43 protein-coding genes, 3 tRNA genes and 1 pseudogene (2 of these 47 only partly in view) are annotated in these 57,671 nt (G+C 52.1%); 39 read left to right on the forward strand and 8 right to left on the reverse strand.

Annotation, left to right across the window (positions count from 1 at the left end):
• The 3 genes in view from AC0YNV_RS22005 to AC0YNV_RS22015 are tightly spaced (at most 56 nt apart) and all read left to right on the forward strand, a layout consistent with a single transcriptional unit that may run on beyond the window.
• Nucleotides 1-149 carry the final stretch of an ABC transporter permease gene (locus AC0YNV_RS22005; protein WP_210044727.1) on the forward strand. 751 nt of this gene lie to the left of the window's left edge, so only the last 149 of its 900 coding nucleotides appear in the window; its start codon lies off the left edge, out of view; it ends in the stop codon at nt 147-149.
• A 56-nt stretch (nt 150-205) separates the two neighbouring features.
• Complete coding sequence (locus AC0YNV_RS22010; RefSeq protein WP_475769924.1) at nt 206-2,359, forward strand: dipeptide ABC transporter ATP-binding protein; 2,154 nt, start codon at nt 206-208, stop codon at nt 2,357-2,359.
• Nucleotides 2,346-3,656: an MFS transporter gene (locus AC0YNV_RS22015; protein WP_475769925.1), complete on the forward strand. Its 1,311-nt coding sequence runs from the start codon at nt 2,346-2,348 to the stop codon at nt 3,654-3,656. Before AC0YNV_RS22010 ends, AC0YNV_RS22015 begins: the two co-directional genes overlap by 14 nt.
• A 172-nt stretch (nt 3,657-3,828) precedes the next feature.
• Here AC0YNV_RS22015 and AC0YNV_RS22020 read toward each other — a convergent pair whose 3' ends face one another.
• Entirely contained in the window at nt 3,829-4,554 is a 726-nt protein-coding gene (locus AC0YNV_RS22020) for a hypothetical protein (RefSeq protein ID WP_475769926.1), read from the reverse strand.
• A 335-nt stretch (nt 4,555-4,889) separates the two neighbouring features.
• Between AC0YNV_RS22020 and AC0YNV_RS22025 the strand changes: the two genes are divergently transcribed.
• The 25 genes from AC0YNV_RS22025 to AC0YNV_RS22145 all read left to right on the forward strand — a co-directional run bounded on the left by AC0YNV_RS22025 (nt 4,890) and on the right by AC0YNV_RS22145 (nt 37,662).
• The gene (locus tag AC0YNV_RS22025; protein ID WP_475769927.1) at nt 4,890-5,768 is read left to right on the forward strand and encodes an NAD(P)-dependent oxidoreductase; all 879 of its coding nucleotides are present in this window, start codon (nt 4,890-4,892) and stop codon (nt 5,766-5,768) included.
• Between the two features lie 18 nt (nt 5,769-5,786).
• Complete coding sequence (gene larA, locus AC0YNV_RS22030; protein ID WP_475769928.1) at nt 5,787-7,058, forward strand: nickel-dependent lactate racemase; 1,272 nt, start codon at nt 5,787-5,789, stop codon at nt 7,056-7,058.
• A gap of 149 nt (nt 7,059-7,207) precedes the next feature.
• Nucleotides 7,208-9,511 carry a helix-turn-helix domain-containing protein gene (locus tag AC0YNV_RS22035; protein ID WP_475769929.1) on the forward strand — a complete coding sequence of 768 codons (2,304 nt, stop codon included), beginning with the start codon at nt 7,208-7,210 and terminating at the stop codon, nt 9,509-9,511.
• A gap of 409 nt (nt 9,512-9,920) precedes the next feature.
• On the forward strand, nt 9,921-10,781 hold the full coding sequence (locus AC0YNV_RS22040) for an ABC transporter permease (protein WP_210044781.1): 861 nt from the start codon (nt 9,921-9,923) through the stop codon (nt 10,779-10,781).
• Between the two features lie 15 nt (nt 10,782-10,796).
• Nucleotides 10,797-11,693, forward strand: a complete 897-nt coding sequence (locus tag AC0YNV_RS22045; protein WP_475769930.1) for a carbohydrate ABC transporter permease — start codon at nt 10,797-10,799, stop codon at nt 11,691-11,693.
• Nucleotides 11,694-11,818: 125 nt separating this feature from the next.
• Nucleotides 11,819-13,486: a type 2 periplasmic-binding domain-containing protein gene (locus AC0YNV_RS22050; protein WP_475769931.1), complete on the forward strand. Its 1,668-nt coding sequence runs from the start codon at nt 11,819-11,821 to the stop codon at nt 13,484-13,486.
• Nucleotides 13,487-13,674: 188 nt separating this feature from the next.
• A complete protein-coding gene (locus AC0YNV_RS22055; RefSeq protein ID WP_475769932.1) occupies nt 13,675-15,906 on the forward strand; it encodes a glycoside hydrolase family 95 protein in 2,232 nt (743 codons plus the stop codon).
• A gap of 232 nt (nt 15,907-16,138) precedes the next feature.
• Nucleotides 16,139-17,593, forward strand: coding sequence for an aminotransferase-like domain-containing protein (locus tag AC0YNV_RS22060; RefSeq protein WP_475769933.1), 1,455 nt, complete (start codon nt 16,139-16,141; stop codon nt 17,591-17,593).
• Between the two features lie 16 nt (nt 17,594-17,609).
• On the forward strand, nt 17,610-18,818 hold the full coding sequence (locus AC0YNV_RS22065) for an aminotransferase class I/II-fold pyridoxal phosphate-dependent enzyme (protein ID WP_475769934.1): 1,209 nt from the start codon (nt 17,610-17,612) through the stop codon (nt 18,816-18,818).
• 424 nt (nt 18,819-19,242) lie between these two features.
• Entirely contained in the window at nt 19,243-21,207 is a 1,965-nt protein-coding gene (locus AC0YNV_RS22070) for an ABC transporter substrate-binding protein (RefSeq protein WP_475769935.1), read from the forward strand.
• A 108-nt stretch (nt 21,208-21,315) separates the two neighbouring features.
• Nucleotides 21,316-22,314, forward strand: coding sequence for an ABC transporter permease (locus AC0YNV_RS22075; RefSeq protein ID WP_475769936.1), 999 nt, complete (start codon nt 21,316-21,318; stop codon nt 22,312-22,314).
• On the forward strand, nt 22,311-23,471 hold the full coding sequence (locus AC0YNV_RS22080; RefSeq protein ID WP_475769937.1) for an ABC transporter permease: 1,161 nt from the start codon (nt 22,311-22,313) through the stop codon (nt 23,469-23,471). Before AC0YNV_RS22075 ends, AC0YNV_RS22080 begins: the two co-directional genes overlap by 4 nt.
• Before the next feature lie 12 nt (nt 23,472-23,483).
• Nucleotides 23,484-24,503: an ABC transporter ATP-binding protein gene (locus tag AC0YNV_RS22085; RefSeq protein WP_475769938.1), complete on the forward strand. Its 1,020-nt coding sequence runs from the start codon at nt 23,484-23,486 to the stop codon at nt 24,501-24,503.
• A 16-nt stretch (nt 24,504-24,519) separates the two neighbouring features.
• On the forward strand, nt 24,520-25,539 hold the full coding sequence (locus tag AC0YNV_RS22090; protein WP_475769939.1) for an ABC transporter ATP-binding protein: 1,020 nt from the start codon (nt 24,520-24,522) through the stop codon (nt 25,537-25,539).
• A complete protein-coding gene (locus tag AC0YNV_RS22095; RefSeq protein WP_475769940.1) occupies nt 25,536-25,925 on the forward strand; it encodes a hypothetical protein in 390 nt (129 codons plus the stop codon). Before AC0YNV_RS22090 ends, AC0YNV_RS22095 begins: the two co-directional genes overlap by 4 nt.
• Nucleotides 25,918-26,385, forward strand: coding sequence for a hypothetical protein (locus tag AC0YNV_RS22100; protein WP_475769941.1), 468 nt, complete (start codon nt 25,918-25,920; stop codon nt 26,383-26,385). The genes AC0YNV_RS22095 and AC0YNV_RS22100 overlap by 8 nt, the downstream gene beginning before the upstream one ends.
• A 7-nt stretch (nt 26,386-26,392) precedes the next feature.
• A complete protein-coding gene (locus AC0YNV_RS22105; RefSeq protein ID WP_475769942.1) occupies nt 26,393-27,157 on the forward strand; it encodes a DeoR/GlpR family DNA-binding transcription regulator in 765 nt (254 codons plus the stop codon).
• Between the two features lie 64 nt (nt 27,158-27,221).
• Nucleotides 27,222-28,127: a helix-turn-helix domain-containing protein gene (locus tag AC0YNV_RS22110; RefSeq protein WP_475769943.1), complete on the forward strand. Its 906-nt coding sequence runs from the start codon at nt 27,222-27,224 to the stop codon at nt 28,125-28,127.
• Between the two features lie 337 nt (nt 28,128-28,464).
• Nucleotides 28,465-29,478, forward strand: a complete 1,014-nt coding sequence (locus AC0YNV_RS22115; RefSeq protein WP_475769944.1) for an NAD(P)H-quinone oxidoreductase — start codon at nt 28,465-28,467, stop codon at nt 29,476-29,478.
• A gap of 199 nt (nt 29,479-29,677) precedes the next feature.
• Complete coding sequence (locus AC0YNV_RS22120; RefSeq protein ID WP_475769945.1) at nt 29,678-31,978, forward strand: helix-turn-helix domain-containing protein; 2,301 nt, start codon at nt 29,678-29,680, stop codon at nt 31,976-31,978.
• A 779-nt stretch (nt 31,979-32,757) separates the two neighbouring features.
• Entirely contained in the window at nt 32,758-33,726 is a 969-nt protein-coding gene (locus AC0YNV_RS22125; RefSeq protein ID WP_379114651.1) for an ABC transporter permease, read from the forward strand.
• 19 nt (nt 33,727-33,745) lie between these two features.
• The gene (locus AC0YNV_RS22130) at nt 33,746-34,642 is read left to right on the forward strand and encodes a carbohydrate ABC transporter permease (protein WP_210044707.1); all 897 of its coding nucleotides are present in this window, start codon (nt 33,746-33,748) and stop codon (nt 34,640-34,642) included.
• A gap of 85 nt (nt 34,643-34,727) precedes the next feature.
• The gene (locus AC0YNV_RS22135; RefSeq protein ID WP_475769946.1) at nt 34,728-36,422 is read left to right on the forward strand and encodes an extracellular solute-binding protein; all 1,695 of its coding nucleotides are present in this window, start codon (nt 34,728-34,730) and stop codon (nt 36,420-36,422) included.
• Nucleotides 36,423-36,544: 122 nt separating this feature from the next.
• Nucleotides 36,545-36,832, forward strand: a complete 288-nt coding sequence (locus AC0YNV_RS22140; protein WP_475769947.1) for a hypothetical protein — start codon at nt 36,545-36,547, stop codon at nt 36,830-36,832.
• On the forward strand, nt 36,829-37,662 hold the full coding sequence (locus tag AC0YNV_RS22145; protein ID WP_475769948.1) for a phytanoyl-CoA dioxygenase family protein: 834 nt from the start codon (nt 36,829-36,831) through the stop codon (nt 37,660-37,662). The genes AC0YNV_RS22140 and AC0YNV_RS22145 overlap by 4 nt, the downstream gene beginning before the upstream one ends.
• Nucleotides 37,663-37,758: 96 nt before the next feature.
• Here the strand turns inward: AC0YNV_RS22145 and AC0YNV_RS22150 are convergent, their stop codons facing one another.
• Entirely contained in the window at nt 37,759-38,331 is a 573-nt protein-coding gene (locus tag AC0YNV_RS22150) for an SLOG family protein (protein WP_210044703.1), read from the reverse strand.
• A 204-nt stretch (nt 38,332-38,535) separates the two neighbouring features.
• Here AC0YNV_RS22150 and AC0YNV_RS22155 point away from each other — a divergent pair, with 204 nt between their 5' ends.
• Nucleotides 38,536-38,973, forward strand: coding sequence for a hypothetical protein (locus tag AC0YNV_RS22155; RefSeq protein ID WP_475769949.1), 438 nt, complete (start codon nt 38,536-38,538; stop codon nt 38,971-38,973).
• Between the two features lie 75 nt (nt 38,974-39,048).
• Here AC0YNV_RS22155 and AC0YNV_RS22160 read toward each other — a convergent pair whose 3' ends face one another.
• Nucleotides 39,049-39,309 carry a YqkE family protein gene (locus AC0YNV_RS22160; protein ID WP_475769950.1) on the reverse strand — a complete coding sequence of 87 codons (261 nt, stop codon included), beginning with the start codon at nt 39,307-39,309 and terminating at the stop codon, nt 39,049-39,051.
• A 163-nt stretch (nt 39,310-39,472) separates the two neighbouring features.
• On the opposite strand from AC0YNV_RS22160, the gene AC0YNV_RS22165 reads away from it, so the two are divergent.
• The 4 genes and pseudogenes from AC0YNV_RS22165 to AC0YNV_RS22180 all read left to right on the forward strand — a co-directional run bounded on the left by AC0YNV_RS22165 (nt 39,473) and on the right by AC0YNV_RS22180 (nt 43,066).
• Nucleotides 39,473-40,651 (forward strand): DUF4272 domain-containing protein, encoded by a 1,179-nt coding sequence (locus tag AC0YNV_RS22165; RefSeq protein ID WP_475769951.1) that lies wholly within the window; start codon nt 39,473-39,475, stop codon nt 40,649-40,651.
• Between the two features lie 294 nt (nt 40,652-40,945).
• Nucleotides 40,946-41,083, forward strand: a pseudogene (locus AC0YNV_RS22170) (YiaA/YiaB family inner membrane protein); the annotation flags it as partial.
• Nucleotides 41,084-41,167: 84 nt separating this feature from the next.
• Nucleotides 41,168-41,359, forward strand: coding sequence for a YiaA/YiaB family inner membrane protein (locus AC0YNV_RS22175; RefSeq protein WP_475770048.1), 192 nt, complete (start codon nt 41,168-41,170; stop codon nt 41,357-41,359).
• Nucleotides 41,360-41,515: 156 nt separating this feature from the next.
• Nucleotides 41,516-43,066, forward strand: coding sequence for a multicopper oxidase domain-containing protein (locus AC0YNV_RS22180; protein ID WP_475769952.1), 1,551 nt, complete (start codon nt 41,516-41,518; stop codon nt 43,064-43,066).
• A gap of 293 nt (nt 43,067-43,359) precedes the next feature.
• On the opposite strand, the gene AC0YNV_RS22185 is transcribed toward AC0YNV_RS22180, so the two are convergent.
• Genes AC0YNV_RS22185 through AC0YNV_RS22195 form a run of 3 tightly spaced genes read right to left on the reverse strand, consistent with a single transcriptional unit; the run spans nt 43,360 to nt 52,005 of the window.
• Entirely contained in the window at nt 43,360-45,858 is a 2,499-nt protein-coding gene (locus tag AC0YNV_RS22185; RefSeq protein ID WP_475769953.1) for an alkaline phosphatase family protein, read from the reverse strand.
• Between the two features lie 20 nt (nt 45,859-45,878).
• Entirely contained in the window at nt 45,879-48,059 is a 2,181-nt protein-coding gene (locus AC0YNV_RS22190; protein WP_475769954.1) for an alkaline phosphatase family protein, read from the reverse strand.
• A gap of 13 nt (nt 48,060-48,072) precedes the next feature.
• Complete coding sequence (locus AC0YNV_RS22195) at nt 48,073-52,005, reverse strand: S-layer homology domain-containing protein (protein ID WP_475769955.1); 3,933 nt, start codon at nt 52,003-52,005, stop codon at nt 48,073-48,075.
• Between the two features lie 434 nt (nt 52,006-52,439).
• On the opposite strand from AC0YNV_RS22195, the gene AC0YNV_RS22200 reads away from it, so the two are divergent.
• The 3 genes from AC0YNV_RS22200 (at nt 52,440) to AC0YNV_RS22210 (ending at nt 52,739) form a co-directional block, all read left to right on the forward strand.
• A tRNA-Thr gene (locus AC0YNV_RS22200) sits at nt 52,440-52,515 on the forward strand.
• Between the two features lie 64 nt (nt 52,516-52,579).
• Nucleotides 52,580-52,656: transfer RNA gene (locus AC0YNV_RS22205), tRNA-Arg, on the forward strand.
• Nucleotides 52,657-52,662: 6 nt separating this feature from the next.
• Nucleotides 52,663-52,739: transfer RNA gene (locus tag AC0YNV_RS22210), tRNA-Pro, on the forward strand.
• A 59-nt stretch (nt 52,740-52,798) separates the two neighbouring features.
• Here the strand turns inward: AC0YNV_RS22210 and AC0YNV_RS22215 are convergent.
• A complete protein-coding gene (locus AC0YNV_RS22215) occupies nt 52,799-54,253 on the reverse strand; it encodes a 4-hydroxyphenylacetate 3-hydroxylase family protein (protein WP_475769956.1) in 1,455 nt (484 codons plus the stop codon).
• A complete protein-coding gene (locus AC0YNV_RS22220; RefSeq protein ID WP_475769957.1) occupies nt 54,250-54,708 on the reverse strand; it encodes an RrF2 family transcriptional regulator in 459 nt (152 codons plus the stop codon). Before AC0YNV_RS22220 ends, AC0YNV_RS22215 begins: the two co-directional genes overlap by 4 nt.
• Before the next feature lie 388 nt (nt 54,709-55,096).
• Here AC0YNV_RS22220 and AC0YNV_RS22225 point away from each other — a divergent pair, with 388 nt between their 5' ends.
• From AC0YNV_RS22225 to AC0YNV_RS22235, 3 genes are all read left to right on the forward strand, one after another.
• Entirely contained in the window at nt 55,097-55,606 is a 510-nt protein-coding gene (locus AC0YNV_RS22225; RefSeq protein ID WP_475769958.1) for a CYTH domain-containing protein, read from the forward strand.
• A 225-nt stretch (nt 55,607-55,831) separates the two neighbouring features.
• On the forward strand, nt 55,832-57,085 hold the full coding sequence (locus tag AC0YNV_RS22230) for a HupE/UreJ family protein (RefSeq protein WP_475769959.1): 1,254 nt from the start codon (nt 55,832-55,834) through the stop codon (nt 57,083-57,085).
• Nucleotides 57,086-57,132: 47 nt separating this feature from the next.
• On the forward strand, nt 57,133-57,671 hold the 5' end (the start) of the coding sequence (locus AC0YNV_RS22235) for a lamin tail domain-containing protein (RefSeq protein WP_475769960.1). It continues 6,088 nt past the right edge of the window; the window shows 539 of its 6,627 coding nt (coding positions 1-539); the start codon lies at nt 57,133-57,135; the stop codon falls past the right edge of the window.

A 57,671-nucleotide genomic window follows, 5' to 3' on the forward strand; every position in this document is an offset into this window, starting at 1 on the left:
GCAACATAATCAAGGATGGCCAGATGTATCTGCAGCAGGCATGGTGGATTTCCACGCTGCCTGGAGTCGTTATTCTGCTAATCGCCATTTCCCTTCACTTCCTGTCCGACGGCATTCGCGAAGCGCTTGATCCAAGAGCCCGCAAGTAGCTGTTTACATTCGGTATGCTGCGATGACTTCAACCATGTAAAAGGAGCTGACAGCCATGAATAACGGGGCAGCAGCGGGTACGCTAAACCGCCCAAGCGACATTACGGCTTCACCTTCTCAGCCCTTGCTGCAGGTCCGCGACCTGCACACCCATTTCTTCACCAACTCCGGCGTCGTGAAAGCGGTCAACGGCGTCAGCTTCGAGCTTCAGCGCGGAGAACGGCTGGCGATCGTTGGCGAAAGCGGCTCCGGCAAAAGCGCAATGGCCATGTCGCTCATTCAACTCATCTCCTATCCCGGCAAGCTTGTGTCCGGCAGCGTGCAGCTGGATGGCAGGGAGCTCGTCGGCTTAGGCGAGCCGGAGCTCAACAAGCTTAGAGGCAGCGCCATCGGAACCGTATTCCAGGACCCGATGTCCTCGCTGGACCCTGTCATGCGCATTGAAGACCAGATGATGATGCCCATCCGCATGCATCTGAAGCTTGGACCCAAAGAAGCGCGCAGCCATGCGGTGGATCTTCTGAGCCGGGTGGGAATCCCCGATGCGGCCAAACGGATTTCCTCCTATCCGTTTGAAATGAGCGGCGGCATGCGGCAGCGGATCATGATTGCGATGGCGCTCTCCTGCAATCCGAAGCTGATATTGGCCGATGAGCCGACAACGGCGCTGGACGTGACGATCCAGGCGCAAATCGTCGAGCTGCTGAAGACGCTGACGGAAACGACCGGCAGCGCGATGATGTTTATTACGCATGATCTTGGACTTGTCGCCCGGTTTGCTCAGAAGGTCGCGGTCATGTATGCGGGCAAAATCGTCGAATTCGGCACGGTCGGCGAAATCTTCAGCTCGCCCAGGCATCCGTATACCCAAAGCCTGCTGATGACCATTCCGAGCATCAGCGGCGAGAAGCGGAGGCGGCTTCTCCAAATCCAGGGCTTTCCGCCGGATATGAAGCTTCCTGTCAAGGGCTGCTCCTACAAGGAGCGCTGCCCCGCCGCGTCGGAGCGCTGTTACCTGGATGCGCCGGAATTGATGCCCCGTCAGGGCCAGCAGACAGCAGCCTGCTGGCTGGAGGAAGGGCTTATGACCGAAGGATATGAGAGCATCACCGCCATGCTCAGCAGGGGGGAGAAGCCTGCGCCTGCCGATAAGGCGGCTGCACCGACGGCAGCGGCTGCTGCAGATTCCGGATCCATGAATGCTGTCATTCGCGGCGAAGCGGAACCCGTCAGCGGAGCTATGACCGTCGAAGCAGCCCCAGGCGATACAGCTTCTGCAGCTGCTTCCGATGTTGTGCTGGAAATTACCGACTTGCATAAGCATTTCACCAAAACCTCGATGCTGCCGTGGAAGAAGGATTCGGAAATCCGGGCCGTCAACGGCATCAGCTTCAAGCTGCAGCGCGGCGAGACCATCGGGATCGTGGGGGAAAGCGGCTGCGGCAAAAGCACGACCGCCCGCATGCTGCTGCAGCTGGATGAACCGACAAGCGGCCGGATCGACAGGAACGGCAGTATCCAGATCGTGTTTCAGGATCCGTATTCTTCCTTCAATCCGAAGATGAAAATCGCGGATATTATTGCCGAACCGCTGCATGTCCGCAAGATCGGCACACGCGAGGAGCGGAAGCAGCGGGTAAGGGAACTGATTCTGAAGGTAGGGCTGGACCCGTCTTATCTCGACAGATACCCGAACCAGCTGAGCGGCGGGCAGCGCCAGCGTGTCGGCGTCGCCAGGGCGCTCTCGCTGAACCCTTCCGTCGTGGTGGCCGATGAACCGACCTCGGCGCTCGACGTGTCCGTGCGCGCACAGATCATCAACCTTCTGTGCGATTTGAAGGAAGAACTGGGCCTGAGCTTCGTATTTATTTCACATGATCTGTCCACCGTCCGCTATATTTCCGATACGATTGCGGTGATGTATCTGGGCGAGATTGTGGAATACGGCCCGGCGGAGGAGATATTCGTCAGCCCGGCGCATCCGTATACGCAGGCGCTGCTTGCCGCCGTGCCGGTCCCCGATCCGGAAATTGAAGGAGCCAGAAGCATCGAGCTGCTCAAAGGGGAGCTGCCAAGTCCCGCCAATCCGCCGTCGGGATGCGCCTTCAGCTCCCGGTGTCCGCATGCGACCGATGTGTGCACCTCGGCCAAGCCGAAGCTGAAAGGACATATGCAGCGCCGGGAGGTCGCCTGCCATGCTGTCTCCTGAGTTTTACCGGAAATTCGGCATCTATGGCGGGGGACTCTTCTTCACGATTACGGGAATGGCGCAGCCGTTCTTTACGCTTTATGCGCAGGAAATTGGCGCCTCGACCGCAGCGATCGGCTTCATGGTGACGCTGCGGTCGCTGCTTCCCATCTTCATCGCTATGCCGATCGGCCAGCTCATCGATTCCATCGGACCCATCCAGATGCTCAAATACGGCAGCGTGCTGCTCATTTTATCGCTATTCATCAATATGATGGCTACGGGCTTGTGGATGCTGAGCCTGTCGCAGATTTTCATGGGCGCATGCGTCATCATCATGGCTTCCTCCTTTCAGGTGCTGGTATCGGAGGGGGAGAAAACAGAGCGGAACGAGAGCATCAAGAAATACTCCATGTGGATGTCGGGCGGCGGGATGCTGGGTCCGCTTATCGGCGGCGGACTGACTTCCCTCTTCGCCAATGCCCTGTTCGGCTACAAGTTTTCCTTCGGGGTGGCCTGCGCCGCCTCTCTTCTCTTCTTCATTGTGCTGATGGCCGCAGCCAGAGGTTACCGGAATACGTCCTATGACGGAGCCGCGCACCCCAAAGAGCTGCTCAAGATAAAAGGCATCGCCGACAGCTATGCGAGCGGCTTCCATTTGACCAAAATCCGCTCCGTCCAGTTCGGACTGATCGGAACGTTTCTCATTATGTACATTCAGTCGCTGTATATGAGTTTTATGCCGATTTATCTGAATGAGCTGGGCTACACGACCCTGCTGATTTCTATCATTATTTCAATCAATGGACTGGCTGGCATGCTGTCGCGCTACGGTCTCGGCTGGCTGATGGCCAGGACGCATATGGAGCGGATTCTGCTGATCGCCGGTCTGACCGCTGCTGTCTGTGTCGTGTTTACGCCGCTTGCCGGTTTTCATATCGCGGGAGTGATTATATTAGTTCTCGTAATGGGCGGTGCGGTAGGCATCAATCTGCCTGTCAGCATTATGATTGTGGTTAACGATACGAAGGATTCCGACCGCGGCAAAATCATGGGGCTGCGGCTGATTATGAACCGCTTCTCGCAAATTCTAAGTCCCGCGATGTTCGGGGTGCTCGGCCAGTGGTTCGGCTTGACGATCGCCTTCTACGCCGGCGGGGGTTTCCTGGTTGCGACAATGCTCGGCTTCTCCGCCTATACCTCGATGAAGTGGAAGCTGCGGACGCGCGGCTCTGATAATAAAGGGACGGCAATCAGCAAGGAGCGCGCGAGCGGCCACGCGCCGCCCGCGGAGGAGGTCAAACCGGTTGGCATGTAAAGACGGTCCCGTCCAAATTGAGCGGATATACCCGTCCTGATGCTTTAATGCTGCAACGCTTTAAATAAACGCCCGGAAAGCAGCCCCCTGTCAGGCTTCGCTTCCGGGCGTTTTAGCGAAATCCAGAAGTCCGGTGATGAACAGGCGCAGCCAGATTTTTTTCACTGGACTGCTAGCGGACGGCAGAAGAGGCATAGAACCAATTCCAGATCATATTCATCGTCTTCGCGAGATTCGATACGGCGCCTCTCCCCGCTCTGGGGGAGAAATAGTTCGGCGATTGTCCTTCCACATCCAGCATGGCGACATTGTCTGGCGCGTAATAGCGGCGCCCTTTCTCCTGCGAGTTATACAGCAGGCCGGGGTATCGGTGCGAGGCGAAGCGGTACTTGGCATGGGACCAGCTCCCCTGCCAGGCCAGGGGATCGCCTTCCAGCCACGCTCCCTTCTTGACGATGTAGCCGACTCTCCCCTGAAAATGTCTGCCGATCGGCACCTTTGGCGATCCCACCTGGGCAATGAAGCGGATATCGCAGCCATCCTGCTCCAGCAGCTCGGCGGCATGATAGGCCGCGGCTCCTCCGATGCCATAGCCGATAAGCAGAATGGGATCGCGTGCGCCAAGCGTCCGCACAAGCGTTCTGACCTGCTGTCCCCCGGCAGATTGCTGCACCTGCTCGGGATAGAGCCGGACATCCCGGCGCGCGGACCGGATCTGTCTCATGGTGCTGTTATGCTCGCCGCCATAAGGAAACAGAATGCGAATGGTCACATTCAGATTCTCCTGCCCGAACCGGTTGCGCAGCGCATCCGCGAGCGGCCGGAACACCGGCTCCGCCGTACGAATGCCCGCCACCAGATAGATATTCACCCGTTTAAGCTCAGACAATTCGGCCATATGTAAGACTCCCTTCCGCCATCGCCTATCTGTTCTATGTCCTTTCGACAATGCGGCAAGCGTATCCTGCAAGGAATATCCCCCGTTTAACGATGGCGGGCCAGGGAGGGGATTAGTCTTGGCGTTCGCGCGTCTATTTCGCACTGCGAATTAGCTGCCAGCTCGCGGTGCGGAGCCGCAAGATGGCGGTAGACAATATGCCGGACAGGCATGGCCGCTTCTTGCCATCCCCTCCGGAGAGCGGTATAAATAAGCTAGCGCAAATATTTTCTGTTTATTGCCGGGACGGAATTGTTTACAATGAAGCCAAGTACGAATAAGCGGGAGGAATAATAATGAGCTCAAATCAGGTTAAGCCAGCCATCGGTTTTATCGGGATCGGCGTGATGGGGAAAAGCATTGTACGCAATTTAATGAAAGCCGGTTATTCGCTGCATGTGTACAGCCGGACCAAGTCCAAGGCGGAGGACATCCTGGAGGAAGGCGCCCGTTGGCATGATAATCCGGCGGAATTGGCGCAGCATTCCGATGTGGTGATGACGATGCTGGGCTACCCGCATGATGTCGAAGAAGTTTACTACGGCGAACAGGGGCTGCTGAAGCACGCCAAGCCGGGCACGGTGCTGGTGGACTTGACCACCTCAAGTCCGGAGCTGGCCAAGCGGCTAGAGGAATCTGCCCGCGGGCAGGCGTGCTTCAGTCTGGATGCCCCCGTATCGGGCGGAGATATCGGCGCGCGTGAAGCCCGGCTGTCCATTATGGTCGGCGGTGAAGAAGAGGTATTCCAGCGCATCAGTCCTATTTTCGAAGCGATCGGCACGAATATTGTGTACCAGGGATCGGCGGGCTCGGGACAGCATACGAAGATGTGCAACCAGATCGCGATTGCCTCCAACATGCTCGGGGTGACCGAGGCCATCCGTTATGCGGAGAAGGCGGGGCTTGATCCCGATACCGTTCTGAAAAGCATCGGAAGCGGAGCGGCAGGCAGCTGGTCGCTCAGCAATTTGGCGCCACGGATGATTAAGGGAGACTTCGATCCGGGCTTTTATGTGAAGCATTTTATCAAGGATATGGGGATCGCCCTGGAATCGGCGGAAGCGATGGGATTGCAGGCGCATGGCCTCAGCCTTGCCAAGTCGCTGTATGAGCGGCTGGCCGCATCCGGCGAGGAGAACAGCGGGACGCAGGCACTCTATAAATTATATGAATAGTTCAGGGGGCGAAAGAAAATGAGAGCGGAGCTGCTTTACGGCAAAAGTGGATTGAGCATCGAGGTCCCGGACCATGCGGTCATTATTGAGCCGGCGGCCCAGGCTGGACTTGCCGATGAGAAGGGAGCCGTGACGGAGGCGCTGCGCAGACCGGAAGGTCTGGCACCCCTCCGGGAGCTGGTCCGGCCAACTGACCGGATTGCCATCGTAATCAGTGACATCACAAGACCTACCCCCAATGAGAAGCTGATTCCCTGGATACTGGAGGAGTTGTCCTTTGTACCGGAGGCGCAGTTCGTCATTATCAACGGAACGGGAACCCACCGGGACCAGACCCGCGAGGAGTTTGTCCGGATGCTGGGGGAGGATGTGGTGAACCGGATCCGGATCATCAATCATCACTGCCATGAGAAGGAGGAGCTGACCCATGTCGGTACGAGCTCCTTCGGCTGTGAGGTATGGCTGAACAAGGAATATGTGGAGGCTGATTTTCGAATTGTAACCGGTTTCATAGAGCCGCACTTCTTTGCCGGATTTTCCGGAGGGCCCAAGGGCATTATGCCGGGAATAGCCGGTATCGAAACGATAATGACCTTTCATAACGCGAGAATGATCGGCGATCCCCGGTCGACATGGGGCAATATGGTCCAAAATCCGCTGCAGGAAATGACGTCGGAGGTAAACCGGATGTGCCCGCCGCATTTTATGCTGAATGTTACGTTGAACAAGGAGAAGGCGATTACCGCGGTGTTCGCCGGCGAGCTGTTCGCTGCCCACGCAATAGGCTGCGCCTATGTGACGGAGCACACGATGGTGCCGGTCAAGGAGCGCTTCGATGTGGTCATCACCTCCAATTCCGGCTATCCGCTCGATCAGAATTTATACCAGGCGGTCAAGGGGATGAGCGCCGCCCACAAAATCGTCAAGCAGGGGGGAACCATCATCTGTGCGGCGGAATGCTCCGACGGGATTCCGTCTCATGGGAACTACGCCGATATCCTGCGGATGCGTCCAACGCCCCGGGAGATCCTGGACATGATTAATGATCCCAAGTTCCGTCTGTTCGATCAATGGCAGGTGCAGAAGCAGGCGGTCATTCAAGTCTGGGCCGATATTATAGTATACTCGACACTGTCTGAAGAGGATGTGCGGGCTGCCATGATGACCCCGACGGACAGCGTGGATGCCGCCCTGCAGGGCTTGACGGCTAAATACGGCAAGGAGATGACGGTAGCCGTGATGCCGCAGGGGCCGCTGACCATTCCTTTCGTGCAGGGAGAGCAGGCCTAATAAGCAAAAGGCTTAAATTGCCATCCTGAGTTCACAAAAACAAGAAACATGGAAGCGTAAAATCGTTTATGATTAAAGGAACTAACTTCAGCGCATTCAAGCTGTCAACTTGAATGCGCTGTCATTATTGGAAGGGAGAAAGCGGGCTGGTGCTTAAGCATTCAAGAATATTTCGCAGATTTCTGATTTCTTATATTGTCATTCTGATAATTCCAAGTGCGGCCGGCTATATGTCCTATCGCACTTCCATCAATGTTACGCAGTCGATATCCATCGATAACAGCGTCATGCAGCTTCAGAAGAGCAAGGAGATTCTGGAGCGCAGAATGGCTGAGGTCGAGGGCTACACGAGACAGCTGGCTTTGAACCAGGACCTGAACGTCTTGATGAATGAGGATATGAAGGGCGACAAGACGAATGTATACGGCGTATGGAAGGTCATGCGGGACGTGATGGCGGTCAGCCAGACCAATGATTTCCTGCAGCATTTTTTCATTTATCTGAAAAACTACAATGCGATCCTGACGCTGGGTTCGTCCTATTTTCGGCCGGAATACTACTATGAGACCTCTCATTATAACGATATGTCTCTGGAGGAATGGAAGAAGACGGTGCTCGGGGAAACGCATCGAAGTCAGATCATGCCGCTTCGCTCCTATATGGATAACGGCGCGCAGACCTCCGTCATCTCCTATATGCAATCGCTGCCACTGGACAGCTTCAGCGACTCTTCGCCGGCGACCGTGGTGATTACCATTGACCAGAAGCTGATCAACAGCCTGCTGTCAGGCGTGACTGAGCGGTATAACGGCTGGTCTCATATCAGCGATGCGGATGGACAGACGATCAGCATACAAGGGATCAAGGAGCAGGAAATCGACGCTTTAGCGGCGGATCCCAAGTTCGATGAATCCAAGGTCAGTCAATTCTATGATGACGATCTGGTCGTCACGATCCGTTCCAAAACAAACGGCTGGGTCTATCAGGCGGGAATCCCCCGGCATGTTCTGATGGAGAATGCCAACAAGATCAAGCTTATTACCTGGTGGGTCACCGGCATTGCGCTGGTCGTCGGGCTGCTGGTCGGGCTGCTGCTCTCGTACCGCAACAGCGCGCCGATCAACCGGCTGCTGGGGGTCATGAAGGAGAATTTCGGCAAGGATGAAGTTCCGGCAGGCCGCAACGAATATGATTTTCTGCAGGGAAATATATCCAATATGCTGATCAACAACAAGCGTCTGGAGACCGAGCTTAGCCGCCAGATGCCCCTGGTCAGGGACGCTTTTCTCAAACGGCTGATCGCCGGCGAATTTCAATCGCGGGAGGAAATTATCGCTGCGGCCGGGCAGGCAGACACCGGTCTGAGCATGAACAGCGGCTATGCCGGCATTCTGCAGATTCACGGCTACTCCGGCATGGACAGCGTGGAAATCCTGAACGAGCTCAGCGCCGCCAGGCTGCTGCTCAAGCAGGCTCTGCAAGACAGCGGCAGCGATATCCAGATGACGGATCTGGGCTCCGACCGCATGGTGCTTGTTTTCACATCGGGGGAAGAGGAGCCGGGCGAAGAGAGCCGCAGAGCCAAGATCCAGCACCTTTTGGAACAGCTTGCTGACTTCGTGCTTCAGGAATACCGCATTACCGTAACCGTCGCCCTGGGCGATAGCTTTCCTTCCGTCATGGAGGCCAGCCATTCCTTCGAGCAGGCCAAGCAGGCGCTGGAGTATGCGGCCTATATGAACCGGAAAGGGATTTTGTGGTTCAGCGATACCCGGATGGAGAGTGCGACCTATTATTACCCTCTGGATATTGAGCTTCGCCTTATCAGCACGATCAGCAGCGGGGATATCGAGGAAGCCAGGCGGATTGTCGCCTCTGTCATCTCGCAGAATGTGGAGAACAGGGAGCTTTCCATCGATATGAAGCAGCAGCTGATTGAGGAATTGAAGGGAACGCTGCTTAAACTGCTGGATCAGAAGTCCTTCATGGAGTCCGAGGTGTTCGAGAATGTCAAGAACCGGATTATCGGCATTCAGGCCAAGGAAGCGATCGAGCCGGTTACACGCGAGATCGATGGCATTATGGAAGCCCTGTGCGGGGTTATCACAAGCAAGAAGAATGATGTCCACACCAGAACCATCGAGCAGATTACGCTGTACATTGCCAAGACGTACATGGACCCAGATCTGAATCTCTACCGCATTGCCGAGAAGGTGGAGCGCCCCGAGAAATACATCTCCCAGCTGTTCAAGGATGTGACGGGAACGAATTTATCGGATCATCTGGAGAAGGTGCGGATGGATCATGCTGCCGTATTATTAAAGAAGAACGATTACACCGTCGACGATATCGCTTCCCGTGTCGGCTATAACAGCTCGCATTCCTTCCGCAGAGCGTTCAAACGGGTCATGGGAGTCTCCCCAAGCTCATACAGACAATCTGCCGGTGAATGATAATCCCGACTGCCTCGTGCAGCCGGGATTTTTTTCTAACGATTGTGCAGACGAATACATCCTCCTGATGAATGCCCGGTACCTCCCAAATCCCGCTTCGCACAAGGACTTGAATGTCGTTCCCCCTTGATATACAAGGGATTAGAGGACGCTGCTGCGGACAAATGGACCCCCGAAACAAGGAAATCTGTACGCAAAACGACCCAGATGTACCTATTCATTGCCCGGAAAAATCACATACAATCAGTCGTGTAGAAAGCGCTGTCACCTTTCATAAGGCATCGATACATTAGGGGGTATTGTTTTGGATACGGACACACTAACCAATCAAAGGACGCTTCCGCGAAGCGGCAGGGCAGGCTTCGCGGAATCCGCAGGGAAGAGCCTGAAGAAGCATTGGCAGCTGTATATGATCGTGCTTCCGCCGGCTTTGTTCTTCCTTATATTCAAGTATTACCCGATGCTCAACGCGGTTCTTGCCTTTAAGGAATATAACGTAATGAAGGGCATATGGGGCAGCCCGTGGGTCGGATTCGACAATTTCAGACTGTTTTTTGATAATCCGATGTTCTGGACGCTGATCAAGAACACGATTCTCATCAGCGGCTATCAATTGCTCGCCGGATTTCCGATTCCCATTCTGCTGGCACTGGGCCTGAACGAAATACGCGTCGGAAGGTTCAAGCGGCTTGTCCAGCTCGTTTCCTTCGCGCCTTATTTCATCTCTACGGTTGTCATGGTCTCCATCATTATGCTGTTTCTGGCTCCGAGACTTGGTTTTGTCAATATAGCGATGAATGCCATGGGCATGGATTCCATCAATTTCCTCGGCGAACCGGGAATGTTCCGCTCCATCTATGTGTGGTCCGATATCTGGCAGACAGCCGGTTATTCGGCCGTCATCTACCTGGCGGCGCTGGCCGGCATTGATCCCGTGCTGTACGAGGCGGCCAAGGTAGACGGAGCGACGCGCTTCCAGAAGATACTGAATGTGGATCTGCCCGGGATACTGCCCACGATCACGATTGTGCTCATTTTGAATGTGGGAAGCATTATGGCGATAGGTTTCGAGAAGATCTATCTGCTGCAGAATCCGCTTACTACATCCACTTCGGAAATTATTGCGACGTATGTGTATAAGGTCGGGCTGCTTAATGCGAACTACAGCTTTGCGACTGCGGTCGGCTTGTTCAACTCATTCATCAATCTTATTCTGCTGGTAGTCGTCAACGGGATTGCCAAACGGGTATCCAACAACAGTATCTGGTAAAAAGGGAGTGCAGCTATGTCGGCTATGAAAACAGCGATCAGGGATTCAACAGGCGATAAAATATTTTTGACAGCGATTTATGTCGCATTGGCTTTTGTGCTGGTAATTGTCTTATATCCGCTCATCTATATCGTAAGCAGCTCGTTCAGCAGCCCGTCGGCCGTCACATCCGGCCGCGTCTGGCTGTGGCCCGTCGATTTTTCGCTCAAGGGGTACGAGACCTTGTTCCATACCCCGCAAATCATGGAGGGCTATGGCAATTCCCTGTTTTATACGTCAGCGGGAACGGTGATCAGCGTATTGCTGACCATCATGATTGCCTATCCGTTATCGCGCAAAACCTTCTACGGGCGCAATGTGCTCATGATGCTGATTACGTTCACGATGCTTTTCAGCGGCGGCTTGATTCCGACGTACATGGTTGTCAAAGAAATGGGAATGATCGATTCCCGGTGGGCGCTGCTCATTCCGAACGCCATCTGGGTGTGGCAGGTCATTATTACCAGATCATTCTTTCAAGCCTCCATCCCGGATGAGCTGGTGGAGGCCAGCGAAATCGACGGCTGCAGCGATTTGCGCTTCATGCGCAGCGTAGTCGTCCCGCTCTCCAAGCCGATCATTGCCGTGCTCGTGCTGATGTATGCCGTCGGTCAATGGAACGCTTATTTTGACGCTCTGATTTACCTCAAATCTGCGGAGCTGTTCCCGCTGCAGCTGATCCTCAGAAGCATCATCGTGCTGAACAACAGCGCAAGCTCCATGGACGCGATGAAAATGGTCGAGAGACAGCAGCTCGCCGAGCTCCTCAAATATTCGTTGATTGTCGTGGCGACGCTGCCTGTTCTAATCATCTACCCGTTCGTGCAGCGCTTTTTCGTCCAGGGGATGCTGGTGGGTTCGGTTAAGGGATAATAACTGGGGTTTATCCCCATTGATGAAAGGGGTGATTTTTATGTAGTATAGAACCCGAGCCAAAACAACCATAATCATGAGCTTTTAGTATTTTCAGGATACATATTCATAGGGGAGGAAATAAGTTGAAAAAGAGATTGGTAAGCTTAGTCATCATCGTCACGATGGTCAGCATGTTCCTGGCAGCATGCTCGGAGAAGAATAATACAACAGGGACGGCATCCAATGCCGCAGCCGGAGCGGGAACAGGGGAAGCAGGCGCGAAGCCGGTAGAGATCAGCTTATTTGCCCAGCAGGAGCAGGGCACGGATCTCAAGACGAATAAATTTACGCAATTTCTTGAAGAGAAATTCAACGCCAAATTCAACTGGGAGATCATCCCTTACGATGGTGCCAAAGAAAAACGTCAAATCTCCCTTGCCAGCGGAGACTATCCGGAAGCGTATATGCTGACGGCTTACATCGACCAATTCTCGCAAGGCGATGTTCTGAAGTATGGCAAACAGGGCGTGCTTATTCCCTTGAACGATCTGATTGACCAGTATGCGCCTAATATTAAAGCGGCCATGGAAAAATACCCTGATTTGAAAGCGTATAACACAGCGCCTGACGGCAATATTTATGGACTTGTTGCTTTCACCCAATGCTTTCACTGTTCATATCCCAACAAGATGTGGCTGAACAGCAAATGGTTGAAGCAGTTGAACCTGGAAACGCCAAAAACGACCGAGGATTTCAAAAAAGTGTTGGAAGCGTTTAAAAATAATGATCCCAACGGCAACGGCAAAGCGGACGAAGTGCCGCTTAGCGGATCTAAAGAGGATTTCGGCGTTCACGTTATCCCCTATCTGATGAATGGATTCATTTATGACGACGACCGGAATTACCTGAGCCTTGCCAGCGGAAAAGTGGACACGGTGGCTAACAAGCCGGAGTGGAAGGAAGGCCTGGCTTATATTAAATCCCTGTTCGACGAGGGCTTGATCGATCCGGGCGCGTTTACGCAAAATGCCGACACGCTCAAGAAAATCGGCGAGAATGCAGACGCGCAAATTCTGGGTGCGGCGGCAGCCATGCATCCGGCGATCTTCGTGAATACCGATGCGGGCAATAAGAATGGCAGCGATTACGATGCGATTCCTCCGCTGACCGGACCTCATGCTTCCTATGCGACTCATGATGGCGGCGGCGTTTCATCTGGCGCAAAATTCGTCATTACGAACAAGGCCAGCAAGGAAGCGCAAATCGCTTTGATCAAGATGGTTGATTACATGTTCACGCCGGAAGGCGAAACCAATGCATCAAACGGCATGAAGGGCATCGGCTGGAAGGATCCGGTAGAAGGCGAGCAGGCGCTGGGCAAGGATGTGAAGCCTCAATTTACGCTGATTCCTGCGGTAGAGGGAGCCGCTCCTTCCAATGCGGGCTGGAGCGGCATGGGACATTTCTACCAGCCCAAAGAATACCGTGACAGCTTCGTACAAGGCACGGATATTTATGCGCCGGACGGTTATGAACGCAGACTGTACAATGCGACGCTGCTGTACGAAGGCAAGGAGCCGAAGGAGCTCTTCCCGATTTGGGCACTGTGGGTAGATGCGGCGGATGCGGATGAAGCGAGCATTCTGCAGACGAACATCAAGAGCTATGTCGATCAGAGCGCGCTTCAGTTCATTACCGGCAACAAGGATCTGGACAAAGACTGGGATTCCTATGTCAAAGGGCTGGAAGATTTGAAGGTCGGCCGTTATCTGGAAATCATGCAAAAGGCGTATGACGCTTCATTTAAATAAGCTTTCATTTGCGGAGCGGGGGCTTTGTTTCAATATGAAGCCTCTGCTTCCATGATCACATCCCATATGATATCCTTTAAATCGTAAGTCCTCCCGCTCTTGTCAAGGGAGGGCTTTTTATCCAAATCATACGAAGATGAAGAAACCTGCTTCAGGAGCCAAAGAACGGCGTTAGAAAGGTGGTCAAAATGATGGAAAATCGTATCAACAATCCGGGGGAACATGCAGGAGAATTATCCGGTGCCCCCGATAGCAGGCTTTGCCTGTGGTACAGACAGCCGGCTGAGGATTGGATGCAGCAGGCGCTGCCGGTCGGCAACGGGATGCTGGGGGCGATGATCTTCGGCGGAACGCAGCGGGAGCATATCCAGTTCAACCATAAGACCCTCTGGACGGGGTCGGCGGAATCATTAGGCAATTACCAGAACTTCGGGGATATCTATCTGGCGTTCCCGGATGCAGAAGAGGCAGCGGAATACCGGAGGGAGCTGGACCTTGCGCAGGCCGTGTCCCGCGTCAGCTACAGCATCGGAGCAGCGCGGTTCGAGCGGGAATACTTCTGCAGCAGCCCGGATGACGTGATTGTGGCCCGGTTTACATGCAGCGAAGCGAACAAAATCAGCTTTACCTTCAAGCTGGCGGACAGCCGGGATGGCATTATTGCCTATTCGGGAAACCGGGCCAGGCTGACAGGGAAATTGACGGTTCTTTCCTATGAAGCGCAGTTTCTCATCCAAAGTGAAGGCGGTTCCATTACTTCAGACGAGAATGGAATTATCGTAAGCAATGCCAATGCCGTTACCATTCTGGCGGCAGCGGGAACCGATTATGATCCCCACTCTCCAAGTTATACGGGAACGGGACTATCCACAGCGCTTACGGAGAAAATCAATGAAGCTGCTTCCAAGTCGTACGGGCAGCTATTGGAGCGGCATAGGGACGATTACCAGGCGCTGTTCGGCAGGGTTCAGCTCAGTCTGAATGAACAGAAACCGGAAATTCCGACAGACGAGCTGCTGGCCGGATATTCCGCAGGCGAGCTTAATCCCGCATTGGAAGTGCTCTATTACCAGTACGGGCGTTATCTGCTGATCAGCTCTTCCCGGGGGCTGCCGCTTCCGGCGAACCTGCAGGGGATCTGGAATAACTCCAACACGCCGCCATGGCAAAGCGATATCCATACGAATATTAATGTACAGATGAATTATTGGCCTTCCGAATCCGCGAATCTGTCCGAGATGGACAAGCCTTACCTGGACTTTATCTATAATCAGGCCATTGTTCAGCCTGTATGGCGCAGCACGGCGCAGTCGATGGGCGCAAGGGGCTGGACCGTTTATACGCAGATGAACATTTTCGGCTACTCCGATTGGCGGTTGAATAATCCCGCCAACGCATGGATGTGCATGCAGCTGTGGGAGCATTACCGTTATACGCTTGACCGTGATTATCTGGCGCGTACCGCCTATCCCGTCATGAAGAGCGCTTGCGAATTCTGGCTTGACCGCCTAGTCCTCGCTCCGGGCGGCAGCTGGGTGGCGCCGATGGAATGGTCGCCGGAGCATGGCCCTGACGAGGATGGCGTCGCCTATGCGCAGCAGCTGATCTGGGATCTGCTGAGCAATACGATTGAGGCAAGCAAGGCGCTGGATGAGGATGCGGCATTCCGGGAATCGCTGGAGACGAAGCTGGGCAAGCTGGACCCCGGCGTGAAGGTCGGCAGCTGGGGGCAGCTGCGGGAGTGGAGGATCACGGAGGACGATCCGGACAACTCGCACCGGCATGTGTCCCACCTGATGGGCGTATTCCCCGGCAGGCAGATATCTCCTGCGCTGGATCCCGCATTGTCGGATGCGGCCAGGGTTTCGCTGGAGGCGCGGGGCGACTTCTCGACCGGCTGGAGCATTGCCTGGAAAATGAATCTCTGGGCGCGTCTATTGGACGGAAACCGGGCCTACCGGCTGTTGACCCATGCCTTGAGAGTGACCACGGTGTCCGAGGTGACGATGGATGCCAGCCAGGGCGGCGTCTATGCGAATTTGTTCGACGCCCACCCGCCTTTTCAGATCGACGGCAACTTCGGGGCGGTCTCGGCTGTCAACGAGCTGCTGATGCAAAGCCATCTGCATGCGGTACAGCTCCTGCCGGCTCTTCCGGACGCCTGGCCAAGCGGGCATGTGCATGGTCTGGCAGCCCGGGGCGGCTTCGTAATTGATATGGAGTGGGAGCAGGGGACGCTGAAGCAAGCGGTAATCCGCTCAAGGAAAGGGCAGCTGGCGATTATTCAGCATCCTTCTTTTGCACATCGCCAGCCATCTGTCACCGATCAGTCGACAGGCTTGCAGGTTGAATATGAGTTATCGGGAGATACGCTGTCCTTCCCGACTGCCAGCGGTTCAGGCTATGTTATTTCGCTATAATGGCGAATAACCGGCGGAGCTGGGTACAACAGCTTCTTCAATGAGTGACAAGCAGATAACCCGCTTGTAACACCTGCGAAGCATCGGAAGACGTTTCCGCACGCGGAGCTCGCACAATTATCGTTGATACAGCGGGCAAACCGCATGAACCACGACCGGATTAAAAATCCAGGGCCGTGGTTCTTTTTTTAACCCTCCTTCTGTGCCATGATAGCTATGGGGGCGATGAACCGTGTTTAATGATTTTAAACTCATAGATGAACGTCCGGTAGCTATTCAAGTAAAGGACTACATGAAGCGGTTAATTATAAAAGGCGCCCTGCAGGCGGGGCAGAAGCTTCCGTCCACGCGCGAGCTTGGCGGGCTGCTGAAGGTCAGCCGCAATACGGTGATGGCGGTTTATGCGGATCTGGAGGCGGACGGCTTCGTCTATGTGCTCCAGGGCAAAGGCAGCTACGTGGCAGCGCTCGCCGATAACGCCAGTGCGGCGGCTCCATCCTGGCAGATGGACTGGACGGCCCGCTTGAACGGGAATGCCCGGCTGGCCGAGGAGCTGGATCTGATGAAGCACGGCATACGGGCGGACAGGGGAACGATTTCCTTCACCAGCATTGCGCCCGACGAGAAGCTGTTTGATCTGGATAATGTGAAGCGGGCTTTTCTGGACCGGATGTCGGTGGAGGGCAATGTGCTGCTGAATTACGGGTATGCCAAAGGCTACAAGCCCCTGATGGATTATTTGCTCCGCTACATGGATCATAAGGGAGTCGATCTGAAAGGCAAGGATATTCTCATCACCAACGGGTTTACTGAGGGCTTCGACATTGTATTATCGGCCCTGAGCAGGCCGGGCGGCTCCGTAATCTGCGAGAATCCGACTCACCATACGGCGCTCAAGAACCTCAAGCTGCACGGGTTCGACATAACCGGGATCGCAATGGAGCGGGACGGGATCCACCTCGGGGAGCTGGAGCGGGCGCTTAAGCAGCGTGCCTATGATTGCGCGTATTTCGTTCCGTCCTATCATAATCCCACGGGCATTGTGATGTCGCCGGAGAAAAGGCTTGCGCTGATGAAGCTGATGGAGCGCTATCAGATTCCGATTATAGAGGATGGCTTCAACGAGGAGCTGCGCTACTCGGGCTCTCATGTGTCGCCGCTCATTGCAGCGGCCGGCCAGGGCAACAATGTGGTTTATATCGGCAGCTTCTCCAAGGTGCTGTTTCCGGGACTGCGCGTAGGCTGGGTGCTGGCTGACCGGGAGCTGATCTATTATTTGGAAAGCGTCAAGCGAGCCCGCAGCATTCATACCTCTACGCTGGATCAGTCGATTCTGTACCAGTATCTGTACAATGGCAATCTGGAGAAGTATTTGAAGAAAGCGAGAGCCGAGTATAAACGCAAATACGAATGGACGATGCACTGCTGCCGGGAGCATATTCCCTATACCTCGCTTTCCGGAGACGGGGGACTGCATCTGTTTGTCACATTCCCGGAGGGCTTCAGCACAAGGGAGCTGCTGGATGCATGCCGGAAGCAGGGCGTTATCTTTACGCCGGGCGATATTTTCTTCACGGACGGCGGAGGGCAGAATACGATGAGGATCGGATTCTCCCGGGTATCCGATGAGGATATCGGCAGGGGAATCCGGATGATCGGCGAGACGGCCAAACAAATGATGAGCTGAAGGGGAGCGTTTGAGAATGGAAGTTAACACGATGAGCATGAATGATTTTATCACGCCGCATATACGGGATATCCCCCCTTCGGGGATCCGCAAGTTTTTTGAACTGGAGGCAGGCAGCGATACGATATCGCTTGGCGTGGGGGAACCGGATTTTGTGACGCCTCTGCATGTCAGAGAGGCCTGCATGCGGGCATTGGCAGAAGGCCAAACGATGTATACGCCCAATGCCGGTCTCCTGGAGCTGCGCGAGGAAATAGCCGGTTATCTGAGCAGTGGCTTTCAGCTTCAGTATGACCCGGCGAGCGAGGTGCTGGTGACAGTTGGAAGCAGTGAAGCGGTTGATTTGGCCCTGCGGACATTGATCGGTGCCGGCGATGAGGTTCTTCTCAGCGCCCCCAGCTATATTGCGTATTCGCCGATTGCCAATCTGCATGGCGGAGTCGTCGTCGAGGTGGAAACATCGGCCGAGCGGCAGTTCAAGCTGACGGCGGAGGCTCTGCAGGAGCGGATTACGCCCCGTTCCAAGGTGCTCATCGTGAACTTCCCGAACAATCCCACCGGAGCCGTCATGTCCAGGGAGGATTGGCTGCCCATTGCGAAGCTTGCGATCGCGAACAATCTGATTGTCATCTCCGATGAAATCTATGCGGAGCTGACCTATGACCGGCAGCACTTCAGCATCGCATCGCTCCCGGGAATGAAGGATCGGACACTCGTGATCAGCGGATTCTCCAAGGCATTCGCAATGACCGGCTGGCGGGTTGGATACGCCTGCGGCAACCGGGAGCTTATTGCCGCCATGCTCAAGATCCATCAGTACACCGCCATGTGCGCGCCTGTGCTGGGGCAGATTGCCGCAATCGAGTCGCTGCGCAGCGGCCTTGCGGAGAAGGACCGCATGATCAGCTCGTTCAAGGAGCGCCGGGGCTTGTTTGTCCAGGGGCTGCGGGAGATTGGACTGTCTTGTCATGAACCGCAGGGCGCCTTCTATGCTTTTCCTTCTATTAAACACACCGGACTCACCTCGGAGCAGTTTGCCCTGCGTCTGCTGAAGGAAGCCGGAGTTGCTGCCGTTGGAGGCGGCGTGTTCGGACCGGGAGGCGAAGGCTTCATCCGCTGCTCCTACTCGGTTTCACTGCCGAAGCTGAATGAGGCGCTTGCGAGGATGGAGCGGTTCATGCGGATGCACTTCCCCCATAATAACGTTTCACCGTGTTTAGCTTAACTGTTATACCCCATCGTTTGATTCTCCCATGGAATGGTTGTCATGATGACACCGTCCCATGGGCTTTTTTTATCCTTATAGATTTTATTTGTTTTCACCCCCTCAGGAGCCTCGTATCCATGACCTCAAGCTCAAGGTATCCATCTGCGGATTCCGAATATATCCGATTATTTCCGTTTATGGGACAAGACTAATGTTAAAAGTTGTCTCAATAGACTATAAAAATGTCTTAGTAGACGATGTCAGATACGTTTCAACCCCTTATTCTAAAATAGGCAAAAAGAAAACGTTTACATGTAAATTTATACTTATTTTAGGAGAACGGAGGGAGGTGGAAGAAGGATAAATAATCAAATTTTATAGAGGACCAATGTAAGGCTGCAATAAAAAAACTCAAACATTTTCAAAAAATGGAGGGCAAAAGATGAGGAAAACGAGTTTGATCATCCTCTCAATAATACTCTCGGCTATTGTATTATTAGCTGGTTGTGAGGATTCTGCAACGACTGTCAATACCCCTGCAGCCGAAGAGAACAAGACCCCCTCAAACAATGCCGACACGGAACAAACACCTGTAGTGACAGAACCGGCAGAGACGGCTGAATTGAAGGAGATTACCGAATTCAATCAATCTCCTTTTCTGGATGACAAATCACTGCCGCCTGTCAAAGACCGCCTTCCGAAGGATTACAAGATTACGAATGAAATGCCGGCAAGCCTGCTGAAATATGAGAATGGCACCTATGGCGGCACTTTAAGAACCATTACCTCAGCCGTCGACTGGGATGCCGATGTTTTTGTTATGAATGATGAGCCTCTCATCAACACGCCTGGTATCCTTGGAGAAGAAATAACGGGCAATGTGGTGAAGGACTTCAAGATGAGCGAAGACCAAAAGACGTTCAGCTTTGTTATGCGTGAGGGACTCAAGTGGTCGGATGGCCAGCCCGTTACAACGGATGATGTCAAATTCACAGTTGAGGATGTCCTGTTGAATACGGACATAACACCCATCTTTCCGGTTTATCTTCGTGGAGGCGGCGTTCCCGAAGGCGCGCCGTTCAAGCTTGAGATTGCTGACCAATATAACTTCAAGCTGGTTTTTGACAGGCCCTATGGCGGTCTTGCAATCCGTCTTGCCATTCAAGGCTGGAGAGGCTACTCCGAACTGCTGCAGCCGGCACATTATCTGAAGCAGTTCCATACCAAATATACACCGCTTGATAAATTGGAGCCCTTAATCAAGGAAGCCGGGTTCCAGCCTGGCGAGTGGGCGAAGCTCTTCAATGAAAAGGACATCACCAGCGGGGAGCTGACGAGCAAGAAGGCCATCGGCTTTCCTGTCTTGTATCCGTGGATTTTTGTGAAAAGTACTGAGACAACCGCTGCTTTCGAGAGAAATCCTTATTATTTCAAAGTAGATACGGCAGGGAATCAGCTTCCATACATCGATAAGATTGTGAGCACCATGGTGCAGGATATTGAAATGGTCTCATTGAAAACCATTGCCGGCGAAGTGGATTTTTCCCGCGAATCGGCTGCATTGGTCAAAATGCCCTTGTATAAGGAAAATGAAAAGAGCGGCTACAGGGCTTTACTTGCCAATATGCATGTCACGCCAACGGATATTTTCCTTAACATGACCTTCGATGATAAATCCTGGCAGAGCGTTGTGCAGGATGTCCGTTTCCGCAAAGCGCTTAATATGGCACTGGACCGGGATGAGATTATCGATGCCATCTATTATGGCTTTGCCGCACCGTCCGTTATCGCTGATCCAACCTTCAATGTCGATGAAGCAAATAAACTGCTTGATGAGATGGGGATGAAGAAGGGTGCCGACGGAATCCGCACGGCCCCGGACGGCAAGAAATTTACGATTCCCTTTGAGGTAGGGGCACAGGCTCCGGATATCGTTCCCATGACACAGCTTGTTGTCGAAATGTGGAAGGAGCTGGGGTTGAATGTAACGATGAAGACCATTGACCAAGCCCTCTGGACCACCCGCAACACCGCAAATGAGCTTCGGGCGACCATGATCTGGACACATACCCCCCTGTGGTATATGGGCGACTGGGGTATCGGAAACTGGGCGCCAGCCTGGGAAAGATGGCGCACTACAGGCGGCAAGGAGGGTGTGGAGCCGCCGGCCGAGGTAAAGGCCTTATTCACTCAAATTGACACCGCGGCGGCCGCTGCGCCGGCAGAGGCACAGAAAGTTTTTGCGCAAATCAAGGCGGACTTTGTAGAGAAGAACTGGTATTTCATCCCGATTGAAGAAGTGAAGCAGCCATTGATCGTCAATGACAAGCTGCATAATGTTCCAACCGAGGAGTCCTTTGCTATTGCCGCAAACTTTAGCGGGGAGCAGTTCTGGTTCGGCAACTAGGCAGATATCCCATGAGAGAGCCCGGCGGGTTGCGGGAGGGCTGGGCTCTCTCAAACATTGACCTGGAATCACAAGAGGCAGGAATGCTTGGATGAAGGAGGAAAGTGCTTGTTAAATTATATCGGTTATCGGGTTCTTCAACTTATTCCGCTGCTGGTCGCCATCAGTATTATTGTGTTTGTCATCATTCAACTGCCGCCGGGCGATTTCCTGACCACATACATTGCCAATTTAAAGCTGTCCGGTACGGATGTGAATGACAGTGCCATTCTTAATTTGAAGCTGCAGTATGGTCTTGATGAGCCTATGTACATGCAGTATCTGGTATGGGTGAAGAATATCATTCTGCACGGAGATTTAGGGCGGTCCTTCCAATGGAACATGCCGGTAACGGAGGTGATCGGCGAGCGGTTGGCCCTGACCATGACCATATCCATTATTTCGCTTATTTTCGTGTGGATCCTCGCCATACCGATTGGCATTTATTCAGCAACAAGGCAATATTCGGTTATGGATTATGTATTTACGTTTATCGGCTTTATCGGTCTTGCCGTTCCCGGTTTTCTTATCGCCTTGATTATTGTTTATGCGGTTTTTGCCCAGACCGGGATATCCATAACGGGGTTATTCTCGCCGGAGTATCAGGATGCGCCCTGGAGTATCGATAAAGTGTTGAATATGCTCCCAAGACTCGCGCTGCCCGTCGTTGTAATCGGGATGAGCGGAACAGCAGGCCTCATCCGTGTCACCCGGGGAATGCTGCTCGATGAGCTCAGCAAGCAGTATGTGATCACAGCCAGGGCAAAAGGCGTCTCTGAACGTAAACTGCTATTTAAATATCCAGTCCGTATGGCGGTTAATCCCTTAATCAGTACCATAGGATGGACTCTTCCCGCGCTGATTTCCGGTGAAGCGATTGTCTCCATCGTGCTCAATATGCCTACAACAGGACCGATGCTGCTCAAGGCGCTTATGTTCCAGGACATGTATCTGGCCGGCAGCTTCCTGCTCATTATTAGTGTATTGACCGTAATTGGGACGCTTCTCTCGGATATTCTGCTGGCGGCATTGGATCCGAGGATTAGATATGGAGGAGGCACTGAATGAGCGCGATCACCCAGCTATCGAGCAGATTTCGGAGGAACAGGAAGTCAAGGCCCGACAAAAAAAGCAGGCTTGAAAATGTGGAAGTAGCCTCTCAATGGCAGCTCATGTGGTGGAAATTTAAAAAGCATAAAATGGCGGTCGCTGCAGCCATTATTCTTCTGCTCTTTTATTTGGCAGCCATCTTCTGTGAATTCCTGGCGCCAGGCGTTCCGGCCTTACGGTATCCTGAATATAAAAATGCTCCGCCGCAAAAAATCCATTTCACCGATAAGCAGGAAGGCTTCAGCCTGCGGCCCTTCGTCTATGGCCTCAAAGAAGAAATGAATGTGGAAACCTTCCGCCGCACCTTTGTTGAGGATACATCGCGGAAGTACCCGATTTCCTTCTTTGTCAAAGGCGAGCCTTATAAAATGTGGGGGTTTATTCAATCGGATATTCATCTGGTCGGCCTTCAGGATTCCAACGAGGCATTCATTCCGCTGGGTACAGATCAGCTTGGCCGGGATATGTTGTCGCGGATTATTTATGGATCCAGGATTTCCCTTTCCTTCGGACTGCTGGGTATTGTATTTACCCTTATCCTGGGGCTGCTCCTGGGCGGATTCTCCGGTTATTTGGGCGGGGTTACCGACACCATCATTCAGCGGACGATTGACTTGTTGATCTGTATTCCCACCATTCCCTTATGGATGACGCTTGCAGCGGCACTGCCGAGGGACTGGACAGCGCTGCAAATTTACTTTGGGATGATCATCATCTTCTCCGTTATCGGCTGGACGGGTCTTGCCCGGGTGGTGCGGGGGAAAATTCTATCCCTGCGCGAAGAGGATTTTACAATGGCTGCCCGGCTCTCGGGCGCTACGGATTTACGCATTATCCGCAAGCATCTTCTTCCGTCCTTTGCCAGCTATATTATTGTCAGTACAACGCTATCGATTCCTGCGACAATTATCGGGGAAACGTCGCTTAGCTTTCTGGGATTGGGACTTCAGGCGCCAGTCGTCAGCTGGGGCGTGCTGCTGCAGGACTCGCAGAACCTGGAGACGCTCGCGCATCATCCGTGGCTGCTGATACCCGCTATCTTCATTGTCATTGCCGTACTAATGTTCAATTTTCTGGGTGACGGACTGCGTGATGCGGCAGATCCCTACAAGTAGAGGAGGCTTTCCATGGTTGTTAGCGGAGATATCGTTCTGGAAGTGAAGGATCTTACCACACATTTTCATCTGGATGAGGGTATTCTGAAAGCAGTGGATGGCGTGGATTTAACGATTAAGCGGGGGAAAACGCTCGGGATCGTCGGTGAAAGCGGCTGCGGGAAAAGCGTGACCTCCCAGGCATTATTACGCATCGTACCCAAGCCGGGAAAAGTGGAAGGACAAATTCTGCTGAGCAGGAAGAAGGATCATGATCAGGCCAGAGTTACGGATCTGGTCAAGCTTGATCCAGTGGGAAAGGATATCCGCGATATTCGGGGCGGCGAAATTGCTATGATTTTTCAGGAACCGATGAAGGCGTTCTCGCCCATTCATACGATTGGGAATCAGATTATGGAAGCCATAAAGCTTCATATTACCAATAATGAGGAGGAAGCTAAAGAAATTGCTATTCAGACCCTGAAAAATGTCGGGATGTCCAATGCGGAGCAGCGGATGAACGAATATCCCCATCAATTATCAGGAGGAATGAGGCAGCGGGCGATGATCGCGATGGCCCTCTCCTGCAAGCCCTCGATATTGATCGCCGATGAGCCTACAACTGCGCTGGATGTGACTGTACAGGCGCAGGTTCTGTATTTAATTAATGAGCTTAAAGCCAGGAATAATATGTCTGTCGTCTTCATCACGCATGATCTTGGGGTCATTGCCGAGATGTCGGATGATGTGGCGGTCATGTATCTGGGCAAGGTTGTGGAATATACAGATGTCGATACCTTATTCCATGGAGCGCAGCATCCGTATACAAAGGCTCTACTTAATTCGATACCAACCATTAATAGAGAAAATGAGCGGCTTGAATCCATCGAAGGAACGGTACCTTTTCCAATGAATCTTCCGGCGGGATGCGGCTTTTATACACGGTGCAAGCATGCGATGGATGGGGTATGCAATCGGGAGGACATTCCCTTGATTGAAGTGAAGGAAGGGCATCGCGTCAGATGTGTGCTGGCTGAAGTAAACCTGGAGTAGAGGAGATGAGGCAGCTATGGAAACATTGGAACGGGTTCTGGACGTCAAGGGGATGAAGAAGTATTTTCCGATTACAAAAGGCTTTTTTCAGCGGACAGTCGGCTATGTCAAAGCGGTTGACGATGTGAGCGTGTCTATAGGCCCTGGGGAAACCTTTGGTTTGGTCGGGGAATCGGGCTGTGGTAAAACAACCTTAGGCCGTTGTATTTTGCGGGCTATTGAACCGACCTCGGGCGAAGCGCAGTTTCAAAAGCGCAATGGGCAAATGGTCGATATTACAAAGCTCGATACCAAGAGCCTGCGTGCGATACGAAGAGATATGCAGCTTATCTTCCAGGATCCCTATTCTTCGCTTAATCCAAGAATGACCGTGCTGAATATCGTAGGGGAGCCCCTGGTATGCAATAACCTGGCCAGCGGAGACGAACTGAAGGAACGCGTTCGTGAGCTGATGGAGCTTGTCGGGCTAAACAGCCGCCACATGGAGAGATATCCCCACGCTTTCAGCGGAGGGCAAAGGCAGCGGATCGGTATTGCCCGTGCTTTGGCGACAAATCCCAAGTTTATCGTGTGTGATGAAGCGGTATCCGCCCTTGATGTATCCGTGCAGGCCCAAATCATTAATTTACTGCAGGATTTGCAAGCCAAACTGAATTTAAGCTATTTGTTTATTTCCCATGATCTTGGTGTCATTCAGCATATTTCCAATCGGGTCGGTGTCATGTATGTTGGCAAGATGGTGGAAACAGCCGGCACCAGGGAGCTGTTCAACCGTCCCATGCATCCCTACACGGAAGCGCTCTTGTCGTCCAAACCGATACCGGATCCCCGGAAGAAATCCAACCGGATTATCCTTGCAGGGGAAGTGGCTAATCCCGCCAATCCTCCGTCCGGCTGTTATTTTCATCCGCGCTGCCCCTATGCCCAGGATGTTTGCAAGAAGGAAAGTCCGCCCTGGGTCAAGGTGGATGAGGGTCATTACTCCGCCTGTCATTTCGCAGGAGAACTCAGCTTGAGGGGAGTTGATCATTTATGACGCCTATTCTAATTACCATCCTTGGCTTTGTTATTCTTCTGGGAATGACCATGGCAGGTTTGCTATGGTACCTCAGAACAATAACCGGCGTACTCGTCGTCAGCAAGCATGAGCAGCTGGAGCGGATAGCAACGCTGAATGATATTCCTGAGCAATGGAAGGCGAAGTATAACGGGCGGATTATGAAGCTGCATCAGCAAGGGAACCATGTAAAATCCCGGAAGCTGCAGGAGGCGGCGAAAAGAAGTTATGTAAGAAGACTGAGGCGGCTTTCCCTGTATTTAAGAAAAACACGGCTTGTCGATAGTGAAGAAACAAGAGCCTATACGCTTACGCTGCTCGATTCGGTCAGAATGAAGTGGGAGGATCAATCCTCCCATGGATGAGTTTTTGAAAAGGAGTAACAGGCAGGCAAAGGCGGGCATTTATTCTTATTTGCTATCCTTCGCGACAAGTGCTCTGGGGATTTATCTGTGGTTTGAGCTGCGTGATTTGATTTCCAGTTTGCTGATCGTCTTCAACATCAATCCTTCAGCATGGCGGGCGATCGACAACTTTTCCTTTCTTTTGTTGGGTATTCTATGGCTCGCATGCGTATTCTTTGTACAGCATGTCTATCACAAGAGCTACCTGGCAGGCTGCCTGTTCCGCCGCGTTTGTCTCGTGATCGGCATCCAGATGCTCGTATGGTCTGTTATTCGGCTGATTTCCGTCCTTGTTCGATCCGTGATATTGGATGCGCTGGGCTGGACTATCCTGATCTGCATTGGAGGTGTCGGGATATCCCTGATTTATTACACCAGAAATAAGCGGACTGCTATGAATGCAGAGGAGATCAAGGGGTGATGAAATCATGCTTGCTGCTGTGAGATACCAGCGGATTGTCGACCTGGTCAATGAGCGCGGGAGTGTCCGGGTAACGGAGCTCAGCCAATTATGCCAGGTAACGGAGGAAACGATCCGCAGGGATTTGGGCAGGTTGGAAAGCGAAGGCAGACTCTACCGCAGCTTCGGGGGAGCGCTAGGGATTCGAACGTATACGCCGGAAATCTCCTACAAGGAACGGGAGATAACCAATATCAAGGAAAAAAGCAAAATTGCTGAAGAGGCTATCCAGCACATCGCACCTCATGAGCGAATTGTTCTGGATGCGAGCACAACGGCTTGGTACATGTCCTCGAAGCTGCCTGACATTCCGTTAACCGTCATCACCAACTCACTCAAGGTGAGTCTGGAGCTCAGCATGAAGAAGAATATTCAGGTCTTCAATACAGGCGGTACTATGCTCTCGCATTCGCTGTCCTTCGTAGGTCCGATCGCTGAAAAAACAGTGGATGATTTCCATGTGAATAAGGCCTTTATCTCCTGCAAAGGTGTGCATCTGGAACGCGGGATCAGCGAATCCAATGAAATGCAGGCGAGGATCAAGAAAAAAATGATGCAGATGGCAGAAGAAGTGTATGTATTGGCAGACTACAGCAAATTCGACATTCAGTCCTTCGTTTCTGTAAACGGCTGGCAGGGTATTCATCATCTGATCACCGATGCCAAGACCAGTCCGGATATAATAAATCAACTAAGAGGCAAGCAGATTCAAGTCATTCAATTAATGGAGTGATCGTACAATCCGGGTGAGTGTTCACTACTCAAACTTCAGCATACTTATGCAAAGGGGAGTTGGCATGCTCAATTACTCGAATCATTCATATTTGGATGAACATAAATTACCCTTCTCGATCTCCCGCGTCTTTCTGGATCAACATAATAGTCCATCGATGCAGGAGCCTGATTGTGTTGAGCTGGTTTTTATCGTACAGGGCGATGCGAAGTATATTTGTGAAGGGGAATGTTATGATATCCATACTCGTGATGTCATTATTATCAATCCGGGTGAAACTCACAGGTATGAGGTAGGACAAGGCAAACCATTTGAAATGATCAAATGCCAGTTTAACTCGGAGTTCATCCAGGAGAGTTTATTGCGGCAGCTGGAGATCACAACCTTAATGGACGGTTCATATGTTCACTCCTTGTTGAACAAGGGGGAACGCCGCTATAATCGGTTGAATCTCAAAAAGCAGGATAGCATGCGCGCCATATCACTGCTGAATTGCATACAGCTGGAGTGGAAATTCAAGCAAGCCAACCATCATACCCTGATTAAAATTCTGGTGCTGGAGCTTCTGGTGCTGCTGTCGCGCTACAAAAGCCAGAATGCATCCTTCCAGCCGGAACCCAGGCTCCAGCGGAGCAGTCACAACCGGATATTAACACGCCGGGTTAACGGCTTTCTCGAGCATCACTATGCCGAAAAATTGTCCATATCCTCCATATGCGAACTATTTAATATAAGCACGCGCCAAATGAATCGTATTTTCAAAAGAGAAACAGGACAGACGCTCACGGAGCGTGTGCATGAAATCCGCATTAACCGGGCCAAACAATATTTGATGGAAAGCGATGAGAAGGTCATTCAGATTGCGATTCTGGTGGGCTATGAGGATCCTACATTCTTTTCCAGTTTATTTCGCCGCCAGGTAGGCTGTCCTCCAGGGAAATTCAGGAAATTTTATCAAGAGCTGGGGTGAGCCCTTCCAGACGGTCCAATTTCTGTCGGCGTGCAGCCGGATATTCAGGCAAAGCTGTTGTCCGGGCTTAACAAAGAAATCATTCAAGGTCTTAATAGTCAATCACGTTAATCAAAGAAACGGTTTGAGCGGGAGATGATTCTCTTCCTGTTCGGGCCGTTTCTTCTTGTGTGATGAGATTTCCCCGGCCGTCAGGGGCGGTCAAGTTTCCCAGGGAAAATTGAGTCGTCGATACTTGAGTGCTAAACTAAAAAAGAATACACTCAAGCACGATGAGGCTCGACACGGGGGATAATGCATCAATATGTCCCGATTATGAATCAAGGAGGATGTCCTATTGAGAGCGATAATAGTTGAACAGCCCGGAGGGATCGAACAATTGAAGGCAGGGGAGTACCCGAAGCCGGTTCCCGCGGATCGCGAGCTATTGGTCCGCGTAAAAGCCGCGGCCATCAACCGGGCGGATATTCTCAAGCGCAGGGGACTTTATCCGGCAGCTGCAGGCGCAAGCCCGATTCTGGGTCTGGAAATGTCGGGGGTAGTTGAGCAGGCGGGAGCGGCCTGCGAAGGCTGGAAGGCTGGCGACCGCGTATTCGGGCTGCTTCCCGGCGGAGGATACGCGGAATATGCCGTCATTCCAGGGGAGATGGCGATGCGCATCCCTGACAGGCTGTCCTTCGAGGAAGCGGCGGCCATTCCCGAAGTATTCCTGACGGCCTATCAAACCCTGTTCTGGCAGGGCGGGCTTGCGGCCGGTCAATGGGTGCTGATTCATGCAGGAGCAAGCGGAGTGGGGACCGCTGCCATTCAGCTGGCCAAGCATAAGGGGGCCAAGGTCATTGTCACCGCGGGAACCGACGAGAAGCTGGCGGTCTGCCGGAGCCTGGGCGCCGACATTGCGGTTAACTACAAGCAATCTTCCTTTGACGAGGAAGTTAAGCGGGCAACAGGGGGACAGGGAGTCCAGCTCATTCTTGATTTTATCGGCGCTTCCTACTGGGAGCGGAATATCGCCAGCCTTGCTGTCGACAGCCGGATGGTGCTGATCAGCTCGCTTGGCGGCTCCAAGGTGGAGAATGTAGACCTGGCGGCGATTTACGCCAAGCGGATCACCATCTTCGGAACGCTGCTCTCCACGCGGAGCGTCGAATATAAGACGCAGCTAACGCGCGATTTTGTCCGGGATGCCCTGCCTGCTTTTGCCGACGGGAGTCTGAAACCCATTATTGACACCGTTTATCCGCTGGAGGAGGTCGGCGAAGCCCACCGGCGCATGGAAGAAAACAAAAACATCGGCAAGCTTGTGCTGACCGTACAGGATGAAAGTGACCCTGACTCAACCTCCTCCTGAGCCGGGGGAGTTTTTCTTTTGCGCTGGCCAGACGATGCCAGAAATTCAGCTGCAGGAGCACGATGCGGCACTGCGTGGCGGGGTTAAGCCGTATTTGCCTAGCTCCGCAACCTGTTGTAAAGTAAATTTATAACCTCGCGGGGAAGACCCACCATTGACCATGAAAATGGAATCGCTTTCAAAAATAAGGGGCGGCTAAATGATGAAAACCAGGTTTTCCAAAACGTTCAGAAGATTTCTGTTATCCTATCTCATCATTCTGATCATTCCGAATATAGCGGGATATATCACGTATCGGACTTCTATTGACGCCGCTGAGAAGAATTCAATAGACACAAGCCTGCTGCTGCTCAAGCAAAGCAAGGATATTTTGGAGAGACGGATGGCCGAGGTGCAGAATTTCACCAGACAGCTGGCCATCAACCAGGATATCGCGCTGATCATGAATGAAAATGTAAAGAAGGACTCTTATAATATTTATGGGTTATGGAAGACCTGGCGGGATGTATCCTATTACGACAAGACCAATGACTTTCTGCAAAACTATTATATTTATCTGAACAATTATGACGTTGTGCTGACCCCGGCAACCATCTATTACCGTCCGCTTCATTATTATGAGCAAAACTATTACAGCGGTCTCTCGTTCGATGAATGGAAGAAGACGATCATTCAGACAAGCCATCAGGATACGATTCTGCCTCTGCGCTCGTATATCCGCAACAAGACGGAATCCTTCGTCATGACCTATATTCAATCCCTCCCGCTGAACAGCTTCACCAAACCGAGCGGAACGGTGGTGGTGGTCATCGATGAGTCCAAGATCAGCAGCATGCTGATGAGCTTCTCCAGCCAATACGGCGGTTGGGCGTATATAACGGACAAGGATGGGAAGCCGCTCGCTTCCGCGGGAATCGACAATGAGCAGATTGACCAGTTGGGGCTAAAGACGACGCCCGAGGAGATGGAGACCCAGGAATTCATCGATGATACGCTGCGGATAACCGTCCGCTCGGAGAGCAACGGCTGGGTCTATGTTGCCGGCATTCCGCGAAAGGCTCTGATGGAGCAGGCCGACAAGATTCAGCATATTACGTGGACGGTTACGGTTGTCGCGCTTGTGATTGGTCTATTGATCTGTCTGCTCCTGGCTTACCGCAACAGCACGCCCATTAACCGGCTCGTCCGCATTGTGCGGGAGCAAATCGGTCAAGACTCGTATGTCGCTTACAATGATTATGATTTCCTGCACGGCAATATATCGAGTCTGATAAGCGACAACCGGCTGCTGGAAACGGAATTGAACCGGCAGATTCCGCTTGTGCGGGATGCCTTCATGAAGCGGATTCTCCGGGGAGAATTCCATTCGCTGCACGAAATCCGGGCCGCCTCTTCACAGTCGGGCACGGAATTTCAAGGCGATTACGGTTATGTCGGCATGATCCGGATTAACGGCTACAGCGGCATGAATACGGAAGAGATTCTTAATGAGCTGCAGGCCGCACGTCTCTTGATTACACAAACCATGCGTACGATTGATGCCGCAGCAGCCATAACCGATATGGATTCCGACAAAATCGCGGTGATCAGCACATTTGCCTCGGAGCCGGGCACGGAGCAGCGGAAGGATTACGAGAAGAAGATCGCCGGGCTCAGAGCGATTCTGGAAACGGAATACCGCATATCCATCTCGGTTTCCGTAGGCTCCTCCTTCCACAGCCTCTCCGATATCAGCCGATCGTTCGAGGAGGCAAGGCGGGCGATGGATTACGGGGCCGCCGCAAGCAGTGACGGCAGTATTACCTGGTATCACGAGACCTGGAAGGAAACCACAACCTATTATTATCCGATCGATCAGGAAATGCGCCTCTTGAGCGCCTTGAAGGTTGGGGAAACCCTGGAAGCCAAGCGGATCGTCGATCAGATCTTCGTACAGAACTTCGCCGAGCGCGGCTTGTCCGCAGAAATGTCGCAGCAGCTCATCGGGGAGATCAAAGGAACGATACTGAAGCTGATCGATCAGAAGGCGATTCAGGATCCGGATGAATCCGAGCACCTGAAGAACCGGACTGTTCAGATCATGCTGTCGGAAGGCGTCGAGCAGGTGCGCAGCGAGCTGGAAGAAATTATTGAACAAATCTGCGAGCTCATCGTAAGGAAGAAGACCGAGAAAGAAAATGAAACGGTGGACAAAATAAGAAAATCCGTTGAAGCAAGGTACGGAGACGCCAATCTGTCACTATACCAGATCGCCGACTCGGTTGGCAGGCCGGAGAAATATATTTCCCAGCTCTATAAAGAGCAGACCGGTGAGCCTATCTCGGATTATCTGGAGAAAGTCCGGATCAAGCATGCTTCCGGCCTGCTGTTTGACTCCAATTTGACAATTGATGAGATTGCTGCTCAGGTCGGCTATAACAGCTCTCACTCCTTTCGCAGGGCGTTCAAGCGCGTTCTGGGCGTTTCCCCCAGTCTATACCGCAAATCCACAAATGAATAACCATTCCCCATCGCGAGCCCGGCCCCATCAGGTCGGGCTTTTTTCTTAAACGGTTAAGAATGAACCCACTGCATTGATGACCGTTCGGCAGGAAAAACCGTGCTGCTGCGCAGATCCGGAACCAGCCAGGCCTAAGCGGGCTGCTCCAGCAAGGAAAAACCTGCTTGCATGTCCCCCTGCCCCGGCTGAAGGCCCCGCAAGCAGGAAAAACCGTGCTGCGGCGCAGATCCGGAACCAGCCAGGCCTAAACGGCTGCTCCAACAAGGAAAAACCTGTTTGCATGTCCCCCTGCCCCGGCTGAAGGCCCCGCAAGCAGGAAAAACCGTACTGCGGCATTGCAAAGCGCTGCAAAATTGACTTATTGTCATGCCCGCCTGCAAAGCTCCGAATGGTTTATATACCGGCTTCTCGATTGGATGAAGCCTCAAGCCTCATCCGGTTAACAGTGGGTATTCCCGTTCTTCGCGTATGGTCTTGCCCATGACTCCATTCATCGGCATGGGCGGTCCGTCACAAGTTTGGTCATGTGCCGCCATGGCAGGCGGCAGCCGCTTCTTTCAGCAATACGTACAGTTGAGAAATCGGGGTACAGCATGCTGCTGTACCCCGATTTCTCAACTGTACCTTTACTCAGGTGCTTGCTAACCCGTAATATTTGCGTAAAGAAAGCGCTACCATTTCGATTGGAATTGCGGATTGCAGCCTGCCTTCCAGCTGCCCGCCTTTCTCTATGAAAAACGGTACGCACGATGACGAAAAAGACGATGAGGAGGGAATCCATGGAAACGGTTAGGGCTGTGCAGCCTGGAAAAAAAACGACCGCCTTAAGAGGGGCAAAGCTTCGTGCTGACGCCAGAAGAAGCTTTAGAAGACATTGGCAGTTTTACCTGCTCATTATCCCCCCTGTACTTTTCTTCATCATATTCAAGTACGTCCCCATGCTTAATGCGGTCATTGCTTTCAAGGATTACAGCATTGTTAAAGGAATCTGGGGAAGCCCTTGGGCCGGGTTCAAGCATTTTAGGCTGTTTTTTGACAATCCGGTCTTCTGGGTGCTGATCCGAAACACGCTGATTATAAGCCTCTATCATCTGGTTGTCGCCTTCCCGATTCCCATTCTGCTGGCGCTGGGGCTTAATGAAATTCGCAGCGGCTTCTTCAAGCGCGCCGTGCAGCTGGTAACGTATGCGCCTTATTTTATTTCTACCGTCGTGATGGTCTCTATTATTATGCTTCTGACATCCCCGCGGCTTGGCATTCTCAATATACTCATGCAGAACATGGGAATGGAGCCGGTCAACTTTCTGGGTGACCCCGGGATTTTCCGGTCGGTGTATGTGTGGTCGGATGTATGGCAAACGGCCGGTTATTCCGCAGTCATCTATATGGCGGCGCTTGCGGGTGTGGACCCTGCGCTCTACGAGGCTGCCCGGGTTGACGGCGCATCCAGGATGCAGAAAATCCTTCATATCGACATTCCGGGGCTGCTGCCGGCGGCTGTCATTATCCTGATCCTGTCCGTCGGCAATATTATGGCGATCGGCTTCGAGAAAATCTATTTGCTGCAAAATCCGCTCAACACCAGTACATCCGAGATCATTGCCACCTATGTGTACAAAATCGGGCTGCTCAATGCCAACTTCAGCTTCGCTACCGCAGTCGGATTATTCAACTCCGTCATCAATCTTATACTGCTTGTGCTGGTCAACGCACTGGCACGGCGTATATCCAATAATAGTCTCTGGTAAGAGGGAGGAGTATCCAAAGATGCAAACCAGCCGAGTCCGCATCCGGGAATCTTTAGGGGACCGGATCTTCCTGACAATTGTCTATATCCTGCTGATAGCCGTACTGCTCGTTGTGTTGTATCCGCTTATTTATATCTTCAGCTCATCGCTCAGCAGTCCGAATGCCGTATCGTCCGGCCGTGTATGGCTGTTCCCGATTGACTTTTCCCTGGTCGGCTACAAGGCGGTTCTGGAGAACTCCCAGGTGCTTACGGGCTACGGGAATTCCCTATTCTATGTCATTGCGGGAACGCTCATAAGCGTGTCGCTGACAGTTGTTCTGGCATATCCGCTGTCGCGGAGATCGTTCTTCGGGCGCAATGCGCTGATGATCTTCATTGTATTCACCATGCTTTTCTCCGGCGGTTTGATCCCGATGTATCTGGTGGTCAAGCAGCTTGGCATGATCGATACCCGATGGGCGCTGCTTATTCCCCAGGCCATCTGGGTGTGGCAGGTCATTATAACCCGGACGTTCTTCCAATCCTCCATTCCGGACGAGCTGGTGGAAGCGAGCGAGATGGATGGCTGCAGCGATCTGAGGTTTATGTGGAGTATTGTCATCCCGCTGTCGAAGCCCATCATTGCGGTGCTGGTGCTGATGTATGCCGTGGGTCAATGGAATGCTTACTTCGACGCCCTGATCTATTTGAAGTCGCAAGCGCTTCATCCGCTGCAGCTGGTGCTGCGCAATATTCTGATCCTTAATACCGCTACCGGCAATATGGAGGCTTCGGAAATGCTCAAACGCCAGCAAATGGCGGATCTGATGAAATATTCCCTGATTGTCGTCGCCAGCCTGCCCGTGCTCATCATCTATCCGTTCGTTCAGCGCTACTTTGTGCAGGGCATGCTGATCGGCTCCGTTAAGGGCTGACGAATCAGGCGAATGGCCTTGAGAGGGGGAGTTTGTATGTAAGTGTAAAGGGGGACTTATGATTACACAAACGGGAGGGATTAGATTGAAAAAGAAGATGGCTTTGATCGTGTCACTCATGCTTGTCTGTACGCTGGTACTGGCTGCTTGCTCCAAGGAAAACGGCGGTGGCGCCGCCAATAACGGAAATGGCGCCAATACAGGCGGGACGGCTGCGGAAGGCAATGCGAATGCCGGCAGCGGCGATGCGGCGGCGGCTCCGGTAAAGATTTCGATTTTCGCCCAACAAAACCCCGACACGGATTTCACAACCAATTCCTTCACCAAAGAAGCGGAAAAGCAGTTCAACATCCAGTTTGAATGGCAGACCATTCCGTATGACGGCGCAGCTGAGAAAAGACAAATCTCGCTTGCCAGCGGCGACTATCCCGACCTGTACATGCTGATTCCGTGGGTAGACCGCTTCTCGCAGACGGACCTGCTTCGTTTCGCCCAGCAGGGCGTCGTTCTCCCGCTCAACGATCTGATTGACAAATATGCCCCGAATATCAAAGCGGCTATGGATAAATATCCGTTCTACAAGGCGATGAATACCGCGCCGGACGGCAATATTTACGGCCTTTCCCAGCTGATCGAATGCTACCACTGTTCCTTCCCGAACAAAATGTGGCTGAATACCAAATGGCTCGATAAGCTTGGCCTTGAGATGCCGACGACCTCCGAAGAGTTCAAGGCCGTGCTGAAAGCGTTCAAAACGCAGGATCCCAATGGCAACGGCAAGGCGGATGAAGTACCGCTTAGCGGCGCCAACGGAGAGTCTGGCGAGCATATTATTCCTTACTTTATGAATGGCTTCATCTATGACGACGACAGAACCTATCTGCTGCTGGACAACGACAAAGTGGATATTGCGGCCAACAAGCCGGAGTGGAAGGAAGGCCTTGCTTTCGTCAAATCGATGTATGACGAGGGTCTGATCGATCCGGGAGCCTTTACGCAGAACGGTGAAGCCTACAAGAAAATCGGCGACAATGCGGAGATTCAAATCCTTGGCGCCGGTGAGGCGATGCATCCGGGCATCTTCGTGACCACGGGCAACGATGCCCCTTACGGCGCGGATTACAATCCGGTGGCACCGCTGCAGGGACCCAAAGCTTCTTTTGCCACCTACAACTATCCGAGCGATCCCGGCGCAACCTTCGTGCTGACGAACAAGGCAAGCGAAGAAGCCCAGATCGCGGCGATTAAATTAGTCGATTACATGATGACGCCGGAAGGGAATCTTCGTGCCAACTTTGGCGAGGAAGGGGTGGATTGGAGAAAGCCTGCCGAGAGCGAGAAAGCCATTAATGATGCGGTTGCTCCTTACTTCACCACCATTCCGCTCAAGAAGGATGAGAAGCCGCATAACACCAACTGGGGTGCAATGGCGCAGTACTACAATCCGAAGGAGTACAGGGACAGCTGGGTGGCTGCCGATGATATCTATTCCTCCGAAGGCTATGAGCGCAGATTGCAGCAGGCGACAGAACTCTACGACGGCAAGCAGCCGGAGAACCTGTTCCCGCATTGGGCAATCTGGATCGATCCCGCGACAGCCGATGAAGTGGCGATGATGAAGACAAACATTAAGGATTATATCGATCAGAACGCCCTGCAATTCGTCACGGGAGCCAAGGATCTCGACAAGGATTGGGATGCTTACGTCAAAGGCTTGGACAACTTGAACCTGAAGCGCTACCTCGAGCTTATGCAGACCGCTTACGAAGGCACGAAATAAGGATACAACCAGAAGTGCAGGCATATGATCGTTACAAGATCATTTTTTGCATAATTGCAACTTGAATAAGGCGGCAGTCCCCCATGCCTGGGGGATTGCCCATAGAGGAGGATATACACATTATGGCCAATGAAAGACAGCAGTTGTTGATTCTTCATCTTGCTATGCCCGATCTGGATTCCCATACGGTGGCCTGGGCGTTATACGACGGCGCGCTGCCTGCCAGCCAGCTGCAGATGAATACGGGGGATCAGAATGAGCCTCCCTATAAATCGGTCATCGATGCCATGAGAAACGGCTGGTTTGTCATTCAGTTGGCTCCTGCCCCCACTTATCTAAGGGGAGCGGAGCATGAGAGCGGTCATCTGCCCTATGAATATGTGCTTGAGAGGAGAGTTGCAGTATCATGAACATTATTGGAAGCGAGCTGAAGTCTGAGCAGAAGCCGCAGCCCGTGGGCCTAGAGCATCTGCTGACAGCCAGGCAAATGGCCTCCTTCGTCACCGACGGTTATTTGCATATTGAGAACCTTGTGCCGGATGAGCTGAACAGGCTGGTGGATGAGGAGCAGCGCAGCGGACGCGTCAAGCAGCGGGGGTATTGGCAGAGTTCCCAGTACATGCAGCAGGTATTCGATCTGCCGCAGGTGAAGGGGATTATCCAAAGCCTGGTCGGCCATTATCCGGTTTATGACCATTCCGCCCTGCATATCGTGCAGCCGAAGCATCTCAAGGCGCAGGAATGGCATGCCGATTCGATCATCAACACGCGCAAGTACGGCTTTGACATACAGGCGTTCTACTTTGCCCACGATGCGCCTGACGAGATGGGACCGACCCTGGTGCTGCCGGGTTCGCATCTGCGCCGGGTCAACACCTCCAGCATCGGACGGTACAAGAACATCGTCGGACAGAAGCGGATGGTATCCAAGGCAGGCACCATGTTCTTCGTTCACGAAGGAATCTGGCACTGCGCCCAGCCTAACCATACGGACGACACCCGTTATGTGTTCAAGCTGCGGCTGCGCCCCGGCCAGGAGCAGCGGGGGCTGTTCAATACGGAGGGCTATCGGGACGAGGAAGTATCCAACATCATTTATAGAGGGTATGAGATCTGGCAGGGCAACGAAGGGCGTCTCGATCATGTGGCGCGGGCGAAGCTGTGGCGATATGTTACAGGTGACGACACCATTGATGTCTCATTCGAGGGAGCGCTGTCGAGGATGAACATCCCGCTTTGATGTAAAAAAGAAACTTGCTCCGCCTCTTCATGCGGCAGGCAGGTTTCTTTTTTTGCTACCGGGCTGTCCTCCCGGCCGGTCAATCGCTGACCCGGCTCAAGCCATTCCATTCCAAGAAGAGTCCTCGTAGCTCTCTTCATTGGCGATATCCTGGATCTCCTCCGAGCTGACGTTGATATAGCGGTAGCCCTCCGCCTGCTGCTTCTTCAGCGCCCGTTCCTTGTAGAAGCGGGGGCTTCCTTCGCCGGCATCCTCGTCATAGACCAGCAGGATGCCGTCTGTTTTGCGGAATAACAGATCGTCTCTGGCGGCGAACTGCCAGGTGCCGCTGTACGGTTGATTGCTGACGCTGGCGTAATGATCCACGCCTTTAAGGATTTCATTGTAATATTCCTTCTTGGCGTCGTTCCATTTCTCCTCGGGATTCTGAAAGGCCGCGATAATGGACAATTTCAGCTGCGGATAGGTATGCTTCAATGCGATCACGACCTCGCAGGCCCACAAATCCACACCGTACTGGCCGGGTGTAATGACCCATTCCAGCCCTTCTTCAACAAGAGGGAAAAGGCGCCGGGTCAGGGCTTTTTGGATATAGGGAATGCCCACATGCTTTTGGTTGAAAATATTCAGTTCATGCGCGCGGTAGCCGGTCACCAGAAGATTCTTCAACGCTTAACGCCCCTTCGGTTTATTAGACCTATTATAATAAACGTTCGGGGTGCAAACAAATCCTGCCTTCGAATATCATGCAGCCGGTCTGGCCCCTCTTTAAACATTTAGTAAAATATGTCGAAAACAGGAATATTCTATGATAATATAAATGAATTAAAGTCAAGAAATAGAGAGAATAATAGCAGTTATGGGGGATTGCGAGTGGAGAACAACAGAATCATACTGCCTCTGACAGGCGCATTGCTGGCTGCCGTCATCGGAGGGGTGCTGTGGGCGGTTATCGTGGTGCTCACGGACTATGAAATCGGCCTTGTCGCATGGGCTATCGGAGGCTTGGCCGGGTATTGGGTAACCTTGTTCGCAGGCAGACAAGCGAATCGGGGACATCAGGCAATTGCGGTTATCGGCAGCTTGGCCGGGATTTTGCTGGGCAAATATTTTATGTTCGGCTACATGATCAATGGCGGCGTGATCGGAATGTTCGATAATGAGGTGATTACCTTATTCAGTGAACATTTCGCTGAGTTCTTCGGCGGGATGGATATTGTTTTTGTCTTGCTTGCGGTGCTGACGGCATGGCAGCTGCCGGCCAGAATGTCCAATCGTCCGGCTCCAATGGGACAGCCTTTCGGCGCGTAATGTTCTGCAGCCAACGGATTGCATTCGTCTTGAACGGTCATAAGCAGTGAGCGGTGGAGGACAGGCCTCCATCGCTTATTTGTGCTTCCGCCAGTCCATGCTGCTGTTCTTCAGCAGATGTCCAAAATCATTCTCCAGCCGTTTCTTTTCGGCATTGGCCGCTTCCTCCGCCCGGAGCCGCTGCTCTTCCTTCGCCTTGGCCTCATCGGCCTTCAAGGCATCGCTTTGCGCTTTTAATTGCTCCAGAATATCCGGGCGCAGCAGATCCTTCAGCGTTGCCGGTTTATCCTGGGCCTCCGCCTTGGGGGTAGGCTTTGTTTTATTTTTCTTCGCCACTTGGCTCCACCTCGTTTTTTTCATTCTATCCTACCAGATAACCGTCATCGGAACCAGCAGCAGATGCCTTGACAGCAATATTGCAAAAAATTAACTTTAAGGAATCGTAAAAAGCAAATATAATTGTGATCACCCCCCACACAACAAAAGAAGGTGATCATTTGTGAAAAATTGTGCCATATACAGTACTCAGTTTAATGTGGATCAGGTTGCCGGCATCATCGAGAGTCTATATCCAAAGGCGTCTATACAAATGAATGTGGATAAGACGGAAATCAAAGTTTTGCATAAAACATGGCTCAGTAAAACTGAAAATACGTTTACGGTGCTGACCAGCCGGGCCGACCCGGAAGCATTCACGGTAATGATCGATGAAATCGGATATTTCTTCAGCAGGATCAGAGCCGGGAATGAAACGCTTCATAAGAAGCTGCTGCTCCAGATCTCATCGCTTAATATGGTCATTGGCGTCAAAGCCGAGAAGAAGATAGCGGAGCCGTTCTACTCGGAGCTCCTCCACATCACGCAGCAGTTAAACGGCATGATCCTGATGGATGACCGCAGGCTGTTGAATGAAAAGGGAGAACTCATTATGGATATCGACGGCCGCTCCCAAATTGAGGACATGCCTGTAACCGCTCACACCAGCTATCTGCACAACGACCTTAACGTTACGGATCCCGCGCTGCAGCGCAAGGAACAATCCGAAAGACTGCTCACGCAAAAGGGCATACCATTCAATAAAAGCCTGCCAGTCATTGCGTCTGAAGACGCTGTCATGCTCCGCAGCAGAGAAGAAACCGCCAAACGTGCGATCGCACTGTGCATTGTCGCTTTGAAGGGCGAGTGCTGCGGCACTGATTATAAGCCTGAGGAGACACGCTCGCTGATCAACCAGGTGATGAATCAGTTTAATGCTTCATCCTATTTCTCTCCCCGGGAAAGCCTGTTTATCGGGAAGGATCGTCCGGATCAAACGGAGATTGTGCAGTTCGCCTGGTGCTATGAAGGATTTTGGGTCATGCTCTGGGCTCTGGGGTATGTGGATCAGCTGGATACGCCTACTGGCATATGTGATGTAGAGGCTGCCGTGTCGATTTTGCACCAATATGATAACTATGACGCTTTTCTGGCAGATGCAAGGATGCGGCCGAAAAGCGAGATTCTGGATGCGGCCGATCTTATCTACAGGATTGACTGGGTATGTGTGGACGCCCGGCTCCATAACAAACCGGTCCCGGCCGGTCTGGACAGCAGCGTCGTCTATGAGAGGCACCGCGCCTTGAACTGGCTCACGACCTATATGGATCAGGAGTGGGACGAGGTTGCAACCCATACCTGATTGTCCAATAGCCTGGCTTCATCCGGATCCGTCCGGAAGTGGCCGGGCTTTTTCTTTGTGCTGCCTTGAAACTGATGGACTTGAAGCATACGAAGGGAATTAAGAGCAGGTACTATAAAAAGATGGTACTTATGCAATCATGGTATTCCTTATAAGATAAGGACATCAAGAATAACGAGCCAACAAACGGGAGGGCTTCACATGGAGACCATGCAACAGCAGCCGCAAGCACAGACACAATCACGGAAAACGATGAATTTTTACCGCAGACGCAATACACCTACGTATACCTTTATGGCCTGGTCGGCATTCCTGCTGGCATGCGGCTTCGAATTCGTCGGGATCTATACCTTGAAGCAACCGCTGTCGGTACAAGGCTATTATGCGGTCACGGGGTTTCTGATCATCATCACCTCGTTCCTTCTCCAGAAGGTTGCCAGAGATAACGATGAGGATAAATTTCTGAAGGATCAATCGCCAAACTACAGAAGCCGCAACACCTCCGCCTTTACTTTTATGGCCTGGGCCGGGTTCATAATCGCCATCCTGGCTGAGTATATCGGGCTGTATACGCTGGAAGAGCCCTTCCATGTGAAAGGCTATTATGCCATCGGCGGCGCCTTCCTGATCGTTGCCTGCCTGGTGCTGCAAAAAACAATCCGCGACAATGAAGAGGATCATATGTTTTTGAAAAGCGAGGACGAATAGAGGGCGAAATAAATACTGACAAGAAATGGATTTCCCTTCCGGGAGGTCCATTTTTTACGATTTCTTAATAAAAATTCATAGTAATTTTATTTGGGGATGACACAAATAGAGGATAATTTTAATAAGACTTTACACCTAGAGAGGATGGAGACAAGATTGAAAAAGTTTCTGATTTTATTTGCAGTTTTAGCCATATTTACCTTGGAGTATGCACAAGCGAAATCTAATGACGGAGCGATGTCCGGCATGAGTATGGACCCCGGTATGAGCATGGACTCCGGCATGAATATGGGCACAGGCACGAATACGAACATGAGCATGGATATGGGTGCGAGCACTGCTACAGGTACGGACACGAGCACGAATACGGGCATGGGCATGGATTCCGGTTCAGGCATGAATGCCGGCGTGAGTATAGACGACGATGAGGAAGGCGAAACGACCGGGGATGGGACGATGTCCCTTACCTTAAATGGTAAATTCCTCAGCACGCCAGCGTTATTGGGTGAGGATTTCATACACTCCTATGTACCTATCCGTACCGTTGCTTTGGCTCTCGGCGCTCAAGTCAAATGGGACGCTGCCGATCAAGCCGTACTTATAAATTCTCCGTCATTTTTGAATACGCCCGGTCATGCTCTGAATGATCATCACGGACCTCTGGTGGTATTCAATGAACAAATGTTGACTCCTGCACGCAATCCTGTTTTGTTCAATGGCACTGTTTATGTTTATGACGAAACGGTTGCGAAGTTATTTAACGTAAGCATCAAAGCAAATCAGGCCATGAATCAAGTGCAAATCGTAACACCTGATAATACCAAGCAGTTTCAGGATGAGGATCAGCAGGTAAACGACGTATTCAATGGCGTTGGAATGGTGCCGCATATCGCTGCAGATGGAGCCAAGGAGTTTACGTTGACCGCTCAGCAGCATGCCTGGTCTCCTTTGCAGGGCGTATTGACTACGGCCTGGACGTTTAATGGACAAGTCCCCGGACCAACCATACATGTGACGGAAGGCGACCATCTGCGGGTAACGCTTGTGAACAAGCTTGCGGAGCCGACAACGATTCACTGGCACGGCCTGGATGTTCCCAATGATATGGATGGAGTTCCCGGCATTACGCAAAATGCGGTGCTTCCCGGTCAAACATTTGTCTACGATTTTGTAGCCAATCATGCCGGAACCTACATGTACCATTCACATTACAATGATATGAAGCAAATCGGCAACGGCATGTATGGCACCGTTATTGTCGATCCCAAAGATCCGAAACCGGAGGATCACTATGATCACGACTACACGATGATGATCAGCGGATTTGCCATTAACGGGACGGCGGATGAAAAGGATTATTTCACCATCAACGGCCGGAGCTACCCGGATACCCCTCCCATTGAAGTGAAAAAGGGAGAAACGGTCCGCATCCGCTTGCTGAATATTGATGCAATGGAAGTCCATACGATGCATCTGCACGGCATGCATTTCAAGGTCATCGCCAAAGACGGAGATCCAATTGCAGAGCCTCAAAGCATGGATACCATTCTGATCGGTCCAGGAGAGATTTATGATATTGCTTTTACGGCAAGCGCAGTAGGCGACTGGATGTTCCACTGCCATATTCTCGACCATACGATGAACGGCGATGACATGGCTGGCGGAGAGATGGGCGGGCTTATCACACTGGTTAAAGTGACCAAATAACCACCGAAAACCACTGAATAGCCAGTTGCTCTCTCAGCCGTGTTAGCTTATCCTTGTGTGCACCCCTTATCATTCCCATTGGAGCGTTTATCCGATGAGTGATAGGGGGTGTGTTTTTTATATAGTGAGTTGTGCAGCCGGGAAACCAATGAGAAGGACCAACTGCTTCGGTTAAAATAAAACAAGCTGACGTCGGTTAGAAATACCGGAGCCAGCTTGCATTCTAGAGCTTGTTCAATGTTTGCGGAAGGCGCATTGCCACAAGAGCACAGGGTTAGCGGACTATCCTGTAGTTACTGGACTTTAATTGTTGGGATTGTCCCAGTCGTATCCAGTTTGAATCCGGGTAACTGGGTAATCGACTGCAGTGAGATATACGGTTCATCTTGTGGACTCTTCCAAATCGCATCGGTGAGCTTCAGGGTGTTTCCATCCAGTAGAGCTTGTGCGGAACTCATGGTGAAATCCAGCTCAGAATTATGGTAGAGCATCATGATCTGGGTTCCGTCGATAGTCAAGTCGGCGTTCACGTTTCTGGCCAATGCCTTCAGCGGAACCATAATCCTGCCGTTCTCATTCTTGAAGGCATCTCCGCCTTTGCCGCTCGCGGCAATCAGGTCGTTGTTCAACTTGACATCAACGGCCGTACCGCTCGGAGATGAAGGATGCACACCGTCTTCGCGGAAAATATAAGGCGTAAAATCCGGATGGTCAAAATCGAACATGTCCACCATATTATCCGCGTTGGCATCCCTGTTGTTCAAAGACTGCAGGTGATAATTCCATTCGAGAAAGCTCAGAACGGACGTTGTATCGTATTGTACATGGCTTACATAGTTTTTCTTGGCATACGGTGAAATCACGATTGCCGGAATTCGCGGTCCGTCGCCTTGTAGTCCGTCGGGACCCGGATCTACCTGCGGAGGCGGTACATGATCCCACAATCCGCCTGATTCATCGTAGGTGAGAATAATAGCGGTATCCTTCCAATAAGGGCTGGACATGATTTTGTTGATGGTTTTCAGGGAAAAGCTTGCCGCTGTAGGACCGCTGCTCCCCGGATGCTCATCATCGCCCTCGCCGGCTTTGACATATACGACATCCGGAAGCTTGCCGCTGTCGATATCCTTATCCAGTTCGGAGTAATCCTTTATATTGTCGGTATAATCGCCATCACCGTAGTTCTGGAAGTACTGGAATGGATTATGGTGAGGGATATATTCTTTCCCGTCGCCGTATCCATCCTGGTACCAGGACCAGCTCAGTTTGTTTTCCGATAATACGTCTCCCACGTTCTTGTAGGTTAATGGCTGCCATGTGCCGATGGCATCCGTATAAGGGCCGAAGGATGGGTTGGTATCATCCTTGAGTGGAGTGCCTTCATTTCCAGATTGCGCCGCTACTAAATAAAGAGCGCCGGAGGTCGAAGGCCCGAAGACCGGCTGGTACCAATTGTCTGCCAGGCTGAAATGCTGCGCATACTGCCAGAGGGAAGGCTCCGCCCAATAATCGTAGTGCCCCATCGGGACGGTTTTGTTATTTTTAATAACGTACTGGTTCATAGCGCCCATGTTATAATCTGCAATCATGCCTTCATAAGAATGCTGGACATCCTCGGTTATCGCTTGATCCGGCCCCAATCGGAACGGAAGGACCTTTGCGCCATTCTTATCCAGATTGTAGGCGCCGTCCGGAATTCCATTAACCTCCGGTGTTCCCGGCAGCGGCATAAATCCATCCGCATAAGGGTATGTGCCAAAATAATTGTCGAAGGAACGGTTCTCCTGATAAATGATGACCGTATGCTTGATCGGTGAGGATGTAGGCTGAGCCGCACTGCCGTGAGGCATTGCGCTTCCCAGATTGGAGTAAGCCGTTTTACCGGAGACCGTAACAAAATAATAATAAGTGACCCCGTTCGGAAGACCCGAATCGGTATAGGAGGTTGTTGAACTGGAATCGATCTTCACGAACGGCCCCAGGGCGGATGTGCTCCGGTATACATCGTAGCCGGCTGCGCCGCTTATCGCATCCCAGGTCAATGCTATTTTTGTATCGCTGCCGACGGCGAAGAGCTTCTTCGGTCCTGCGCCCCTTATAATAACCTGTCCATGCTTATCGATATCCTTGATCACAAAATTATCAAGCGAATAGACATAGGAAGCTGTAATGGAAAACCCGCCTGCATTCGCTGAAACATTGTTGGTCGTGCCGATCTTGACATAATCGGCATCGCTTGGGCCTTTCACATAGACCTCCAGCTGATTGCCCTGAAATCCGAATTTAACATCGTAGAAGGTGTTCGGGCTGAATGTCTTGGCAACGTTCAGATCGCCTGCCGTATTTCCTGGCGAGCCGCTGTTGACGGCTGATTTGACGCCAGTCGGGGTGAATTGCACGACAGTTGCATCGGAACCCCCGTTATACCGCAAATAAAATTTAATATAATTGCCGGTTTGCGTGCCGACGGACTCGAAGCTTGCATAATACCACATGTTTTTCACATTGCTGACGTTCGGCTTGATGGTATTCTTTTTCGATGTATCGTTGTTGTAATTCGCCGCGGTATAGGTTGCATTCAGCATGCCGTTGCTGACATTCCAGCTTCCGGACACGGACGAGGTCGGGGACCATTTCGTCGCGAGCGAATCCAGGCTGAAATCGTCCTGGAAGACAACCGCTCCTTCCGGGTCCGGCTCCGTGTCGGTTTCGTCCGCTGAAACAGCGGACGCCTGGATCATTGACAGCATGATCGCGCAGACCATAAGCCAAGCTAACATTTTGGTTTTCAATTTATATTCACCCGCTTAATTTAGTTTGTGGTAATGACTGGCTGCGTGCTGTTCATATCAACCGTAAACCCAGGCAGACCGGATAGATCCTTCATTGAAACGTAAGCCTCGTTCTTAGGGCTTAACCAGATTTGGTCCGGCAGCGCAGCGGTTTTTCCGTCAATCTGGACACTTGTGGAGCCAACGGTCAACCGGACCGAATGATGATTGTAGATCAGGCTCAGCTTGCCGTTATTCTCCTTATAGACTGCATTAATATTACGGGCGAGCGCTTTTACCGGCACCATAATCCTGCCATTCGTGTCTTTGAAAGGAGACTCGTTAGCCACACTGTTGGCCAGCAGTGCGCTGTTTAATTTCACGTTCACTGCGGTTCCATAAGAAGAAGCGGGAGCTGAAGTGGCGTCACGAAACATGTAAGGCGTGAAATCCGGATTTTTGAAATCAAACATATCCAGCAAGCTGCCGGCATTCTTATCTCTGTCGTTCAATGGCTCAAGTCCATAGTTCCACTCAAGGAATTGCAGGATGGACGTCGTGTCCGTTTGAACATTGCTGACATAGTTTTTCTTCGCATAGGGTGAAATGACCATCAGCGGAGATCTTGGCCCAAGTCCCTGCAAACCGTCCGGACCCGGATCAACCTGCGCCGGCGGTACATGATCCCAGAAGCCCCCGGATTCGTCATAAGCGATAATGACGACGGAATCCTTCCAAAGCGGACTGGACATCAGTTTATTAATCAGCTGTACGGAGAAATTGGACGTCAGCGGCGAGCCGTTGCCGCCCGGATGCTCCGAGTTCGACTTGACATAAGCGACCTCGGGGAATGTGCCGTTGTCGATGTCCGTATAGAACTCAGCCAGCTCCCGTTCATTGTGGTCCTCGTTGTATTTGTCGTAGTTGTCAAAGTACAGGAACGGGTTGGTGGTCGGGATGCTGCCGGTAGACCAGCCCTGCTGGTACCAGGCCCAGCTGACCTTCTTATCGTCCATCCGGTCGCCGATGCTCGGATAATGCATGCCTTCCGTGCGGGTGCCTGTGCTGCTTCCGACAGGGCCGTAAGCGGGCAGCGGATTTGTGATATTCGCTTTGCCCGCGTTGCCGGACTGTGCGCCAGCCAGGTAAAGCGCACCCGGGGTGGACGGTCCGAATATCGGCTGATGAAGGTTATCCGATATGCTGAAATGCTGGGCGTACTGCCAATAGGCGGGCAGGTAAGTATAGTCGAAATAGCCCATCGGTACGGTATTTCCGTTATTCGTGCTGATATATTGATCCATTTTGCCTTGATCGTAGGAGCTGATCATTCCGGCGTATGCGTGATTCGGATCGGCTGTCGTGGCTTGCGGGAAAGGAAATGGCGCCACCTTGTTTCCCTGCGAATCCAGATTATACATGCCCTTCGGTATGCCATTCACATGCGGTGATCCCGGCAGTGCGATAAATTGATCCGAGTTGTACGGATAAATGCCGAAGTAGTTATCGAAGGAATGGTTCTCCTGAAAAATTACCAGCGCATGCTTAATTGGCGATGTATCGTCAGGAGGAGTACCCGGATCCTCGGTCGGCTCCGAACCAAGATCGCTGATGCTCAGGTTATCGAACGAGAAGGCGTAGGACGCGCCGAGCGACAGGGTCCCGGCTTTAGCCGAGACTTTATCCGTCGATCCGGCTAGGGCATACCCTTTCTCGTCAGCCTGCTTGTAATAGACATCCAGCGTGTTATCCTTCAGCTCGATCTTGATGTCATAGTCGGTATCCGGCAGAAATAAGTCGGGGCAGTTCAGCACAGCATTCCCCGGGCTGCCGACTCCGGCGCTGATGCCCGCTGGGGCAAACTGCACGACCGTGTTATCGTTGCCTCCTGTGTTTCTCAAAAAAACACGGAAGTAAGGATTGGTTTGCCCGCCGGCCATGCGGAAGCTCATTTGGAGCGATACATTTTTTATCGCGCCGGTGCCCTTGACTTTAATTTGATTCTTGGAAGGTCCGCTGCCAACGGAATTTAATTTTCCGCTGGCAATGTTCCAGTTTCCTGCCTCGACCAGCCAATGATCCGCCAAATCGTCGGCTGAGAATTCATCATTGAAAACAGGCGTTCCCGTATCTGCGCCATCATCCGCGAATGCGGAGGGGGCAGGGGAAGCCGAAATACCAACTGCCAGTGCCAGGCAAGCTAACCAGACTCTCTTTTTCAAAGGGTTTGCCTCCTTAAATGTATTGGAAATATTGCAATAACCGCTTCAGCATGACAGCCGCTTCAGCACGAGTGGCGTTCTTCTTCGGAGTGAAGGATGTATCGCTTTGTCCGTTGATAATGCCTGCTGCCATGGATTGTCCGATGGCATCCTTGGCCCAGCTGCTGATCAAGCCGCTGTCGCCGAACTTCGACAACGCGGAAGCGTCAGCCTGCGGTTGTTTATTGGCCATTACCAGCGCGCGGGAAATCATAACAGCCATTTCCTCGCGGGAAATCGAACGGCCAGGCAGGAATGTGTTGTTCGTGTAACCGCTGATAAGGTCTGCCTTCATGGCAGCGCCAACCGCTCCGGCGTACCAGTCCTGGGCATCAATATCAGAGAATGCTGCGGCTCCGCTGTCTTCCGTAAGTCCGAGCGAACGGACGAGCAGGGCCGCAAATTCAGCACGGGTAATGGATTTGTTTGGCGCAAATTCGGTTGCGGACTCGCCTTTAATAATCAGCTTGTTCGCCAGCATTTCCGCATCTTCCCTGGCCCAATGACCGGTCAAATCTTTGAAAGTAACGTTCAGCTGGATGATGGCAACAACCCGGTCCAACATTCCTTGAATCGTTACCGTGTTTGACTTGAACAAAGCCGGTACGAAAGTCAGTTCTCCGGTAACCGGATCATAGGCGACCACTGTTGTTTTGGCCGAATTTATACTTTGCGGCAGCGTAATCGTTCTTGCTCCGGCAACGCCGAGCGGAACCGATTTCGTCCCCGCTGTGGCTGTAACCTGTGCATGGGATGGCGCCCCGATGACAGTCGCGCCAATCTCTTGCGCCTTGGCCGTCATTTTATCCGTCAAATCACCGCTTATGATTTCAGACGAAATATTAAGTGTGATCCCGGCTGCCTGTTCGCCAAACTGGTTGGACAGATCATTCCAATTAATCGACTGAAGCGGTATCTCATAGCTGGTTGTATTGTTAGTAATCACGACCGTCGCTTTAGGGTTCGCTGATGCTTCTTCGGCCAAGGTTTTTCCCGGTATATGGACGATCGTACTCGGGCTGGAGCCTTTCAGCTCGATCGTGACCTTCTGATCGCCTGACGGATTTGCGTTGATTTGGGCAAATGCCGCCTTCAAAGCATCCGCAGCAACATCGGCTGCGCCGACTTCTTTGCCGTCATGCTGCTCGCTGGTCGTCTGTACAACAAGATGTCCCGTCTTCACGTCACTATTTCCGGACGTATCGGGTGCATCAGGCGCTCCAGAGGCATTGTTTGGCGGTGTATTTGGCGTACCGGGTGTGTCAGGCGTATCTGGAGTATTCGGTGTATCATCCGGATCGTCCGAATCTGTCGGCGGGTTGGAATTGCCGTCATTCAGCGGGGCAGCGCTGACTTCATTCGAATTATCGCTCTCCCCGGAGGCGTTGACCGCCGTGACGACATAATAGTAGGTAGTGCCGCCCGTCACGCTGCTGTCAGTAAACGATGTGCCGGTAACATCCTTTTGCAGGATGACATAATCGCCTCCGCTTGTTGAACCGCGCTTCACATTATAGGAGTCAGCACCAGTTACTTTATCCCAATTCAACAACACCTTCATTGTTTGGGGAACAGCCTTCAGACCAGTCGGTGCATTCGGCGTCACCGGCGCTTCAGCTTTTGTCGGTGTTACGCTGACTTCGTTGGAATTGTCGCTCTCCAGACTGTCTTTCACAGCCGTTACCACATAATAATAGGTTGTGCCTGATGTAAGATCTGTATCGTTATAGGAGGGAGAGATCACGTTTTTTGCCACGACCGTATAATTGCCGTTATGGGTCGTGCTTCGTTTTACGTTATAGCTGAGAGCGTCTTTTACGATATCCCATGTCAGCATAACCTGCCCATCGATTGTTGTTGCTGTTAAATCCGTTGGAGCCGGCAGGATTGTTACTTCCTGTTCTTCTACAACCGCACTCGCTTCGTTGGACATGCTGCTTTCTCCAACCGAATTCACAGCTGTAACCTCATAATAATAAGTGCCGGGAGTTACGTTGGTATCCTTATAAGTAGTTGAAGTTTGGTTAGAGGCGATATTAGTGTAATTCCCGCCGCTTGTCGTACTCCGTTTCACATTATAGCCGTCGCTCGCGCATTTGCAGGTATCCCAGCTCAGCTTTACGGATAATTTATCTGCGGTGGCCGTCAAATTAGTCGGCGTAGTCGGTACGGTCCGCACAATATGCGGAGTACCGCTGACCGCAGGGGCTGGATCGCCCTCCACGCTGTCGATGAGCGCAGTAACCGTATAATCGTACGTGTGTCCGTTTACCGCCGAATCATCCGTGTAGGAGGTGGAAGTCAGGTTGGCGGCTATGATTGAAAATGAACCTGATCCTTCTCTCCGCTTCACGTTATAGCCGGTTGCTTCTTCCACCGCATTCCACAGCACATCGACTTGTGAATCTCCCTCTGTCACAGTCAAGCCGCTGACGACTCCTGCTGAGCTTGCTGTCGAATGGGCCTCATTGGAGCCGCCGCTTTCTCCCGCAGCATTGAGTGCCGTAACGGTATAATAATAGACAACGCCGCCGGTCACTGCCGTATCGGAGTATGTTGTCCCGTTAACATTATGGGCGATCTCCGTGTAGGGTCCACCGCTTACAGTGCCGCGTTTGACATTGTATCCGGTGGCATTAGCCGCTGTGCTCCATGCCAGATCCACCTTGGCATTGCCTGCATGCGCGGTCAAATTATCCGGAGCCGAAGGGATAACAGCGCCAGCATGCGGTGTAGCGTTCACTTCATTGGACGGAGTGCTCTCAAGCGAAGTGTTGGAGGCTGTTACGACATAATAGTAAGGCGTATCATTAACGACACTCGAATCGGAATAGGTCGCTTCTGTTACGCTATGTGCGATTTCTGTATACGGTCCTCCGCTTGCGGCGCTGCGTTTGACGTTATAGCCCGTGGCGTCTGCCACGGTGTTCCACGCCAGATTCACCTTGGCATCACCTGCTTGTGCGGTCAAATGATCCGGGGCCGAAATCACAGTACCCGGAAACTGTGGCACCGCTGTAACCGGATCTGTCGACACGATGTCCCCGCCTGCGTTGGTGGCCGTGACCATGTAGGAGTAAGTGGTGCCGTTATTGACATTACTGTCCGTGTAGCTGGTTCCGGTAACAATATCATCGAGATTCGTGTAGGCACCGCCGTTTGTGGAACGTTTGATGGTATAAGCGGTTGCGCCGGCAACGGCATCCCATGTCAAGTCCACTTTTCCGTCACCCGCGGCGGCGGATAGATTGAATGCAATCGTCCCGTCACCTCTGTTCGTAATCGTTACATTATCGAACGAATACAGTTTTGCCGCGGTCAATTGTACTTGCCCCGCTTTGACTTCGTTGGTACCATAGCTTGCGTTAATATCAACCGAGCCAAGGCTTGTGTAATTGGTATCGCCCTGATTTTTTACATAAACCTCGACCTGTTTATCGAACACGCCGATTTTGAATTCATACATCTGGTTTGCAGCAAACTGACAGGCTGCATTGGCTGTGCTGGTGCATAGTGAAACGGTGGGAGATGCAAATCCCGCCGTAACGCTTTTGGGAGAGATTTGAACAGCGACATTATTGGTACTCGTGGCGTATCTAAAATAAACCCTTGCATAAGGGTTGGCGGCTGTATCTCTATTCTCGATACTCAGATTTACCCACGCGTTTACGGGCATCGCCGTCTTGGTTTTAGCGGTACCGTTGGATGTGGTGCCGGTGGCATTCAATGTGCCTCCGTTGGTATCCCATGTTTGGTTTAGGGACCACTTGTCCGTATCCACGGTGCTGCCGGAAAAATCATCGGTAAAGACAACCGTTCCTTCCGTATCGGCTAATGCAACGGGAATCGAAAGCAACGGGATCATGACGAATATAATCAGCCATAGGGTAATCATTGTTTTCTTCACCCTGATTCATCCTCCTCAATTATGAGTTATGCGTGTAACTTGGTCGGCGGTGTTTGCAGCTCTAATGGATCATCCGTTCATTTGACTCCTCCCGAACTCGTGCACGTAAGTAGCTTGCAGTATTGAATTATAGTGAGAAAGAAAAACTATTAGATTAAAACCATTATAATTAATTGTAAATCCATGCCGATATATGTCGAATATGGTCGAAGTTGTGGCTGAATTGTGATGAACCACAACCATTTACCCCGATGAGCGGATTATTATGAGGCGCATATCATGTACAAAACGCCAAAGAAGCAGCCGGGGATTTCCCGCTGCTTCTGAAGGTAATTACATGTCCAAAATATTTTTCGGAAGAGGGCTTGTCAAAATGGCTGGGGACATGTTATATTCTTGTTCTAGGCCCTAAATATTTACGCCTTAACAACTATGCCGTTGTAGCTCAATTGGTAGAGCAACTGACTTGTAATCAGTAGGTTGGGGGTTCAAGTCCTCTCGACGGCACCATGATTGTATTTGAAGCAAGAAGAGGGTTATGGGCACCGTGCCCATTGTCCGCACCAATCAGGTTGCGCCCTTAGCTCAGCTGGATAGAGCGTTTGACTTCGAATCAAAAGGCCGGGAGTTCGAATCTCTCAGGGCGCGCCATCATAACGGGATGTAGCTCAGCTTGGTAGAGCACCTGGTTTGGGACCAGGGGGTCGCATGTTCAAATCGTGTCATCCCGACCATAATGCAATAACCAAAATTCCTTGTATCTGCAAGGTTTTTTTTGTTGTCTTCAGAATCTCTACAGTGATGGCTGCGCCCTAAGGTTGTCCGTTCGATCCAGGAAGGCGGAGACCTTCGCATATAACCCCGTTTTATCAAAATTCACATATTGATTGGCAAAATTCCGCGAGGGATCTCCAGCGTAGAAGCGCTCATACAGCTCATGGCGGGCGCCCAGCTGGCTGCCGATCAAATCCCAGGCAAGCTTGAACAGACGCACCCGCTGATCTGCATCGACCGTTGTGCCGTTCAGATACTTCCGGATCAGGTGAGCAATGGGGCTCTCGAGATCCGCACAGCTGGATGGGACCTGGATGAAGCCGCCCGCGCCGATTGTTTTCAGAATTTCAATGGCCCGGGGATAATAGCGGGTGCCCAGGTTTCTCGCCGTTTCAATGTAGCTGAATTTGGGAATCAGATTCCCGAATTCGTCCAGCCTGGCTTCCACCTCGGAGGCGATGACGAGCGCTTTGATGGATTCGATCTGCGAGACAAGCTCGCCCAGCTTCTCCTGCACATTAATGAAGCCGTCCACGCCAATCTCGCGGGCAATGAAGAACGTGATGCCTGCGACAAATTCCAGCTTGGTCTGCAAGCGGACAATCGATTGGTGATAGGCGAGGCTGTTCGAAGCCTGATTCGTCCTTATTTTCCACAACGCTTCCGGATTGTCATACAGGAGAACCCTTTCCCATGGGACAAGGACATCGTCGAAGAACAGGATCGCATCCATCTCGTCGAACCGGGAGCCCAGCGGGTGATCCTCATTGGGATGATTCTCGGCAAAGGATTCCCGGCATAAAATATGCAGCCCGGCCGAGCTTGCCGGAACAATCAGCATGTTGGCGCATTCCGGATGCGACTGCGGGATTTTCTGGACAGGATAGACGATAAAGTCGTTGGCGTATGGCCCGGCTGTCGCGATCATTTTGGCTCCGCGGATGATTACGCCCTCCGAGGTTTTCCTGATAATGCGGAGAATGGCATCGGGATCCTCGCCGAGCGCTTTCGACCGGTCGGTCTGCGGTTCCCGCTGGACAGCGGTAAGAAACAGATCCCTGGCTTTGGCTTCCGTATAATAGGCTGCGATCTTCACATCGAACTGCTTGTCGAAGGAAGTGTAGCTCTGACGTGTCGCATACCAGCCGGTCAAGCGGGAGCGGGCATAATCCGACAGGCGGCTCATGACTCCGAACGTGCTTTCCGACCAGATCCGGGCGGCGGCGGACCTTTTGTCCAGATCCTCTTTATTATGGGGCACCAGAAAAGCGTGATGTACATAGCTGTCCGTCGACGAATCGTAATGGGCGAGCTGCTCCCGGGTATCGGGATGATCCACCATATCGAACAGCTCACGAATGGTAGCAAGCGTTCCCCGGAATGCGGGATGGCTGCCCACCTCGATCCGTTCTCCATTCATCCAGACGTTCCGGTTATCGTTCAGGCTGTTCAGAAAAGCTGAGCCTCTGGTCATGTTAAAGCCACATCCCCGCTTATAGAATGAAAGCTGCCTGGTTTCTTCAGATTGCCTGTAATCAGATCCTCCAGAGTCGTTCGCTCCAGAACGAAAGCGATGACCTCGCGAATCAGCACCCACAATGGCTTCAGCATGCAGCTCCCTTCGAGCTCGCATGGCTCATAGGCCGTAACACTTGCGCAGCCCATCGGCGCCAGAGGCCCCTCCAGCTTGCGGATCACATCCCCGACGACAATATCCCTGGGGTGAAGGGCCAGCTGATAGCCGCCCTGATGGCCTCTTTTGCTTTCCACATAACCCAAACCTTTGATTTGCAGCAAAATCTTCTCCAGATAGTTCTCCGTTACGAGCGTTTTTTGTGAAAGCTCGCTGATCGCATACAGATGGGGATAGCTTTGGCCTAATACAATCAACGCCCGCAGCGCGTATTCCCCTCTTGAGGAAATTTTCATTATTTCTCTCCTTTTTCAATTATGACTGATTCAGTCGGGTTTAAAGCAGACTGAATTAGTCTGCATTGAGCCGTCATAGGAATGATAAGGGAGAGAGGGATTTACTGTCAACGATATGAGAGAGTTTTAACGTTAGCAGGAATGGTGTCGCCTCGTCGGCCAATTGGAGGGGCGCCTCACAGGTAAAATTGCAATCGCAAATGAAGGACAAGCAGGAACTGCGCTGCTTGAAATAACGTTATAACGTTTTGATAATCGCCTTTTTTGATGGCGATCCACTCCGGTTGAGCGGTTCACGCGCTCCCGACCGCATCATTTTAGAAACCGGGAATGATTGTGATATGATGGTCTTGAAACGGACCCTTACATATAGAGGAGAATCAATTCTATGGCTTTGGAAATTGAGCGAAAGTTTCTGCTGCATGATTATCCGCATGCTCTCATCAAGAGCGGGGAGCTTGCCGTACGATCCCGCAGGCGGATCGAGCAGACCTATCTGGCGATTGAGGACACGCAGGAGCTGAGGGTCAGAAGAATTACCGATCTGGTCACCGGTGACGTCGAATATACGCAAACGTTCAAGCGGGGGCATGGAATCAGCCGTGAGGAGATTGAATATTCCATATCGGAGGGCCTGTATGAGCAGCTCACCCAAGCCTTTCTAGCGGTTCCGCTAACGAAAGAGCGGACAACGGCCGACTGGGGATCGAATGTTATCGAAATCGACGAGTATGATCAGCTGGAGCTGCTGGTGGTAGAAGTCGAATTCGACTCCATCGAAGAAGCGCTGCAGTTTGAGGCCCCGGATTGGTTCGGCGAAGATATCAGCCAGAGCAAACGCTACAGCAATAAAACCGTGTGGCGGGAGCTGCAGCAGCAGACCGCATTGAATAATTAAGCGCATATTGGCATAAAGAAACCCTGTTATGGATCCCTCATCCATAACAGGGTTTCTTGCTGTTCATGCACTGGAAAACGCCGCTGACATGCCGCACCTCGGGAGCTGCTGTGTTTGTGGTTCACCCGGTTTGTCATTCATGAATTCTTAATATGGGGAAAACAATCTGTTTACATACCGGGCCTATACTTCATCTGGCTCAATTTGCATGGAGAGAAAGGAGACATGCCTGATTCTTCGAGAGCAAGGCAGACAAATTACATAAAAGGTGTGAATTCTCCCGTGCGCAAGGATGTCGTGAAAGCAGGTAAAACAACGTTCGCGTTCATAGCAGCGATCATTGCGCTATTCATGAGTTTTAATGGTATTGCATCGGCCCATTTCACCTCAACCGGTTACTCTGATATTACGGTGGAGGCCAGTACGCTGAAATACGGCCTGTACTTCTCGGAACATGATCTGCTGCAGATCTTCCCCGCAGATACGAACGGCGACAGCAAGCTCAGCGATCAGGAATTGGCGGACTCGATGGACAAGATGACGGCACTCGTCGACGACGGCGTGATTGTCACAGGCGACGGCAAGCTGGGAACCGGAGTTGTGAACAGCGCCAAGCATGTCAAGCGGGCCAGCATGGATATGATCGGTATCGATATCCAGTATGATTTCGATGCGCCGGTAGCACGTTTCCTGGTGCAGTACGATTTCTTCTGGTATGGCGGAATCGATCCCAGCCACCGCAATTATGCGACGCTCCGCTTCGGCGGCCAGACCATCGAGCAGGTGCTGAACAGCGAGAATTATATTATCCAGATCCAGGGAACGGGCGCTGCGTCCGACGCCCCCGGTGCCCCTGCAGCGGATACGCCTGCTGCGCCAACCGTTCCAGCTGCGCCTGCTTCTGTCGATACGGCGGCAAAGCCGTCGTGGATGAAGACATTGCAGGACTATACCGTGATGGGGATGGAACATATTTGGACGGGGATCGACCATATGATGTTCCTGCTGGGGCTGGTGCTCGCATCGGATAAGCGGAAATGGAGCGTTGTGAAGCTGATCTCGGCCTTTACAGCCGGTCACAGCATCACGCTTGTCTTATCCGCGCTGGAGCTTGCATACCTCTCACCCCTAATTGTCGAACCGCTGATCGCGCTGAGCATTATTTATGTTGCGGTCGAGAACGTCTGGAGGAGAAAGCAGAACAGCAGCCATATCGGGGTTACGATGCTGTTCGGTCTGGTGCATGGCTTCGGATTCGCTGAAATCCTAAGAGGCACGCTGTCCGGCCATATGGCACTCCCTCTGTTTTCGTTTAACCTGGGGGTCGAAATCGGTCAGCTTGTCGTCCTGGCCGTGATTATTCCGGCAATCTGGGCCATTGGCCGTATCTCGCTCAAGGTCAACTGGATGCGGTATGGTTCAGGCGTTATTGGCCTTTTCGGGCTCTACTGGTTTATTGAACGGATTATGTCGCAATAACAAAGGCTCATGATGTGAATTTAATTTCTTGAGGGAGTGTACAAACATTGTTTAAGAGAAGCGTCAGACGGTGGATTTCCTCGATTTCTACAGCAGCAATTATAATCAGCTCAACGATACATCCCGCTATGGCTGCCGAAAATATCGCAGCTGGACCGGCTGCGCCGAAGCTTCTGATTACAGAGCTGGTTCCGGACACGGCAAATGTAAATGGTGCGGATGCCTATGAATTTATTGAAGTGTACAACAACTCGGACGAGCCTGTAAATTTTAGGGATTATGATCTTGTCTATCACCAAGGAGCAAACGAAACGGTCTGGCCGGTAAGAGGCAGCGGAGATGTTATTATTCCGGCCAGAGCTTCCAGCGTATTTTGGGTGATGAACGCGGAAAGCACTGTTTTGGCTCCAGAGAAGTTCAATACGAATTATGCAACCAACCTGATTGAAAATACCAATTTGTTTCGGGTAGAGGGCGGCGGCGGTATGGCTAACGGCGGCCCCCGGGATCTTGTCATTAAAGACAAAACCGGATTGGAGATTGCAGTCGCATCCTATCAAAACGATGATCAAACCAAGCCGGATAA

This window comes from Paenibacillus sp. JT31N11, assembly GCF_056269285.1.

Excerpts from the sequence above, each read along its gene's own strand:
- AC0YNV_RS22010 (WP_475769924.1), top strand. The coding sequence starts at position 206 with ATGAATAACGGGGCAGCAGCGGGTACGCTAAACCGCCCAAGCGACATT.
- AC0YNV_RS22015 (WP_475769925.1), top strand. The coding sequence starts at position 2,346 with ATGCTGTCTCCTGAGTTTTACCGGAAATTCGGCATCTATGGCGGGGGA.
- AC0YNV_RS22020 (WP_475769926.1), bottom strand. The coding sequence starts at position 4,554 with ATGGCCGAATTGTCTGAGCTTAAACGGGTGAATATCTATCTGGTGGCG.
- AC0YNV_RS22025 (WP_475769927.1), top strand. The coding sequence starts at position 4,890 with ATGAGCTCAAATCAGGTTAAGCCAGCCATCGGTTTTATCGGGATCGGC.
- larA (WP_475769928.1), top strand. The coding sequence starts at position 5,787 with ATGAGAGCGGAGCTGCTTTACGGCAAAAGTGGATTGAGCATCGAGGTC.
- AC0YNV_RS22040 (WP_210044781.1), top strand. The coding sequence starts at position 9,921 with ATGATCGTGCTTCCGCCGGCTTTGTTCTTCCTTATATTCAAGTATTAC.
- AC0YNV_RS22045 (WP_475769930.1), top strand. The coding sequence starts at position 10,797 with ATGTCGGCTATGAAAACAGCGATCAGGGATTCAACAGGCGATAAAATA.
- AC0YNV_RS22055 (WP_475769932.1), top strand. The coding sequence starts at position 13,675 with ATGATGGAAAATCGTATCAACAATCCGGGGGAACATGCAGGAGAATTA.
- AC0YNV_RS22065 (WP_475769934.1), top strand. The coding sequence starts at position 17,610 with ATGGAAGTTAACACGATGAGCATGAATGATTTTATCACGCCGCATATA.
- AC0YNV_RS22070 (WP_475769935.1), top strand. The coding sequence starts at position 19,243 with ATGAGGAAAACGAGTTTGATCATCCTCTCAATAATACTCTCGGCTATT.
- AC0YNV_RS22080 (WP_475769937.1), top strand. The coding sequence starts at position 22,311 with ATGAGCGCGATCACCCAGCTATCGAGCAGATTTCGGAGGAACAGGAAG.
- AC0YNV_RS22085 (WP_475769938.1), top strand. The coding sequence starts at position 23,484 with ATGGTTGTTAGCGGAGATATCGTTCTGGAAGTGAAGGATCTTACCACA.
- AC0YNV_RS22090 (WP_475769939.1), top strand. The coding sequence starts at position 24,520 with ATGGAAACATTGGAACGGGTTCTGGACGTCAAGGGGATGAAGAAGTAT.
- AC0YNV_RS22095 (WP_475769940.1), top strand. The coding sequence starts at position 25,536 with ATGACGCCTATTCTAATTACCATCCTTGGCTTTGTTATTCTTCTGGGA.
- AC0YNV_RS22100 (WP_475769941.1), top strand. The coding sequence starts at position 25,918 with ATGGATGAGTTTTTGAAAAGGAGTAACAGGCAGGCAAAGGCGGGCATT.
- AC0YNV_RS22105 (WP_475769942.1), top strand. The coding sequence starts at position 26,393 with ATGCTTGCTGCTGTGAGATACCAGCGGATTGTCGACCTGGTCAATGAG.
- AC0YNV_RS22110 (WP_475769943.1), top strand. The coding sequence starts at position 27,222 with ATGCTCAATTACTCGAATCATTCATATTTGGATGAACATAAATTACCC.
- AC0YNV_RS22120 (WP_475769945.1), top strand. The coding sequence starts at position 29,678 with ATGATGAAAACCAGGTTTTCCAAAACGTTCAGAAGATTTCTGTTATCC.
- AC0YNV_RS22125 (WP_379114651.1), top strand. The coding sequence starts at position 32,758 with ATGGAAACGGTTAGGGCTGTGCAGCCTGGAAAAAAAACGACCGCCTTA.
- AC0YNV_RS22130 (WP_210044707.1), top strand. The coding sequence starts at position 33,746 with ATGCAAACCAGCCGAGTCCGCATCCGGGAATCTTTAGGGGACCGGATC.
- AC0YNV_RS22140 (WP_475769947.1), top strand. The coding sequence starts at position 36,545 with ATGGCCAATGAAAGACAGCAGTTGTTGATTCTTCATCTTGCTATGCCC.
- AC0YNV_RS22145 (WP_475769948.1), top strand. The coding sequence starts at position 36,829 with ATGAACATTATTGGAAGCGAGCTGAAGTCTGAGCAGAAGCCGCAGCCC.
- AC0YNV_RS22175 (WP_475770048.1), top strand. The coding sequence starts at position 41,168 with ATGGCCTGGGCCGGGTTCATAATCGCCATCCTGGCTGAGTATATCGGG.
- AC0YNV_RS22215 (WP_475769956.1), bottom strand. The coding sequence starts at position 54,253 with ATGACCAGAGGCTCAGCTTTTCTGAACAGCCTGAACGATAACCGGAAC.
- AC0YNV_RS22220 (WP_475769957.1), bottom strand. The coding sequence starts at position 54,708 with ATGAAAATTTCCTCAAGAGGGGAATACGCGCTGCGGGCGTTGATTGTA.
- AC0YNV_RS22225 (WP_475769958.1), top strand. The coding sequence starts at position 55,097 with ATGGCTTTGGAAATTGAGCGAAAGTTTCTGCTGCATGATTATCCGCAT.
- AC0YNV_RS22230 (WP_475769959.1), top strand. The coding sequence starts at position 55,832 with ATGCCTGATTCTTCGAGAGCAAGGCAGACAAATTACATAAAAGGTGTG.